The organism is Dyadobacter sp. BE31, assembly GCF_031457695.1.
Lineage (GTDB): Bacteria > Bacteroidota > Bacteroidia > Cytophagales > Spirosomataceae > Dyadobacter.
The window spans coordinates 461,372-509,803 of sequence record NZ_JAVDXA010000007.1 but is presented as its reverse complement, the minus strand read 5'-3'; the positions used below and the strand labels follow the sequence as shown (position 1 = coordinate 509,803).

Here is a 48,432-nt window from a genome sequence, read left to right as displayed (position 1 = left end):
TTTCGAAGCCCGATACTATAGACAAACAGGATAAGATTGGCAGTTTTAAATATTTACTAACTCGCAAAAGTGTAAACCGAAACGGAACCACGTCATTTCGCGGAAACACCTTTCAACTCAACAAGCACAATTTCCAATGGGTTGCTCGATTGAATTATATAGTCAACTTCATGCCTTTTTTCCTTGCCTTCAATTTCCGCTTTTAGAGTTACACCTTGAAAAATCTGCGCATTGGGAAAAATGGTTTTTAAAAGTGGATAGAGGATTGCTTCAAAAAGCAATCCCCTGAGCGTCCTGAGTGATTCTTCCTGTCCGGACTCACTAATAATCTTCAGAAGTGCTGAAACCACATTTTCAACTCCTCGTGAGTAGTCAACATTAGACAAATGCCCCAGCTTTGCCAAAGCCCTGTAGATTCTGGTTCCAAAAATGGCCCCTATATCATAAGCGATAAATCCCAGCTTCGTTATTTTTGCAAGTACCTCGTCAGGGCAATCCCGGTACACAATGATTGGCAGCAGCTTCCGCTTATCCATCACACCAGAATTAATTGAGATTTGGACACGACTTAAAAATCCATCCAGATGAATTTGAGAATACTCCGAAGAGACAACTACGTCGATGACAACGAAAGTTTGTTTCTCATTACTAACCGCTTTCGCACCAACTAAAGGATTGATGCCTGTCGCTTTGGTGTAAGCACACGCATCCCAAACTAAATTGTTGGCTCTTGCACCGATCGATGGAGTTTTTCGATATCGGTAAGGCATTACCGGGTTTGAGATTAGATTACTTTTTTTCAACCATCTAATTATGTCAGGTACAATGGCAGCATCAACGAACATCTTGGAATAATGCTTACGCATCATTGGAAGAATTCGGTCGTCCGGTAATTCATATCCGTTTTCCCGCAGGACGATATAGGTGACCTCATTGGGATCATTCCTGGTATATAAAATATTTAGCTTTTTTAGAAGTCCAAGGATTTCGTTGAGAGAAGATACTTTGGTTGTGCTCGGCTCGATTGGAGAGGATGTGACCTTTAATGCTTCATAATAGGATGTTACTCCCTGATTTTCATCAAGCAGTTTAATCAACCGATAAATTGGAGGTCGTCTGGTCTCGCAAAGATGCCTGATATCATGAGCGTCTAGCTCTTTGTCTGACACCCAATACGCGAATTGCCCACGGCCAAATGTAAATGGTTCTGAAGATCTAATTTTGCCGGAACTTGCGGCTCGCCTGATCACTTGGCGAGCGTTGTCTTCGCTCATGCCAAATCTTTCGATGAGCAGGTCTTTTAAGACACTTCCAACCTCGTAAAAGCTAGTTTCCAGCTGTGATTGAATGAAAGCCAAATATTGCTTCGAAAGATTTGTTGTCACAGTGCCCTTATTCTACTTATTTTTGTTTACAGCAAGAAAACGAAAAAAAATTGGTTTTGAAAAACCCATTTAAGTATCTCAAAATCAAACAATTGAATACAAATTGAGGCACAAAAAGTGCTTTTAAGACTGTCACGCGAGTAATGATACTGTTTTTTGTAAACCTACAATTGAGCCTCATTAAATCAACGACGTCTACATTATCAAACATTAAGACTGTGGGGGCCTACAAACTTTTCTAAAAACGCAACACTTGAAATCCGACGAATTAAACCGCCATGTCTATGTTTCAATGACGTTGGCAGCGGAAATCCACCAATCGGCAGGGCTAAATGTGCATTGCTTTTTTCTAGATTTATGTGACAATCTAAAGCACATTCAATCACTGGACGACCCGGAGATTTGACAAAAGTTGATCAACGTCTGACCTCATTCAACGCTCGAAAACGGCATTAAAAGAACTAAGTTGGCATCTTCTTCAGACGCCGTCGCATCTCTTACAACCCCTGCTCTATTTAAAGCAGATAACTCCAGTCGTATTTCGGACCCATTGAATGACTCTAAGGAATGCTGAAGACGGCTTAAAGAGAAACTTATGTTTAAGTTGTTTCCGATATAATTTGCCGCAATCAGCTCTCGCGCTTGCTTACTGTTATCTAAGTCCTCAGCAAATATCACGCATCCTTCTAATGCTAATTGCAGGCGCACTCTTCTGGTTCCGGTGTTTGAAAAAGGTTCGATTCTATTCAAGGCAAGGAGAAAATCACTCCTGTTTACAATCAAGCGGTAGGGATTCTGAGTTGGGATCGAGTTTAAAAACGCCGGGTATCGTCCATCTATCAATTGGCTGAGGATAGAAATTCCGTTCGGCAAACCAGTAATGTAGATGAAGGAAGAATTGAACGAAAGCGAGACTGCTTTATCTGCATTATCCTTATGGATACTGGCCAAAGCTTTGGCAACCTTTGCAGAAATTATCAACTGGTGCTTTGCCTTCTTGGAAGATCCTGTCATCCCGTTGAAAAAACTAATCTTACGCAAACCAAGAGCCTGAGTATCCGATGCGCAAATAAGCAATTCGGAGGATTCAAATTCAAGGAAGATACCTCCGAGTACGGGCCTGATGTCGTCGTTGGAGACAAAGGTTAATACCTCCCCCAAAGCCCGGCAAAGGATATCCGCCCTTATTTCAACGCTCGCCTGGTGATCCATCGGCGAAGGAGTTGGCCAGTCGACCGGGTCATACCCCGGACATTCATATACTCCTGACTCTGTTTCGATAAACAGTTTGCGCGTCTGCGGATCGATCAAAAAAGTCAGCATTTGGTCGGATAGTGTTGTCAAAAGTTTGAAAATCAAATCAAACTGAACACATGTGCAAATACTCCCATTGCTTTCTGCAACAAGTTCTGTGGTCGCGGTATTGAAAAGATCAGATGCAGTGACGGTGACACAATCAATAGTTACATCTATCTTAATACATTGCAAGATTGGAAAGTGACGGTCTCTCCCCACACAGAATGAAACTGCTTTCAGCCGTTCCAGCAGCAGCTGAGAAGAAATGACAATTTTGACTGGATCAACTAGCTGCTCAGTGAGCACATCGACTGTTTTTTCCACGAACTTATATTATATTTTACTTTGAAAACCGATGTTTATTGAACCTCTATTGCTCGGCAACAGGGAGTCCATAGCCTCTTGACACATTTAAGTCCCTGATCGCACAGTAAATCTCAAAGACTCCCCTGCTATTCACTACAGAGTCGATTACCACATTCAGAATAATCTCGGCGTCCTCAATGTGCCCCATTCTACTGTCGGCGCCACGGATTCCTTTTTCATTCTTTCGGTGTCCTCGCGTTAGAAAACAATTTTTTTCCTCGTATATGAGGTCTCTGGACTTTTGAAAATCAGGACCTTTAGGAAGATATCCACGAAGCAATTTGTCTATTCCCTTATAATAGACGTCATATATCTTCGATGGATCATGAACATTGTCCAAGACAAAGCTGCGAATTTCATCCTGAGTAAACAGCTGTCCTTCGTTATCGATTGCCAACTGCTGCCCTCTGACACTATCTGCACGCATCAAGATCTCCAAACGTTCCTGCTCGTGATCCGGATTTACTTTTTTATCGAACTCCTCATCGAATTTCGAAGGCAGCTGTTTTTTCCCGCTACCTGCTAGACTATCATCTTCCATAGAACTTCTTTAAGCATTTAGTTACACATTAAAAACTACTCTTTTCAGGTATTCTATACTTTCTTTCAAGGTGTCCTTTTCAAACGCCCGAGTATTCAAAAGAGAAAGGCTAGCTTGGCAAACAGGAATTTTCTTTGCAAGTTTATTCCCCCAGGCGTTCGCATAACCCATTTGCGTTAGATCGTATAGGTAATACGCGTAGGCAAAGGAGGGATGAACCTGCGCAGAGTCAGTAAATCTTTTAACCACAACCTCATCGTTAATAAAGGGAAGAATTTGCTTTGACCTCTCTATGCTAAATAGATATTGTCTGGCAAATTCATCGGCCTTGTTCTCATTGACCAAAAACAGGTCCGGCTGGCCTGATAGATGGACCTGCCGCTTCTGTATTTCTTCCAAATCGTACAATACATGGTGAAGTTCATGAATTAAGGTGTGCCATAATGTAGTATATCTGTTGAGGTAATCAGTTAAGACGATACACGGTTTACCATTAATAACCATTGTAGCACCCCGGACCTGGATCGCCTTCAAGTATGGCTGATAAATAACCGTTACGCCTATACGATACAATGCTTTAATGACAGTTAACAAACCGGTCTCAATATCCTGAGTATAGGGCCTGATCTTTGGCAAGAGCTCAATCAGCTCCTGCCGATCATACTCATAAGGATTCGAAATATTTCTGAACTGTATGGATGCTGACTTCACCCAAAACTCTCTCATTAAAGCGTTGGAGTCCCTTTTTGAACGACTAAATGCTGATTTGACTCCGATATCAGAATAATCGTATATGCTATTTAACCCAAAGAATGTATTGACTCGCTCTTCAATACTTTCGACCGAATTGATATTTTTTACAAAATTTTCCGACTTTAATCCTTTCAGATCCAGACTTGTAGACAAATAGCTTCCTTTCTTAGCTCGTTCTATTTGACCAATTACTGACGCCTCTAACTGCCCAGTATATAGAGCTGCGAAATCTTCGATGGTTAAGCCAAGAAAATGAGACAATTTTATCGCATTAACCAGATCGACACGTTTCGCTGTGCCGTCCAATATCGGGATCAAAGATTTATGCTCAATGCCGATTAGCTCAACTGCATTGTTTATCGTTATCCCTAAATCTTTAATGCGTTCATCGAATATTTTTTTTATTGTATTATCATCTTCCGGTTGTATCGTTTGATTTGCTGGTTGCACCAGCCGCCTAAAGAGATCGGAAAAATCAGAATCCTTTGAATCGCTCATGGTAGAAATTTTTCCATAAAGATAGTAACATGACTCAAAAAACAAAATAAAAGTTTGGTAAAATTACCAAACTTTTATTTTTATAGAGAATTTACCACCTTCGATCGGGCTAGTATCACGGCGCGGCTTCCATCCCTCAACAGGTGCCGGCGGTCTACGCGACTGCGGTCTTTTGCCTCTTTTCTTGCGACCGTGGGCAATGAAAAGAAACCGGCGCATTTGGCGCGGGTTTGACGATCCAGTTCCCTTATTTTATTTGTAGACCTGATCCGACCCGTCGGCGGCGGACAGTTGCTGCAAGCGAGTTTGTAGATCAAGAAGCCTTTGCCTAATTTTTTCGCCTTTGATGCAAGCCACTTTTTGCTTTACCTGCTCAATGCTCTCCACACAAAGGCCAGCTTATGTAGCTACCGGTACGAAGACTCCAACCATTGGTGGTCTGCGGCCCTTTACTTTCTGTTTCCGGCAACGACCATTCCTAGCATGTAGGCAATTGCTTCTGGAAAAGTCCTGCCAGGATTTCAAAATAGCATTCACACGAGAGCGCTTCCCCATTTTACCCTAACGCTTCCGATACCTTACAACGCAGCAGGCAATCCAGAGACTGAAAAACAATCAGGCGAATCGTTACCTCGTCTGTGTTGGTGAGCGAGCTATTTGCTTCTAGTACGCCAAAACGGCCGACAAACAAAAAGCCCTGCGCCGGAGCAAATCCGAAAGCAGGGCTTCAATCTTAAACATCTAATACGTCATAGCGTGCGGATCAGCAGTTCGCATTCCTTCACATAGCGAAAGCGCGGCTGACTTGAAGAGCAATTAAAAGTCTGTTGCTGTTCTGCCTGAAAGATTTTTTCGAATGACTTCTCGGCCAGCCCATGGTCAAGCCAAGCGTTAAAAAGGCTTGCAATAAAGGGGGCAGAGAGCCGCTGCTCAATGTGCCCGCGCATGTTGAGCGTGTAATAAAGCGCTGCGATTTGCAGCCTCAAGCCCTTTCCGCGGTTTCGGAATCTGTACCGACCATCCTGGGTTTGCCCAACAAGCCAACCTTCTTTTTCTAATATTTCAACCAGAGATTCGAATTTGCGTTTCTTTTCTGCCTCGTCTCTGCCTGTCAAAACCTGGTAAAAATCCGTCAAATCATACCTTGGAGCCGTTTTGGCTGGCGTCGCTTCAAACAAATGCCGGTACTGCGCATTCAAACTATCCCGCCAGGCGACAAATTCAAGTTTAGACGCGGCAACACCGGATTGCTGGGTGAGCCAATCGCGAATGCGCCTTATCATTTATATCTTTCGGGAAAGACTCAGGAAGTCCGGCCTTGCCAGAAGATCGGTAAATAAGTCCCTTTGAAGACTGAGCACTAAAAGCATCCTGCGCCGAAGTGCATTAATTCGCCGGAGCCGTCCTGAGGGTATCCACCAGAATGTAACTGGCTCAGACAAATAGGACTCATATTCATCCAGGTAGTTTTTCTCACTACCATCGATCGCGAAAGAGACCCTGTTGTAATAAAGGATCAACATTCTGTTAAGACATGAAAGCTCGCTGTCATAGAAGCGGCCTGTGAGCTCTTCAACCAAGAACTTTGTAAGCGGGTAACGTAAATTTTGTTGTAGGTTCATCTTCTCTGCTGTTTCGTTTCCACTAAACCTCGCCAATCGGCTTACTATTTGTTTCAGAGCAAGTTAGATAATCAATACAGGTACTGCAAGCGCTCCCAATGCCTGCGCGGGGAACAGTGGCTGAAACCCCAGGTTTCAGGGGACGTTTCGCCGACAAAAGGTCATGTAGGCAAAAGTACCTAGGTTCGATGACGAATTGCTCATGAGACCGCAAAATTGGCAGTATGTCATTAGCTCATTTATGCTTCATCACATTGTTGATTATGTATGAAATATTTATGTCGTTAGCCTGATGCTATGTTTAAGTCCCTCATCCTTAGCCTAAATGCGTAAACATCGAATTGCCTCAATACTTATCCTTTCTATTCTGTGCAGCACGGTCGCGCTAGCGCAACCCAAAAAGCTAACGGTAACCTGGATCCCGTCACAGCTAGAAATGGTTCAAACTCTCCATACCGGCCGAAATTCGGTTAATCATTTGTCAAACAAGAACTTAAAAGCATATTTTTTTAATCTCTTTGTCTGCGGAAATACATTAAGCTCTCAGCACGTATACACTCGCTCTTCCACGAATCATGAGGTTGAATATGTAGACCGTTATGGTTTGTAGATTATCCTTAGTCGCGATTCGGTATTGGTTTTGGACCCAGTTTCCAGGCACATATGACTTACATTATGTTGAATATATTACTCGAACACTGGCTTTTTCATCAGAATTTTCGGATATCTACCTTTATCTTTCAATCTCCGTTTTCGACGCGTAAACACGCAGGACTTCTCCGTACAACGCGGCTCTAACGAAGCCACTGTTTCTGTTAAGTATGCTAACTATTTTGCCAACTTCCAGCTTCTGGGATTCTGTTAGACGCAATTCGGTGGTCATATCTAAATCAATCTGAATGGTTCACAAATAAAAACAAATGCTAAGGCAGCAATCAAGTATTGAAATCCTTACTAGTCAATTATTGGAGGCGCACTTACCTGATGAGAAAGAAGTTATTCCGTGAGCCCTTGCTTCACAGTCATTGGAGTAAGTTTTCTCATCACAACCACAGACCGGGTCGTATTTTGTATAACAACCCGAGGAGTCTCTCGCATGCGCCTGGCATGAAGATGTGGGCGTTTCAGACTCTTCGCAGCTCAGTAGCAATAGAACTAATATCCAACCAATTTTTTTCATATCACAAAGGCGCTTTTACATTAATCTCCAACAATTGTGAATTACACAGGACCACCTGTCCCGGCTCGTCCCTCAGTTGTCTTGATAATGATACTGATATTCAATGCCCGTTCCTTCGCTCAGGCTCAGCGGCCTGCCATCGTTGTTGTAGGTGAATTTCCGCTCCCACTGCACTTGCCCGCGTGAGTCAATTGAACGCAGGACGTTGTTAGGGCATGTGAACGGATTTGGCATGCCGAACGAATCGAGTCCGCGCAACGGGTTGGTGTGGTTGTCGTACTCAAAGCGCGTCAGGCCCAGGGTGTCAGTCTCCGAGTTGCGCCGTTCGATGATGTTGCCGTTACCGTCGAATGTCAGGTAAATGTTCCAGGCCGGATCGCCCGATTCGCGGTTTACCTGCACGATCGCCTTTTGGCCGTTGTAAGTATAAGTCGCCGTCATGTATTTGCCAGTTACTTTGCTGATACGGCCCTGCTTGTCCCGTTCAAACGAATAGTTTTGATATTCGAACGGCAGGTTCGGGTCGCACGTCGCGCCGCTCCACGACGACAGAAGGCCGCGGTCGCCCTTCCTGATAAAGTTGATTTTATCATCATCATAACCAAAGTCGACGATCGAATAGGGTAACTCACAACTATTATAAGCCAACAAGCGAAAGACCTTCCCGTTGCCGTATTCCAGCTTCTGATGAAGTTTTCCCAGGGCCGTGATCTTAATCAATGCTCCAGCCGGAATCTCGGGGTCGATCTTTTTCTGGCAAGAAACAAGAAGGCCCACGAAGAGAATAGGTAGAATGAATTTCATAGTCGGATGGTGTAATTTCCACGAAGACTAATTTGAAACCCGTTTGGTTGCAGGCATATGAAGTGAATTAGCCTACCGCAATCGCCCTCACACTTTTGATCACGAATTTCTGTAACTTATCTCATGTTAAATAGAGTACCTGAACCTGAGAAATCCGCTCCTGCCCACATATATTCAAAATTGTAACTGGTGAGAAAAAAAGCTGCTGCTTTCCGGCAGCAGCCGTTTCAACAGTCAGTTTTCACTCGGAAGTAGAATTACGTTATCTGAAACATAGATTTTGATTTCTTGCAAGGGAAATCGGTGTACGGGATTAGCTTTGAACATAGGACCCGCCCGTTACCATCCTCGCAATGAAGAACTGCCGTTGACCCTTCGAGATTGACTTTAAGCACCCAGACTTGGAATTCTTCTTTTTTTACCCTCGGATGAAACTGTTGGAATGCAATTTCATCGATAAGCCAGAATGCCCCGGCCTTTGCCATCATATACCGGATCCCGTCTGTGTATAGCATTTTTCGGACGATTGGATGCCGGTACCAGTTTTGAGTGCCAGTGAATTGTGAGAGTGCCGATGGTTAATTGCTCAGTTTCCATATTTCTGCTGTTTGTAGGCCTCTACCGTTGGAGAACAATGCCCCCAGCACGAAGTGAAAGCCTGGAAAAGCAACACCAACACGGGAGCGAAGCGAATGGAGCGGGCAGCGTGATTGCCGTGCAGGCTGCTTTGTGCACCTTGCGTTGCTTCTCTCAGGGAGCAGGCCATTATAGCAGAAGAAAACTGAAATGCCGCCATTCGTTGAGACCAACGGAGAACGGACTGTCGAACCGTTAAATCAAATTTAGATTATCAGGTGTTTTAGCTCAATGTTAAAACAGTACCTTCATTTTCTGAAAAAAACTAGTAAGCTAACCCTCCTATGGCAAAAAAAGACAAGATTGTTATCTGCGACACCAACATTTGGTATGCAATAGCCGAAGGACAAATAAATGAAAAAGATTTCGAGGATTGTCATCTTATCGGCACCTTCGTCTCTGCCTACGAATTCCATAAAACAGACGCGATGGTGAAAAAACCAGAAATTTGGAAAGACGCCATTCGGGCATTTCACAAATATAGCGATAGGTTTAAGATGGAAGACCCCGACAATTACCTCCGTACAATGTCAGGTCAAAAAGTAAACAACAATATTGAGAAATCGATCTTCGGAGCTCTGCTAACAGGCCCAGAAGTTTTGGATACTGCCGATGTCATTCAGCTTCAAGCGGATATCTATTCAACGAGAGCTATGTTGAAAAAAGATGAGACCGAATTCATGAACCATCTCCGGAGTGAGCAACAGAAATTTGAGCAATTCGACAAATTACGTGAGTCACTTGCTCACAAGAAAAATCACGGTGCATTTTTCGAAGAATCAACGAAACCAATTTTGACCTTCCTTTCTCGATACGAAAATATCGATTGGAAGAACGTTGACCTTTGGGCAAATACATTTAATCAATGGATGATCTTGCTTGCGAGAGACCTACATATCAAGCTGAAAGTAAATGATTTCAATGACATAATGAACTTAATCTACGTTAAGCCCGGAACCATGTATTGGACAAGAGATTTGGTAAGAACCGTACCGCTAATAAAAGCGGCGGGTTTGGGCCATTATTTATTGGAGCGCTAGTCAACCTTATCTTGGAATTCGATCGAGAGTCAAAATTAGCCAATCGCTGGTAATTGCTATAATTCTAGGTTGTTAAAATGCGCCATTCTGTTAAATCAGCTTATTTTGGCCCAAACATTATATATCAATGAATCCCTATCAGCCTTCTCTCCAAGAATTCCTAGGCAACATCAACCAACTCAAAATAAGGTCTTTGCACTTCAAGTCGGTACTAGAACAGTCCGTTAAGCGATATGATAATGACCTAAATAGGGAAATTCAGACAATTACATCATCAGCATTAATTATCAGTGACTGGACTGGTCCAACTGAAAACGGTTGGAAATTAAACCATCATTCTGGAATATTTAATTCTATAAGGCAAGAGACTTACGCAAATGACGCATACTACATGCTATCGTTTCATTGCCAATACTCCTTTGTACAGATGTTCGAACGCGTAAACACACTATTTAAAGAATGGATTATGACTCGATCATCAAAGAATGTGGCGATCCTCGAATATCGCAAAGAAACAAATAAGGTTATGTATGACCGTTCGACCCTTCCTGGTGGTGACAAACTCTTTGCCCTAGTTATGAAGGCCGCGGGTGAGAAGGCCAAAAAGTACTCTAGCAAAAACCATGAAAATATTAAATTCAAAGAATTTTGGACTGTTGTCTCGGACGCTCGACATGCCATTACCCATTCACAAGGCAGGATTTTGAAATCCACGGCCTTCAAAACTAAATATCATGAAGCCCTTTTTGATCGACTTTTCCCAGAGTCAACCGAAATTGATAATTGCATCACTATCCATATGAATTATCGAAATTTGGATCGTGTTGGGACATTATTGGCTGAATACGCGATTCAATTTTTTAAATCTTTTAGCGAGCAAGACAATTATGAATGGGACTTTTTTATAAAATGGGCCAGTTCCAGGTGATGAAAGGGGAAGATTGAAAAGCAATACGATTTTCAAGCCACAACCGGCTCAGGCATTTTCAACTTTTCTTGCATTTCTTTTAGCTGTTTTAAAATAGTCTCCATAGTCTGCGAAATATGCTGTACCTCTGAAATCCGTTCAGGCACGTCCTTAGAAAAGTAGCTGTGAAACTTCCAGATTTCCAGCACGTCACCAGTTCTGACCTCGTAAGGCTCATACGACCGGTTCAGCGATTCCAGAAGGATTTTCTTCCCCTCTATTAAAACAGTCACTTTCTTGAAGACAAAGTCCTGCTCCCCGTCCAGGATTACAATGCAGAGAGTCCCCGGCTTCAAAGAAGTCCAGTCCTCCACATATCGGCAGATCACGTCCGCGCCCTCGGGCACCGGCAGCATCGAGTCACCTATCGTCGGAAACATCCGGAAGGTGCCGGTCTGCGGAAGGCCTGGCACTGAATACTTGGGAAGCGAAGCGATGAATTCAGGGTTCGTATACCCGCTGCGGTAACCTGCCTTGGCCTTGATGGGCACGTACTCGACATTCTCCTTGTTCGTCTTATCGGTCGAAATGGCCAGCACCCGAAGGTTGGTGCCTTTCATGTAGAGCTCGTTCCCCGCTTCCAGCTCCCGGAGCGGCAACTCCCCTACCCCACGAAGATCCACCCGAAAAAGATTGTCGATCGAAAGCCCGAAGAAATCCGAGAATTTGATTATGTCTGCCGCTGCCGGGTTTTCCGTCCTTCCCGCCTCTATCGCAGCTAGTTTGACCCTTGTGAAGCCCAGCTGCTCGGCGAAATCTTCCTGCGTTAGTTTCCTACGCTCCCTGAGAAACCGGATGTTGGTACCAAAAAAAATCTTTGCGCTTGTCATGGCATAATGTTATTATTGAAATCACATCAATGATACTAATAATACCAGATATAATAAAACATTCATATTATGGAAACTGCATTGAAAAAAAGTGAGCTGGTTGCCAGGCTCAGAAGCGATATCCTCGCTTTGCAGGGCTTCCGTGCGCCAGCGTTGGGCGTCAAACACGACGATTTTGGCCTTGGGCCAGTAATGAAAGCATTTCCGGAGGGGATCTTCCCCCGTGTGGGCATGCATGAATTTGTCAGCCATTCCCCGGAGCAGACTGCGGCCACCTCGGGCTTTATGGCTGCGCTGGCAGGTAAAATGATGAAAGAAGACGGGCTTTGCGTTTGGGTCGGTCGTCACCGCACGGTCTACCCGTTCGCGTTGAGCCATTTCGGGGTCGCTCCCGACCGGGTGATCTTTGTTGACCTGAAAAAAGAAAAAGATCTGCTCTGGGCGATTGAGGAAGCGCTCAAATGTGACGCGCTCTCAGCGGTCGTAGGCGAAATTAAGGAGCTGAACCTGACTGAGTCCAGGCGGTTGCAGCTTACCGTCGAGAAAAGTAAGGTCACAGGCCTTTTGCACCGGGTATCCCCTCGCCTTTCAAACCCCGTTGCCGCAGTCTGCCGCTGGCGGATCAGCCCGCTTCCAGGAGCCAGCGACCTTGTGCTTCCCGGCATCGGCTTTCCGCGCTGGCAGGTGACGATCGAGAAAGTACGTAGCGGCGAGCCAGGTAGCTGGCCTTTGGAGTTCCATGATGGCAGTTTTGAGCTGATTGGAGAATCTGTTCCCTCTCACCAGTTCATATCAGAGGCCGGATAGAAAGCGCTGTGAGTATGAAAAGATATGTGGCTATATGGTTCCGGCACCTGTTGGTAGACCGGGTGCTGCTCCGCCAGCCGGAGCTGGCTGGAAAACCGTTTGTGCTTTCAACCAAAGAGCGCGGGCGCATGCTGGTCAAAGCAGCCAGCCGCGATGCGCGGAAGCTAGGCATTGAAGTCGGGATGGTGCTCGCTGACGCGCGTGCGGTGCAGCCAGACCTGGAAGTGCTTGATTACGATCCGGCGCTGGCAGAGAAGCTGCTTGCGGCCCTGGCCGAATGGACGATCCGCTACTCGCCGCTGGTCGGAGTCGATCTGCCTGATGGTCTGATCCTGGATGCGACCGGCTGCGTGCATTTGTGGGGCAGCGAAACCGCCTATCTGAAAGATATTGCTTCTCGTTTGAAAGCATCTGGCTATGATGTCCGCACCGCGATGGCAGATACGATCGGCGCGGCCTGGGCAGTCTCGCGCTACTCGCGCGCCTTCCCGATCATTGATCCAGGCGAGCAGCTCTCCGCGCTCTTGCAACTACCGCCCCATGCGCTCAGGCTGCAAGCCGCTGTCATCGAGAAAATGCAAAAGCTTGGGCTCTACCAGATCAAAAGCTTTATATATATGCCGGCTTCGGTATTACGCCGAAGGTTTGGCCAGGCGACGCTCGATCAGATCGGAAAGGCCCTGGGCAATTCTCTCGAGGCCTTTGAGCCGGTCTGTCCTGTGGAGCCGTATCAGGAGCGGCTTTCCAGCCTGGAACCAATCCGGACAGCTGCTGGCATCGAGATCGCCATAGAGAAGCTACTGGAAAAGCTTTGTGAGCGCCTGGTCAAAGACGGCAAGGGCGCGCGGCAGGCCGTGCTGCACTGCTACCGGATTGATGGCGAAATTCAGCAAATCCAGATCGGCACCAGCGGGCCATCATGCAGCAGCTCCCACATGTTCAAGCTCTTTGAGCTGAAAATATCAAGTATCGAGCCTGCCCTGGGCATAGAGCTCTTTGTGCTGGAAGCGCCGGTGACGGAGCCTTTGGGAAACGCCCAGGAAGCCCTGTGGGATTTAAGCAGCGCCAACAAGATGACGCAGATCGCAGAGCTGATCGACCGGCTCAGCGCCCGCGCCGGCGCGGATGTGATCCACCGCTACCTTCCCGCCCAGCACCACTGGCCGGAGCGCGCAATCACCCAGGCAACATCTTTGACTGATCAGCCAGAAACCGACTGGCGGACCGATCTGCACCGGCCGGTGCAGCTGCTGTCCGAGCCGGAACGGATCACCGTCTCCGCACCGGTACCGGATTACCCGCCGATGCTATTCCGATACAAAGGCGAGATCCACCGGATCCAGAAAGCGGATGGACCCAGCCGCATCGAGCAGGAATGGTGGATCTCGGACGGAATGCACCGCGACTACTATTCCGTCGAAGACGAGCAGGGTGGCCGCTACTGGATCTTCCGGCTTGGCCACTATAATGAAGAGTTGAGCGCCGAGTGGTTCATCCACGGCTTTTTCGCATAAGAAACCTTCCTGATGCCATGCAATACACCGAATTACAGGTAACAACCAATTTCAGCTTTCTCAGAGGCGCTTCACACCCCGAAGAGCTCGTAGACCAGGCGATCCATTACGGCTACAAGAAAATAGCCATTACCGACCGCAACACGCTTGCAGGAATCGTCCGCGCGCACTCGGCCGCACGCGGCAAAGGATTTGATATCATCCCTGCCGCCCGGCTTGACCTGATCGACGGGCCCAGCCTTCTGGCCTACCCTACGGATCAGCCCGCTTATGCGCGCCTCTCGGCGCTGCTATCGCTGGGCAACCGAAGGACCGAAAAAGGCAAATGCGATCTCTACCGGCGCGATGTGTATGAGTATGCCCAGGGGATGAAGTTTATAGCCGTGCCACCACTGACGCTCAATCCATCCTTTGAGTTTGATGCTGGATTTGAGCGCGCGCTGCGCGATTACCGTGAGCAGCTGGGCAGTGAGCTTTACCTTGCCGCTACCCGCTCCTACGTGGAAAGCGATGTCAAAAAGTTCTTCCGGCTCTCTGAGATTTCCGCCCGGCTGGATGTTCCGCTGGTGGCCACCAATGATGTGCATTACCATCACCCTGACAGGCGTCAGCTACAAGACATCGTCACCTGCGTGCGCGAGAAATGCACAATCTACAATGCGGGCTTCCGGCTGCACCAGAATGCGGAGCGTCATTTGAAAGACCAGGCTGAAATGCTCCGGATCTTTCGCGGGTATCCGGGCGCGATCGCCCGTACCCAGGAAATCGCAGAAGCTTGCACCTTTACGCTCGACAGTCTCAAATACGTCTACCCCGAAGAGATTACCGGTGGCGACCGTTCTCCACAGGAAGAGCTTACGCACCTGGCCTGGAAAGGGGCCAAAGACTTTTATGGGGAGCCCGTGCCTGAAAAAGTAGTAACAGCAATCGAGCACGAGCTCAAATTCGTGGCCGAAATGGATTATGCAGCCTATTTTCTCACTGTCTACGATATTGTCCGCTTCGCGCGCGAACGCGGCATCCTCTGCCAGGGGCGCGGTTCTGCGGCCAACTCGACCGTCTGCTTTTGCCTTGGGATCACCAGTGTTGATCCGACCAAGTTTGACCTTTTGTTTGAGCGGTTTATCTCGTCGGCTAGAAACGAGCCGCCTGATATCGATGTGGATTTTGAGCATGAGCGCCGTGAAGAAGTGATCCAGTACATCTACCAAAAATATGGCCGTGACCGCTCTGCGATTGTGGCCACGGTCACCCAGCTGCACCAGAAGGGCGCAGTACGGGATGTGGCCAAAGCGATGGGAATGTCCGTGGATGCGATCAACAAACTATCTAGCTCAATCTGGGAGTTTACTGACGAGTGGTTTGAAGGAAAGCGCATTTCTGATCAGGGCTTTAATGCCAATGACCCGCACCTCTTAAAGACGCTGGATCTGACCCGGCAGTTTATGGGCTTTCCGCGTCAGCTCGGACAACACACCGGCGGCTTTGTGATCACCCAAGGAAAGATCACTGACTTATGCCCGATCATTAACGCGAGAATGGAAGACCGCACCAATATTGAATGGAACAAAGACGATATCGACACGCTGGGGTTTCTTAAAATTGATGTACTTGCCCTGGGGATGCTGACTTGTATCCGCAAAGGGTTTGACCTGTTGAAAGACCATTACGGTAAAACCTACACGCTGGCTACCGTGCCGCAGGATGATCCGAAAGTGTATGAGATGATATCGCATGCCGATACGATCGGGGTATTCCAGATCGAGAGCCGGGCGCAGCAGTCGATGTTGCCCAGGCTCCGACCCCAAAACTTCTATGACCTGGTGATCGAGGTGGCCATCGTCCGTCCGGGCCCAATCCAGGGGGATATGGTGCATCCTTACCTGAGAAGGCGAAACGGCGAAGAGCCCGTCGAATATCCTTCCAAGGAGCTTGAAGACATTTTAGGCCGGACCCTGGGTGTACCGCTTTTCCAGGAGCAGGCGATGAAGATCGCGATCGTCGCTGCCGGATTCACCCCTGCCGAAGCCGATAAGCTGCGCCGCAGTATGGCAACTTTTAAGCTAAACGGGCTAGTCACACAGTTTGAAAAGAAATTGATTGACGGGATGACCGCTCGCGGCTATACGGAAGAATATGCGCGGCGCATCTTCAAGCAGCTCGAAGGTTTTGGAAGCTACGGGTTTCCCGAAAGCCATGCTGCCAGCTTCGCGCTTTTAGTCTATGTTTCCTGCTGGATGAAGTGCTACTATCCGGACGTGTTCGCAACATCGCTGTTGAACAGCCAGCCCATGGGCTTTTATCAGCCGTCCCAAATCGTGATCGATGCGCAGAAGCATGGGGTAAAAGTCAGGCCGGTGGATGTGAACATTTCGCAGTGGGACAATACGCTCGAGGAGCCAGAAGGGGAATATAGGGCGATCAGGCTTGGCTTCAGACAAGTCAAAGGCCTTTCTGAGCAGGATGTCGCTGCATTGGTGGGTGGCCGTACCGCGCCTTATACAGCCATCCACTTGATGCGGGATGCCGGCGTCTCACAAGAGGCGCTGGAAAAGCTGGCCGACGCAGACGCTTTCCGCTCAATGGGTATGGACCGCCGCCAGGCGATGTGGGAGGCGACAGCCCTCTCCGACCGGCCGATGGGCGCTTTCAAAGGGCACAAGTCAGCCAGCGAGTTTGAAGCGCCCGTGGAGCTGCCCAAGCTCTCGCTTTCCGAGCATGTCGTGCAGGACTATATGTCTACCTCCCTTTCGCTGAAAGCGCATCCAGTATCATTTGTCCGAGCCGAGCTCGCAGCTAAACGGGCCATCCGGACTGCCGATCTTTTTAAGCTACGCGACAAGCAGTTTGTCCGGGTGGCAGGCCTGGTGCTCGTCCGCCAGCGTCCAGGCACTGCCGGTGGGGTGTGTTTTATTACGATCGAGGACGAATCCGGAGTAGCTAACCTGGTCGTCTTTCAGAGTCTGTTTGAAAAGTACCGCAAGGAGATCCTGCGCTCACGGCTTTTGATGGTTGAAGGAAAGCTACAAATCGAAGGCGAAGTGATCCACGTGGTCGTCCGGCGGTGTTATGATATGTCTCCGCTGCTGCGTCAACTCAACCAGAAAGACGAAGATCCAGATGTGATGACCCTTTCGCGCGCTGATGAAAAAGATGAATATGTTTCTCAGTCTGTTAACCGTAAAACCCAAGTCAGAAAGAAGGCCGTGCAATTGGAAATTTTTCCTTCCGGCCGTAACTTCCGTTAATCAGTACTCCCGCTATGGTAGCCGCTTATAACCCCTTTGAAATCCTGAACCTGCCCATGATCCGGCGCATTACCCAGCACGGCAACCACTTCATTGTGCTGCAACGCTTCAACTGGCCGGGAATCAAGGAAGGCCACGGGTTTATGGCAACTCCTTACAAGGATGAAAAGTCCGGGAAGGTGCATGCTGCCCAGCTGGCAGAGAAGGAAGGAAAGCTATTGAACCTCTTCGCTGATATCGACAAAATCACCGCCCTGATCAACGACCCTAGGTACAGCCTTTTCCTTTGCACTTTCCGGGAAGAGTCATGGAACAAAAAAATGATTAAATTGTACCAAAGAAGTATGATATCTTACATCAAATCCCGCATGCCGATCAGTTCCAACGACGCGATCGTCATTCAAATGGATTTGAAATTTGGCAGGCTCAAAGCTACGGTCACAGCCAACGGGCCCGAGCATGAGTTTGACCTGTATGAAATGATAAAATAAGCACCCCTTTTATATGATTTCTTACCTGTTCCGGCGTCAGCTCTGTTACGACATATCCCTTCACAGCGATATTGAGCTGACCAAGGAGGTATTTCCCAAAATCAAGGACAAGCGCATCATCCAGGATTCGCCGGTCTACGATCATCTCAGCGCCTTCGCGTTTCCCGAGTACCCGGTCATCACCCGTCAGGGTTCAGAGTTGATTCTTTCGGAAATGGAATGGTCGCTTGATCCTGTTTACGAGAAGAATCCGGTTGAAAGAAGGAAGCGCCGTACCAAGATGGCGGACATCCAGTCTGAGCGGGTTCTGGGCGATACCCGCTCCTACGCGCATCGGATTCGGCAAAACCGGTGTCTCATACCAGTAACTGGCACTTACGAGCACAGGCGTATTCAGGGCTGGGCAAAGAAAGTCCCCTACTACATCTGGCCGAAAGATCGGAAGATGCAGTTTTTGCCAGGCCTATTTCAGATTATTGAGTCAGTCGGACCAGCTGGTGAAAAAAGACAGAGCGCAAGCTTTGGGATGCTGACCCGGACGGCTAATGAGCTGATGGCAAACATTCATAATGATGGCGAGTTTAAGCACCGGATGCCGCTTTTTTTAACGCGCGAACTTGAAGAATTCTGGCTATCCGAGCATTTCACTGACGCCGATATGAAGGCTGTGTTTGAGTATATGCTGCCATCAGAGGCACTTGACTATCATACTGTCTTTAGCATCCGGGGACAAAAACCGCGGCCCGATGGTATGCCCAAGTTTAAGCTTTGGCGGTATGAAAATTTGCCGCCGTTAGGGAATGACAGCGTGCAAAATAAACAAACAAGCCTATTTTAATGTAATTCAGTTCCCCCAACAACAGCAATACAAACAGCATCTTCCTGAATTTCAGTCCAATCTATGAAAGACGATACCAGACAGCCTGAGCAACTACATAAAAAGACACAAGTAACAGGTCAAACAAGGATCGGAAATTCCATTGTTATACCTGAAATCAATGAAAATGTTCAAATATACGAGGGCGACTTTCAAATAATTGATCATACTACAACACTGGACCTCAAAGGCACCATCGACTTCCAATGGTTCCCAATCCCAAGGACTCGCTTCAGCGGCAATTTCAATCCCGGAACAAATTCCATAGCGCTACATTTTCATCGTCTTAAAGTTGTCATCGACGGACAAGAAGTAGGAACAGGTACATATTCCGATCCCTTCAATACTCCATTAGAAGGCTATATAAAAAATATAACGATTGGTGACGTTTCGAAATCTGTCAAATCAGTAAATTTTTCAATTCCAAACCTACGAAAGATCTCTGCCGAAACCGCAGAGAGAGATGAAGATGGCGCAAGATTTCACGGCAGAAAAATAACACTAGAGGATGATGATTATGAGACAACGATACTTCGACTTGATGACAAAGATATTGACAAAATGGAGGTTTTAGCGAAAAATGGCGGCGGGTATTTCATCTCATACGTAGGAGAATGTGTATCAAAGAAGGGTACCAAGACTTATAACAAAATAAATGAACACTTCAAATGTCTCGATCAATTCCTGAGCTTCATGAACGGACAACGTACATCATGCATCTTCCTGAAAGGATTCAAAGCGGGGAAAGAAGTCTGGTCGGATTACAGTGAAAAAAGGATCGATCCATATATCGGGGTATCGAGTTGGGCTTCAACATTTGACCAAACAAGCTTCAATCTAACGTGGAAGCAATTTAAAAGTGTTTGGAAAAATAACGGTCAATTGCTCAACTATGCCTTACATTGGTACTTTGAATCAAATAAAAACTCTGGTCTCTTAGAGGGATCAACTATTCTTGTACAGGCAGCGTTAGAAACAATATGTAACTGGCTCATAATTGAAAAGCTTGGTATCATTAGAGGACAAGAAGCTAAAAATTTAAGCGCACAAAACAAAGTAAGAATCTTATGCTCAACTGTAGGACTAAGCTTGGATATCCCAACAGAATTGAAAAATTTAAAAAATGAAAAGAAAACCAAAACAGGGAAAGAACCAAAATTCATTGATGGTCCAGAGGCATTGACTGAGATTAGAAATGCTCTTACACACGGAAATACTCAAAAATATTCATCGCTCACGGAGCTTAGCCTTCAATCAATCTTTGAAGCAAAGCAACTTGGGCTTTGGTATGTTGAAGTAGCGTTGCTATACGCCTTCAACCATAGAGATATTTATTTTAACCGAATAACTAAAAAACATGTACTGCCACCCTACGTGTCTAGATGAGTGCACATGTGAGTCCTGCCAATCAAAAAATCGTTTACTGAAAAAACAAGAAACACAAGAAACAATAATTTCAAAAAAATAGCACTGTCGCCAGACTTGTATCATACGCCAGCTTGAAACCCACTAACCTGGCAAGAGCCGATATAAGCACACCAGCTGTCTGATAAAATGCTTATGCACTTGCAGCAGGGGTGACCACTCTAAATACCGATAGACCGTTTTGACTTGATTCCATTTTCTAATTATTACCCGATCAAATTAAAATAATAGTAAGCTTCCAGCAGGTACGACACAGGATGGTGCCTCAATTTCGAACGGCTCTACTTTCCTTCATCATCACCCAAACCAATACGCCTGAGCCCAATGTCATTAATCCTGCGAAATGCACTGCCCAGATAATCCCGAGCCAGGCAGCAACAACACCTGCCATCAATGCCCCAACCGCGTAGCCAATGTCACGCCAAAAACGGTAGACGCCCAACGCAGACGCTCTCCACTCGGGCGCAGACGAATCGCCTACTGCCGCAAGCAAAGCTGGATACACCATCGCAGTGCCTATTCCGAGCAACACAGAACCCGACAATCCAGAAATCAGGGCTGGAAGCTGCCCAATACCAATTACCAGATGGCCTATTGCCTGAACAATCATTCCCCATACAATCAGCGGCTTTCTTCCAATTTTGTCCGCAAGCGGCCCGGTTACGATTTGACCGACGCCCCATACCATCGGGTAGACAGCCTTGATCCATCCTACTCCTTCAAGGCCGACGCCGGCAGACATGAAAAGGATCGGGAACACCCCCCAGGACATGCCATCGTTAAGGTTGTTGATCAAACCTGCCTGCGAAATGGCAAACAGGTCCTTATTGCCGATCGACACTTCTTTAAAAACACTTAAAAGACCTGGCTTTTTCGAAGGAACGGCATTTCCGTTTCCAGGACCTTTCAAGGATTCCAGCATCGTGTAAGCGCGGGTATCCTTGATCACCCAAATCGACAACAGTAACCCTGTGAGTGTATATACAATGCCAATGTAAAACGGCTGGGGCCTCAGTCCGTAAATGGATGCCAGATAACCGGTAAGCAGCGCTGTTAAACCTACTGCACCGTATCCGGCAGCTTCATTAAGCCCCATCGCCAATCCCCTTCTTTGAGGACCAACCAGGTCAATTTTCATGTTCACCGTCATAGACCATGCCAGCCCCTGGCTTATGCCAAGCAGCACGTTTGCTCCCACAATCCAGTTCCAGCTGGGCCCCCAGGCCAGCAAGAACGGAACGGGTAAGCCCACCAGCCAGCCAGCCACCAAAACCCGTTTCCGGGTATACAAATCAGCCAACACACCCGAAACAAGGTTGGTAAATGCTTTGACAATACCGAAAGCAATGATAAATGAGAAGATCACAATGTCCGAGCCGATCTTGAACTCCTCCGTGCCCACCAGTGGGACGACAGTCCTTTCCAGGCCAACCATCCCGCCAACCAGCATGTTCACCAATACCAAAAGCGAAAACTGTTGCCAGTTTTCTTTTAGGCCAAGTTGAATCTTCATTTCATATGAGTTAATACCGGATCACGACACAGCACACCGGTTAGCGCCCGCTTCCAGGCGAGCCGCGTCAACGTCTGTATGCTCTCCTTTTTTGTTGATCGCAGCGATTTGCAAATAATTTGCTGGCGGCAGAGGAATCCGCTCGATGATGGACTGGACGAATTGTTGCTCGGCCATTTGTAGAAATGGTATTTGGCTCAGTAGTAAGGATAAATGGTCACCCACGGGCTTTTCATCAAACGCAACCGCCTGCGAAGTATGGGCAGGCAGTATGAACGGATCACTTTCCAGGCCCTTAATTTTTTGAAGCGAAGCAAACAGTTGCCCAGCTTTTGCGCGGGTGAGCTCCGCATCCGCCTTCAAATCCGGCCTTCCCACACCGTCTGCAAACAATGTATCACCGGCCAGCAAATACTTGTTATTGATCAGGTAGCTGATACTTTCAGGCGTGTGGCCGGGTGTATGAATGGCCCTGATTGACGAAGATCCTACATCCAGCTGCTGGCCATCTGCAAGCGGCTGAAATTGATAATCGACACCGGCATTTGCGGTAAACAAATGTACCGCACCCGTAACACTTGCAAGTTCAATCGTCCTGGAAATATAGTCTGCATGGATATGGGTATCAGCCACGAATCGGATCGCCCAATTGTGCGAACCTGCAAGTTCTACATATATCTGTGGATCAAGGGACGCATCGATAACCATCGCGCTGCCTGCCGAACCGATCAGGTAAGACAAACAGCCTTTCGCCACCCGCCTGACCTGAATGATGGTCACTTCCCCGTCGGAGATTTCCGCAGTATTCCATATGAAATTCCAGCCTTGCATCCCGCCTTCAAGCGAGTAAGCCTGGTAACCTTTTTCAGCTAAGATGTCAGCCGCCAACTGACTTGACCGACCGGCTGCGCAAACAGTCACTATCGTTACGTCCTTCGGTAGGTTCATATCATCAAAAACCGTAGAATCACCTTGCTGCAAACGTTCGTAGGCATCTTTATGGATACTCCCCGCAATTTGCCATTCATCGCGCTGCTGCTGGGGCCGCACGTCGAGCACAACCACATTGTCCTTGTGCTCAAATTTTTCCTTTAGCTGATCACCAGTAATCGTTTCTGCTTTCATTTTAATCAATAATTCAATATATTACTTGAATAACAAGACATAATAAAACGCCAGTATCGCTGGCGCTTTTTTTTTGCTAAATGCTTATTGGAAGGTGACGGATTTTCCACTCCGGGAAACCTTCTTCCAAACGTCTGACGGGAATACCCTTCTGGGAAAGCATCTGTACGGCTTCATCAGCGAAGACGCAGAAAGGGCCACGGCAGTATACTATCGTCTCCTTCCCTTGAGGCCAATCTGCCAGGTGTTGGGCCAGCTGGTCAATCGGAATCGAGCGGGCACCCGATATGTGCCCTGCGTTAAATTCTTTTTCGGGCCGCACATCAACGATTAAAACGTTATCCTGTTGAATTTTGTCAAGCAACTCGTTGATTGAAACGCTGTCAAAGCTTTCCCTTTCTTCACGGAACTCCCTGAGTGTCCTATCTATTTCCGCCATCCGGTTAATACCCAGATCTCGCAGGCCATGCCAACTGGCAAGCACTTCATCGCTTGCCAGCCGGTAGTGTGCATAATGCCCTTGTTTATATACTGCCACCAGACTGGCACCTTTGAGAACTTGCAAATGCTGTGAGGTATTAGCGATACTTATCGAAAGCTGATCGGCGATCTCTTCAACTGTCCGGCTTCCCTGGGCTAGCAAATCTATAATCTGCAAACGGAAAGGGTTAGACATCGCTTTCGTAAGCGCCGCGAGCTCACTGTAAATCCTGGATTTAAATTCGTGCTTTTCCATACATTGATAAGTTGGCAACGCAAAGTTATGCAAAAATCAATTATTCAATAGATTTCTTGAATAAATAAATTTTCATCATACCTTTGTCTTGGTCGTTCAAGCTGACCGTGTTTCAATGTATCAAACTTTTGCTGATCAAATAATACCGGAGTAATGGAAAGAAGAACATTTGTGATGAATATGGCAGGCCTTGGCCTGGCCTCGATCGCGACTAACCTGAAAGTTGTTGCCCGAACACTACTAAGCACAGCCAGCTATACTGTCGAGCAATTTGAAGATAAAGGCCTTGCCCATTTTTCATATGCTGTCATGGCAGAAAAGAAGGTCATATTAATCGATCCACAGCGAAATCCGCAGATTTACTATGATTTTGCAACCAAACATGGTGCAACTATCATAGGGGTTATCGAAACGCACCCGCATGCCGATTTTGTCAGTTCACATCAGGAAATCCATCAGACGCTGAAGGTACCGATTTATGCCAGTGGCTTGACCAAATGCCAATATCCGCTTACTGCTTTCGATGAAGGGAAGGTTATCAAGTTATCGGAAAAGGTTGGTTTGCGCTCATTATTTACACCCGGCCATGCCCCTGACCACATCGCTGTTGTTCTCTATGAAGACGGCAAGGACAAAATGGTATTCAGCGGCGATTCACTTTTCCTGGGCGACGTGGGTAGGCCTGACTTACTGGATTATTCTCCCGAGAGCGACAAGCAGCGCAGGCACCTGGCGGAATTGATGTATGAGACAATCCACGAAAAATTCGCAAAACTCGACGATGATGTTATTGTCTACCCTTCTCATGGTGCAGGTTCGCTTTGTGGTAAATCGATCCGGAAAGCCGCCAGCTCGACGATCGGCTATGAAAAGCAGAACAATTACGCATTCGAGAAACGCAGCAAAGCTGAATTCGTGAACGTGCTTTTGAGCGATCAGCCCTTCATTCCCCAGTATTTCGCCCATGACGTGCACATGAACAACCAAGGGGCACCTGCCTTCGAGCCGAGCGTGAGCAAGATCAGGCAGCTATCCGGAAACTATCAACCCGAAAAAGGGATGCTAGTCATCGACGTCAGGCCATCTCAGGCATTCCAGAAATCGTATCTGGATGGGGCCATTAATATTCCGGGCTCAGGATCGATGGAAACATGGCTCGGGACACTGGTTTCACCAAACGCAAAATTTTATCTGGTGGGCTCAGATGAATCTGGCATACAGACCTCCTTAAAGAAAGCGGCATCAATCGGTTACGAAGGTAATATTTTGGGAACGATCCAGTACAACGCCGCAAACGGAAACCACCTATCCGCTTTCGATAAGAACTCATTCGATCCGGCAAACAACAAGTATACCATCGTGGACGTGCGCACAGCAAAAGAAGCCAAAAGTCAACCGGCTTTCAAAAGTAGCCTTAATATACCCTTACAGGAAATGCCAAAGCGCATGGCCGAAATTCCTACCGACAAGCCGGTCCTGATCCATTGCGGCTCCGGTTACCGTTCAGCCACCGCAGCAAGCCTGCTGAAAAAACAATTTCCGAACGCGCAGGTCTATGACATGGGCTCGTCGATCACTGAATTTATCAGTTCAAATTCAGCCCACTAAAAGATCCATTTAATGATACGGGTCCAGTTGACTGGATCCGTATCGGCTTTTAAAACTGTAAATCTGCCCTTATGCCCATGCCGGAAGCTAAAACACTATCAAACGAAAATTCAGCCATCAATGCAAATAAAGCGTACAAAGAACCCTCTGTTTTTCTAGCAGAGAACCTTTTACGCGAAGCCCGAAGACAAAAAAATATTCCTCAGGGCCAAATTCCTGCCGTCTGTGTCCTAGATCCGGATGGGGACATTGTCTCATACTTAGTAAAAAATGGCTTGTGCAGCCGTAATCCTTTCTGGGCCTGTTATCATTCCACCCTTTATGATGCCAGCTTCGATGGACTTGATTTTGGGATTATCGGATGTGCCGTTGGCGCTTCCTATGCGGTGCTGCTGGCGGAACAGATGTTTGTATCTGGATGCAAGCTACTAATTAGCATTACGTCGGCAGGAGCCATAAATGCCCCCAAAAACGATGCCAAATTCATTCTTATCGAACAGGCCCTAAGAGATGAAGGTACTAGCTATCACTATCTGCCAGCAGGCCACCCTGCCGAATTGAGCCAGTCGTTGAAAGAGAGGTTACAAAGATATTTCCAATCAAGCCAACTGATGGTTGAAACCGGTAAAAGCTGGACAACAGATGCCCCCTACCGGGAAACACAAACCGCCATTGAATATGCAAAAACACAAAATGTTACTTCCGTCGAAATGGAAGCGGCTGCTTTGTATGCTTTTGCTACCGTTAAGCAGGTCAATATTATTTGTTATGCTCATTTGACTAATACAATGGCCCAAGAAGGCGAAGACTTTGAAAAAGGCATTGAGAATGGAAGCATTGATTCTCTTCAGATAGTCTTGGCAACAATCAAGGCCGTCTTATTGGAAATTTGAGAAGACTGTATCGGTCAACGGCTACAAAGCCATGAAAGAAGATAAAAGCCTTTTTGCTGCCAAGAAATATCTCTTCTCACGAATTCGATAATAAGCAAGCACGCCAAATTTACCGATTTTATTGCTGGAATGCGCCCCACGCAGCAGTTCAGGAGCCCGCTCCAAAGTCCTAAAGGTATTTTTTAGGTCAAAGGCAAATTCAAATCAGCAAGATTCCATCTGCGTCTTTGCAGCCCAATCACCATCCAGGCCAGACAGGTTATTGGTTCGCACAACTAAAAATTCCTCCTGTCTGCCATTTGCAGCACCTGAGCAATTCTTTTGCGGTAAAGCTCATCGTCAGCAGACAGTAATTTGGTCCTTTTCAGATTAGGCTCGTTTAGGACCTTCAAGGTGTAATATCCAAACAACTCATCAAGTAACGCCAATGATTTGCCCAATTCAAATTCTAGCTGCTTGTTGATGCTCACCGCTTTGGTCTGCGCTACTTTCCCTTCGGATTTGGAAATCGTTTCATAGTCCAGCACGCCGAGTTTGTCATAGATCTCAGGCGAGCCGTACACGATCCTTCCATTTACGATAGTTGCCAAAACAGCCCGGTCATCAAGTTTGATCAACGCGTCCATCGGCGACTGGTTAGTAACATCTCTTCTCAATATGAAAAAATCCGCAAAAAATCCTTTCTGGATCTTTCCACATTTTAATCCTCCCAATGCGGCGGTAGCATTCACGCTGGCCATTTTATAAAGTTCAACAGTTGGAATCGGACGGCCAATGTTCTGAGATAGTTGATAAGCAAACTTCAATTCGTCCCAAACATGCTTGCTGCCGCTTGGAGCCCAATCAGAACCCAGACATATATTAACTCCTGCCGCTAACAATTTTTCCACAGAAATTGTATCGCCGTAAAGCAAAAGGTTCGAAACTGGCGACCAAATAAGGCTGATCTGATTATCTTGAAGAAAGTGCAGATGCAGGTCATCGTCGGTATTAATTCCATTTACATGGGTCAACGATAGCTTCGCTTGTCTTAAGCGTGGGCCGATTGAGTTCTTGGAACAAGCGTCGATAAATGCCACAAACTCATTCCGGCTATATTCATCCGGCCCTGGAAGCAGATTACCCGACCTTCCCTCAGCAAGGTGTGCAATTGTTGCTAGCCGGGTTTGATTGCCGCCCTTCACTTCCTGGATAAATTGAGTTAGCCCACCACGTTGCACGGTCGCGAAGTTAGCAGTATTACCACTGGCCGCTGCTGGATCACCAGACATATCAGGAGCAGGCTGAAAAAAATCAACAACCGACTCAATCGCTTTTTTTCCAACTAAATCCAGATCTGTCAAATTCCCAGTGTTTCTGATAATAAATGATTTTTCATCGCTAGATTCTTTGCTCAAATCCATCGTCTGCTGAATTAGCGTTGTGCCACCGGCGACCGCCTGTAGTTCGGTTACAATACCATGCATTTTCTTTACCCCCGACAGAAATTCGACAAGAATCGATTGGGTTGCCACCAGGTCTTTTTTAAAGAGCACTTGCGGGTCGTGATGAATGTAACTGGCGGCGCGCAAAATCAAGTCATGATGGTCCGTCCAGCTTTTTTCAATGAAAGCTTTGAACTCTTTGACATGCGTCCGATACTCATTGTTTGCGCGCCACTGATGTCGGCTTTTCCAGAGAACCGGGCTGGTCCACAATGGGAATATATTATAGTCGGTGTGCGTGTGTAAATTGATGAATCCAGGAAAGATCAGATCAGCATCGCTAAGCTCAATAATTTCCCATTGGCCGGTATCAACATCAACCCTTCCCGACTCGATGTCTTCGATTTTTCCGCCTCGGATAAATATCGATTTAAGCGCGTCCTTCCCGTACTCGTCAACAGCATTACCAATCAGACAGATGGATCGTCTTGACGTAGTTAACATGAAAAAATTGATAAATGTGACAATTTGATGTAAATAGTATTAGATCTTGTGACTGAGCACATCATATTGACAAGGTATCAAAAATATATGTGTTGTTTATGATCGGAAGGGCTACTTTTCTAACTAACAGAATGATATTTGTGCAATGAATATTTCAATCAATATGCTTGATGTCAATGATGGCGATGCCATTATCGTACACCTTGAACGTTCTGCCGCAGAGCAGTTAGTTATTATTATTGATAGCGGTCATAAAGGTGATTGGCAAAGGGTTACCACAGTCACAGACCCAATTCTCAAAAAGGCAAATAAATCCGGACCAGACCTAATTATCTGCACCCATTACGATGCCGATCATATTGGTGGGTTAATGAAAGTTGTTCAACATTACAATGGCCAGATCCGACAGGTGTGGATTCATCATCCAGGCCTTCTGTTGGAAGCCTTTAAATTAGCTAGCTCGGTTCTCCGATCAGAGAAGGCTGGTCAACAACTACTACTGTCGGAAGCAAGCGCATTCAAGTCGACACTGTTAGCCTATAATTTATCGTATGAAACCAAACAGCTGGTTCTTGAAAGCTACGAGGATATGCTTGAATTTGTCAACTTTCTCCAAAGTTCCGGTATCCAAACACGAGAACCATTTCCTGACATCTCTTTTCCGGGATGGCCTGAACTAAAAGTACTCGGACCAACACGGACGTTTTATGGATCGCTTCTGGATAGACTCGGCAGTCCAGCCAACGTTCTTATTGCGGAGATGCTGGAGATCAGCCAGAACGAAAAGAAACGTAGCCGACAAATTCAAACCGACCCATGCCTTTTCCTGGACAGCCAAAACAAATCGGGGGTCACCGCAGTCAATCAAGCAAGTGTTATTTTGGAAATTACAGCGGATGAAAAAAAATATTTGTTCACAGGTGACGCAAGTTTGGAGTCATTCAACAACATCCCAAACTACCCTGAATCATTGCGAGATATTTTTTGGCTAAAAGTAGCGCACCATGGCAGTCAAAAAAACTCGACTTTCCAACTATTCAACATCATGTCCTGCAAACACGCATTTATTTCCGGACGGCGTCACCTGGACGAAGAAGTAGCCGAATGCCTCACCAAAAAAGGGGCAGTGGTACGCACAACAAAAACGGACGGAGACTTAGTGTTTCCTTGACTACTTAAAAACCACTGCCGATCTGTTTACGAACGGACGATACGTGCTTAATGTCACGGGTGATCAAACAAACTTGTTTACGATCTTTAACGTTCGCGACAACTATACCGACAGAAACTGCATCAAAAAACTTTGTCATCAGGTTGCCTGGGAATGACCAAACCACTGGATCATAAATTATAATATCTACGTTCGTATATGGGTAAACGTACAACTATTTTTTTTACCGATAATGATGCAGATGGCCGCTTCTTATTCTCAGAGGCTATCAAACTCGGATATCCTTGGTTAGAAATTGTTGAAGCTGAGATCGGCAGCAGCTTTTAGCACTTTTAAAAGCCCAAATATTACCCCCGTCATGCTTAATCGTCCTGGACATGAACATACCGAAAATGAATGGCCTGGAAACGCTGACTGATTTGCGTCGTATTGCGAGACTCGCCACAATACCGGTAGTTATACTCTTAACTCTCATTCTCAGGTAGTGCAGACACTATTCAATTTGCAAGGCTACTGGAAGCAATTCAATATTTTATAAAATCTTCTGCCATGGATGGTTGGATAGATTTATCCCGACAAATCATTTTTGGAGAATCCAGACCGCGGCTGGCGTCAGGTCGCGCAAATCCGTCAGTTTAGCGGTTTAGACAGTCTATTTAAGAAAACTTCGAAAATGTGTCCCCTGACCGCACACGCAATTAACCCGCAAACCAGAAAGATCCATTTACGAGATATCTGCATGCGGCCACAAAGGGATTTAAGGAAACAACCGAATAATAAATATAGTGTTGATAATGAGTAAATTAAAATCGAAATGCTTTCTTTTAACCACAAGTTCTAAAGACGCAGAGTAAACTTTTTTTACTAAGTTCTCAAAATTCGACGCCTTAGTAAATCAATCTTACATAGTGGTCGCTGCTGACAAACCAGCCGAATGTATTCCCAATTGGGAGTAACAAAGATTCTTAATAGTTAAAACAATTAGTTCAAAAGATTTTAGGGTCCGTCGAACACACAACTAACCTGACCCAACTTATCAATATAACCACCCTCTTCGATGAAAAACATAGTTATCTGTTGTGACGGTACGGCAAACGAATGGACAACGCCTGATAAAAATTCTAATGTAGTGCAACTTTTCTGTATGCTTGCAAAGGATCCGTCTAACACGCAACAAGTCAGGTATTACGATCCAGGTGTGGGAACCAGGGGCTACACACACTTGCTGGATTGGTGGGACCAAGCTACCGGGTGGAGTGTTGACGAAAATGTAAAACAGGCCTACACTTTTTTAATGAACTTTTACGAGCCAGGCGACCGGATATTTCTATTCGGTTTTAGCCGTGGCGCATTTACAGTAAGGGTTTTATCCGGCCTGATAGCTAAGAGCGGACTGCTTTACAAACGGAATGAGAACCTAATCGAATACGCTTTCAAAATATTTCGAGGCAAAGACAATGATGAGCAAGCCAAAGATTTTGTTACCAATCTTTCGCAGTCAGTTGAAATTGCGTTTTTAGGGGTTTGGGACACGGTTAGCGCTATGCTGCAGAAAGCGTCCCTGAGTAAACTTCCTACCTTCTTCCAGGATACAATGCTATCTGAGAAAGTGCAATATGCTTGCCAGGCACTTTCAACGGATGATTTGCGACACGTCGTATTTCGTCCTATTTTATGGGGACCTGTCGAGCCACTCTCGAGGATGGAGCAAGTCTGGTTTGCGGGCGCGCACTCTGATGTTGGCGGTGGTTACGAGGCTGATGCAAAAGGCCATAGATCGGCCAGAATCCCACTTCAGTGGATGATCAAACGAGCAAAGAAGCACGGGCTGTTGATCGACCCAACTGTCGATGTTGACAACATTGCCCTACCCTTAGATGAATTAGGAGATCTACACCGTCCGGATAAAAGCCTGCCTTGGATTCTTGCTCCATTTTTAAATGGCAAGCGGTCAATTCCTGAGAAGGCTATAATTCGAGATACGACGACGAGTTTGCTCTCACGCCTGCATAAATCCGTTATTGACAGGATTGAATCAAGAAATGATTATCAACCGAGAAACTTGCCTGCTAGCTATGAAATAGTTGATGACGATGGTAGCGTGCTTGCGGTTGTCCCCTAGACATGTGATGACCGTCTAGCTCGCGATAAAAACATAACCCAAATCGGGATGTTCGATCGATAGGTTAAAAAAATATCAGACAAAGATTTCTCCAAAATAAGACATAAAACTCTCCAAATTCGATCATGGCAAAGAAAAACCTCCCTCAAAAGCATGACATTCTTAATCTTGATTACGAAACCGAACCAGACAAGGTCTGGCTTACCAAGCAGGAAACGCTGCGCAAATTGGTAGGGTTTCTAGGCGTCTCCTTACCTCCAGTATTATATCTGTTTGTACTTGGCTCATCGGGATACGACAAACCGCTGGATTCAATAAGCCATTATTACTATACGCGTTGGGGAAGCTTGCTAGTAATCATTGTCAGTCTATTAGCTATATTTCTATTGATCTACAAAGGTAAGGAGCTGATCGATTTTATTCTCTCCACCGTGGCAGGTACTGGTGCACTTTTGTTGCTTCTACTTCCAACAAGTAACATTTCAGACCCATCTGTACCGGAAAAAGTTGGCGTGACACATTTGGTTGATAACCCAGTGCGGGAAGCGGTTCATTATGGCTCTGCCGCTTTATTCTTAGTGTCTTTGGCAATCATGTCCATATTCCTATTTCCGCGGGTGGATAATACCTTGACCAAGATGAAAAAAGTCCGAAACAAGTTTTATGTCGGATTTGGAATCCTCATGATCCTGGCATTGCTGGTCATATATCCGGGACAAGAGATAATCCCGGACATTGTTTATGACAAACATCACCTGACGTTTTGGATGGAGGCACTAGCCGTTGAGTTTTTTGGCGCATCCTGGTTAATCAAAGGAGGTGTCTTTCTTCAAGACTGAATAGCGGTGGCTACAGCAACCCGTCTTTGGACCCAAGAAATCTCCTAGCACAGATATTAACATATAAATCGCTAAACTATCATCTTTCAAAATTGTTGATACTATGAAAACGCTCATTTTCCTAACATTGCTCTCGATCCCCGACCTTGCTTCAGCGCAGCTTACCAAAAAATTATACAAGACGATTGGATCGGTAAAAGTCTACGAAGTAGAGAACAAGGGTATCTACATTTTTAGGAGCGGATTTAGCTTCGATGCGGATGGAGCGCCGAAGGCATACCATAAAAACGACAAAGTTGCCCTTGACTTTCTAGCAAATGCCGGCAAGCCGGGAAACTGGTGGGGAGTTGTGACCAATACAGGTAAAAAGGATGGAATACCTATCGTCCAAACTGCCCAAGATCCAGCGCCTGGCTACTATGTTTCCCCGACCTCTCTGGCCGATAAATCAAAAAAAGTACAAGACCCAAACCGGTACGTGGACTCGCAGGAAATTCCCTACATCGCGCTTCCCTCAAAATTCTCAACCCAATTCAAACTGGGTGATATTGCGCTAGTGGTCAACAAGAAAAATAACCTTAGGTGTTATGCCATTTTCGCCGACGTCGGACCAGCAAATAAGATTGGAGAAGGATCCATCAGCCTGGCAAAACAACTTCAAATACCCGGAAACCCAAAAGCTGGAGGACCCACGGCCGATGTGGTGTATATCTTAATCAAGAATTCAGGCAGTAGCGCAGTACTGGGCAAACAACAGATACAAAGCATAGGACAAACAAAATTAAGCGAGGCAGATATCAGCAACCTGCTTTCCGAGTAAATCCAGAGTACGTATTTTGTTTAAACCAGTCCCTGTTGCCAAACATGGGCCTGGCACTGACATTAATTTGTAAACCACTCGCTAACCAACAATTATGCTCGGCTTTGACGATAAAGATGCAATTTGGAACTCTCAAACAACTTATTTGAATAATCTCAACTATTTTGCCCGTGACGTCTTTGGCTTTATTGATCCGGGGTTAAAGCCTGAAATCATTTTAATAGGAATTGATAACAGCGTGCGATATGATTTTAGCCTACCCTATTACAACTATCCGACCAAAAAGCCAGATCCCTTGGCGGATAAGCCATTATTCAAAATTGCCCAAGGTAAACCGGAGGTCGGCTCGCAGTCATTAGATCAGATTTTTGAGATTGCAAAAAACCTCGAAACAGATTCAAACGCGTCCGAAGTTAACTCCTTTCGATCGACGAAGGCGAAGGTTACTTCGTTAAGATTCGCTCTATTGCAAATTCTGTCTACAGGGAACAACTTCTCGGAAAAAATGATCTTTATTTCTGGTGAAAAACAGGGAAATATATCGGCTGAGATTAACGGTTATACCGTATTTACTGTTCTATTCTTGGAAAAAAGTGCGTTTCTCACGCATGGTTTGCCACGGGAATTCTGGTCTCAAAATGTCAAAGATCCAGACATGTCATTCGCCCACGCGACGGCGACGATGGTTTTAAGGGAATGTGTACTTGCCCTACGTGATCCTCACAAAGGCCATTTTGGAGAAATTATTGAGAGGAGTTCAGAAGAATTGTTGCATCGTGCAGCAAGATCCTTTATGCAGTCAATCGGCCGCATTCTTTCTAAATCGGGAGGTCCCAATCTTTTCGATTCCTACAACTTAATTTCTTCTTTACCTTATGAAGGAGCCGAGGGGGTCGGAAGTATGGTACTGGTTGCAAAAAACTCTACTTCGCTAAAATTGGCACTAGAACTAGAGCGCCCGTTTCCACTAAAAGATTTCAGAAAGGTTAGAAAATTCCTAGAGCTCTCAAAACAGGGTTTACTAGTTGTCTGTGACGGCACTCATATTGTAGGACTTTGCAGGAATACAAAGAAAAATGAAAGTCTTGCAGCTAACTTAGTTATTGACTTCACAGGCCACTTTCGGTGGAAAGTTCGCCTTGGCAAGCAATTGATTTTATCTGTGGCATACAGTCAGCCGGTCATTGAACGGAGCAGGATCGATGATAGTAAGTTTCGCGTCGATCTCCCAAGAATTTTCAGTGGCATTCTTCCTCAGCAAGTTGACCACATTTGCGCTCTTGTACATGAAGGAATTGGTCAAAAGCACGGAACAATGCTTGTGATTTCAGACGATGCCCAGTCAGAAGCCCAGCGCCTGGCAAGCCAGGCGCTGATCGTAAAACCTGTTAGGCTGACATCAAGTATGATGTTACCGCTATCTGCAATTGATGGCGCCATATTGATGGATCGTCACGGTGTTTGTCATGGGATTGGGGTCATATTGGATGGACCTGCAACAAAGCAAGGTGATTCGTCGAGAGGTGCCAGATACAATTCCGCTATCAAATACTTTCAGGATAAAAGACGGGGAGGACTGATGATCATTATCATTTCCGAAGATGGTATGGTTAATTTGATCCCAAACCTGATGCCCCAGGTATTCCACTCAGTGATTTCTGCAAGGATTGAAGAACTTAAAACACTTGCGTCAGATACTATACCTGACCAGAAAGTTTATAACAGAGTCATGGGTGACTTAGACAGTTACAAATTCTACCTAAGTCGGAACGAATGCAAAATCGTCAATCAGAAATCCCGGGAAGCTTCAAAAAAAATCAAAGACCCCTTATTTATTGATCTCTTTAAACAGGAATTTAGACCCTACGAAGAGATGAACGAAAGCTATTACTTAGATTAATTTTACCGCAAAAGGACAATTTAGCACTGCAGGTGTAAGCTTACATTTTCCACTTAAACCAACGTATAATCGTACACTAGCTTACCATGCGAAAAATATCAATTAGTTTATTTTCAAGCATTTAAGTATGAAATTACCTTTAAGTCGTCAAGAAAATGGTTCGACATTTGTTCCGTTGCGGGTAGAATGCTATTCTTCCCTGTGCCCTTGAGATTAAAGGTTCAAATGTCGAAAGCTTTGTTTCGGGTTTTCCATCTACCACATTGACCCATTCGAAAATCGAAAGGGTGTTTGATCCCCGTCTTCTCAGGTCTATATTATGGCTGTGAGAAAAGAACGAAGGGATGGGAAAACAAAGCGAACTGAACAATGAGCAGGTATTGAGTGTCGTCAAACACCTAAAGGATATCGGCGAAGATATAACGATCGAGCAAGCAGAATTAATGTTAGATTCAATGAAACAACTGGTTACATTGGCTATAAATCAGTATTTTCGTAACGTTCCAGATTCAAAACTTCATTCATCAACAAATATTTAGTCCGATGTCCAGAGCTATTCTATATGTCAGGGTTAGCACTGATGAACAGGCAGAAAAAGGCTATTCTCAGCGAGATCAAGAAGAAAGGTTACGAAATTGGTGCAAATACAATTCCGTGGAAGTTGTCGAAGTGATCCTTGAAGACCATTCGGCAAAAACATTCTTGCGACCAAAGTGGCAAATGCTACTTACCAGATTAAAGGAGAATAAACGACTTCGGGTAGATCAAATTTTATTTACCAAATGGGATCGGTTCAGTCGTAATGCAGGTGATGCATATCAGATGATCAGCATACTTCGAAAAGCTGGCATTGAACCACAAGCTATCGAACAACCACTTGACATCCGTATTCCGGAGAACAAGATCATGCTTGCCTTCTATTTAGCGGCGCCTGAGGTTGAGAATGATCGCCGCGCATTAAATGTCTTCCACGGTATGCGGCGTGCCAAGAAAGAAGGGCGTTGGGTTGCCACCGCTCCAATAGGATATCGAAATTCCCGCTCATTAGATGGTAAAAAAATAATTGAGCCCGACCAGTCCAAGGCACCTATCATAAAGTGGGTATTTGAGGAACTTGCATTGGGCAGGTTTAACACCGAGCAAGTCTGGAAACAAGCGGTAAGAAAGGGACTCAAATGCAGCAAAAATAATTTTTGGCTCGCAATTCGGAATCCGGTGTACTGCGGACAGATACTCATTCCCGAATTCGAAGGGGAAAAGGCACATCGCGTAAAAGGATTGCACGAGCCAATTGTCACGCCAGCAACGTTCAACTTAGTACAAGATATCATTTCCGGACGGAAAAGGAATCCGTACCAAAGGCCTAAAATAGTCTCCGACGACAATCTACCGCTGAGGGGATTTTTGCGTTGTACGAAATGTGACAGAATGCTTTCGGGCAGTGCATCGAAAGGAAGGAGCACTTACTATTACTATTATCACTGTTCTTCGTCATGTGGTGTTCGATTTAAAGCGGACGAGGTAAATGAAAAATTTGAACGCCAACTCAACATGCTGGTACCGCGACCAGGCCGGATGAAGATCTATTCTGATCTGGTGCTAAATAGCTACAAAGAACAGACCAAAATTCGGGAAAAAGAGCGAAGAGATTTAGTCGAAGAACTCGACAAGATTAATGAAAGATTGCGAAACGCACGAATCAAATTGGTCGACGGCCTTCTGGCAGCGGAAGACTTTGAGCATGTAAAATCACTATGCACAAAACGAATTGAAGAACTTGAAATTAAGCTGAACAGCTTTTCCGACGATCAAGCAGAAATAGGTGCCTATTTAAAGCATATCCTCACGGGACTCGAACACCTCTCAAAGCTTTATAAATCAGGCACCTTAGAAGAAAAAAGACAGATAATTGGTTCGATCTTCCCCGAAAATTTGACTTTTGACGGAATGGAACATCGAACCGCTCGACTGAACGAAGGGATTGATCTTATCTATCAGATAACGAGCAAGTTAAAGACACAAAAAAAAGGGACAAGTGCGTTTAAAAACGACTTGTCCCTTAGGGTGCTCCCGAAGGGATTCGAACCCCTATCGATGGTACCGGAAACCATTATTCTATCCATTGAACTACGGGAGCATTCGTTGGCTTTGGGCCGGTAACGGGGTGCAAATATAGTCGCTATTTTGAATTTTGACCAATCACACCCAATTTGTTTTCAAATTTCTCCGACAAAAATCACAACTTCTTCAGCAACTCCCAGTCGCCCACGCTTTTCAGGTAGAGGTAATCAAGTAATACCCCGTTTACATTCGTGATCAGCTTGTGGCCCTCTTCGAACGGGACAACGAAAGTCTTGATGTACTCGTGATCGGAAAGCAGGCCCTGCACCGTGTCGTGGTACGACTGGATGGCCTCAGAAGTGAGTTCCAGTTCGCAATAGAACATGTACATAGCTTCGTCGCTGGTACCGGTAGACGGGTAGAATGGCTCACTGTTGACGCTGATCAGCTGGGATTTTTCGACGGCGATGCCGGTTTCTTCGAAAACCTCACGCGCGGCCACGGAGGCTGCGTCGCTTTCGCTATCGAGCATGCCGGCAGGGTGTTCGTAGGTCATGGAGCCGTCACAAATGCGACGCTGCTGTACGAGGAGCAGGTATTTTTCTCTGGTTACAACATCAATAAAACATACGAGCACGCTTACGACTTCGCCTTTCAGGAAGCAGATCGGCGGTATTTTGTTGCCTTCCGGCGTTGTCGCGTCGGTGTAGAGGAGCGAGAACAACACTTCGCCGTGACCGTTGCGGCGGGTATAAAGTTCATCGATCCGATGGATATCCAGCCCATTGCTGATCAGGCGGTTTTTCCAGAGATTATATTTATGCGAATCTGTCAGATTCTCTGCCATATGCCGGTGTGTGAGTTGCTTAGTTGTATAACGGGAACGACAGTGCCACGTAAGGTACGCCGTAAGTGGTCGAATAGCGCGTCTGGCCGTTGATCAGCTTGTCGGGCGATGCGTACGTGATGCGACCATGCACATAAGCTACTTTCACGCCGATCTGGTCGGTGATCCAGAAGCGAACATATGCTTCCGACTGCCCGTTTTGCTTATCCATGAACAGCGGCAGGGCGTTCAGGGTTGCAGGACCGCTTTTAATGTAGGAATTGTAATGCGCGCCGCCTTCTCCATAAAGGCCGCCACCTTCGTACAATGCATTGCGTTTCAAGCCGAATGCAACGCCAAAAAGGTCGGTATTGGCTCCGATGTCGAATTTCCAAACTCTGAAATTAGCCCCAAGCAGAAAGCTGGCACCATTGGCAGTGATTTTTCCGAATTTGAGCGTATCGGCATTGAGCGCACTGGCCTTGGGAAGCATGTCCGTGCGGCCGGCGTAATACCCCCAGCCGCGCACGCCCCAACCTATCCTGAACCAGGGAAAGTTACTGAGGCTCAATTCCTGATGGTAGGTAACCGAAGGTACCCAAACCTTGTCCTGGTAGCCCAGACCGACGTCGATGCCGGAAGTAACGCGGGATATATCCTGAGAAAAAGCTTCTGATAAACCTAAAAAAACAAAAAGTACTATGAATCGAATGCTTTTCATTTGGTCGTGATGTTTTGAACGGCAAAGGTAAAAAAATAAGGCAGAGACCCCAGCCTCTGCCTCAAGATCATCTACGAAATAAGTAAACGGTAGACACAGATTCGCAACTTTACCGTTGCTCCTCTGTCAAACTATTTGCGCTTTTTGACTTCTTTCCTGAGCACCACCGCCCCCAACGGAGGCAAATCCAGGATCAGCGAATGGGCTTTCCCATGCCATTGATGGCTCTCCGCAGTTACCGGCTCATAATTGATGATCCCGCTGCCACCGAACTCCGCCGCATCCGAATTGAATATCTCCTTCCAGCTTCCTTCCGAGGCCACGCCCAGGCGATAACCTTTCCGTGGAACCGGTGTGAGGTTCAGCGCGATGATCAGGTTACGTGCCGGGTCGGTCGACTTGCGGGCGTAAACGAGTACGGAGTTTTCACGGTCCTGGGTATCGATCCATTCGAAGCCATCGTGTGAGAATGAATAGTCGAACAACGCCGGCTCCTCTTTGTACAGCTTGTTGAGCGCAATCACGCATTCACGAATGCCTTTGTGCGGCGCATGTTCCAGCAAATGCCAGTCGAGGCTCTGCTGGAAGTTCCATTCGGAAGTCTGCCCGAATTCGCCCCCCATGAACATCAGCTTCGTGCCCGGGTGCGTGTACATATAGGTGAACATCAGGCGCAGGTTCGCGAACCGCTGCCATTCGTCACCAGGCATTTTGTTAATGAGTGATTTCTTGCCGTAAACCACCTCATCATGCGAGAACGGCAGCATGAAGTTCTCAGAAAATGCGTACACCAGACTGAATGTAAGCTGATCCTGGTGCCATTTGCGGAACGCCGGGTCTTTCTCGAAATACTTCAGGGTATCGTTCATCCAGCCCATCATCCATTTCATACCAAAGCCCAATCCGCCTACAAACACAGGGCGGGATACGCCCGGGAATGCCGTCGATTCCTCGGCGATGGTCTGAATATCCGGGAACTCGGTGTAAACGGCTACATTCATTTCACGCAGCAATGAAATCGCTTCCAGGTTCTCGCGGCCGCCGAATTCGTTTGGGATCCATTCACCGTGCTTGCGGGAATAGTCGAGGTAGAGCATCGATGCCACCGCATCCACGCGCAGGCCGTCGGAGTGATAGCGGTCGAGCCAGAAAATGGCATTACTGATCAAAAACGACCTCACCTCGTTCCTTCCGTAGTTGAAAATATAGCTCTTCCAGTCGGGATGGTAGCCTTTGCGTGGGTCTTCGTGCTCGTACAATGCCGTGCCGTCGAACCGGAACAGCCCGTGAGCATCCCCCGGGAAGTGGGAAGGCACCCAGTCCATATAGACGCCTATGCCCGCCTGGTGCAGCTGGTCGACGAGGTACATCAGCTCCTGCGGCGTACCCATGCGCGACGAGCAAGAGAAATACCCGGTGATCTGGTATCCCCACGACGGCGCGTACGGGTGCTCCATAATCGGCATCAGTTCCACGTGCGTGAAACCCATTTCTTTCACATAAGGCACCAGGTTGGCTGCGATTTCCTTGTAGGTCAAATGCCTTTCGGGATTGGACGGGTCGCGCTGCCAAGAGCCCAAATGCACTTCGTACACCGAAATCGGCGCATTCAGCTTGTTCTTTTCCTTACGGATTTTCATCCATTCGGCATCATTCCATTCGTACCAGGTATCCCATACAATGGAAGCCGTACGCGGCGCTACCTCGCACCAGAGCGCAAATGGGTCCGACTTTTCGAGGTGCTGCCCGTTTTGCGAGATAATGTAGTATTTGTAAACTTCCCCTACCCCGACGTTCGGAATCCAGCCTTCCCAGATACCTGAGCTATCCCAGCGCGGCGCCAGCGAATGGCTGCCGTGGTTCCAGCCGTTGAAATTTCCGATCACCGACAGGTAGGTCGCGTTGGGCGCCCACACTGCGAAATACGTCCCTACCACCCCATTGACCTCCATCACATGCGAACCCAGCTTCTCATAAAGCTTGAAATGCTTGCCCTGGCGGAACAAGTGTATATCGAAGTCTGTAAAACGGCTAATGGTTTCCACCGCATTCACCGACTGGGCCGCCACAGGGGTGCCGGCATCCTCGGCAGGGTCGACGGTTGCGTTTGCTTTTTTCTTTCCGGTTGACTTAGCCATTTGTAATTCTTCAATTAATGTGTAATCTGTTCGAGGACGTAAGATTTACAATTTTATTAAACTATTTATTAAAATGTATATATTTTTTGTCCCCTCTGTACCGTCGGGAGCGCCACTTGAATGCAAATCAGATGTTGCCCGCGGCCTTTTCTACCTGATCCAGAACGCGCATGATGTTGCCGCCCCATATTTTTTCGATGTCCTTCGCCGAATAGCCTCTTTTGACCAGTTCCTCGGTGATAGCGCCGATCTGGCTCACGTCCTGCAAGCCGACCACCTCGCCACCGCCGTCCATGTCCATTCCGATACCCACGTGGTCCACGCTCGTAAGTTTGATCACGTGCTCGATATGGTTCACGGCGTCCTGCACAGTAGGCATATCCGACTTATACTTTTCATTGATCGCCTTCATTTCGTCCCTCAAAGCCATCTTATCCGCGTCCGAAAGATCGGTCTGGCGAATTTTGAGGCGCAATGCTTTCAGCGACATCTCGTGCGGCTCCGAAGGCTTTTTCACAAAACCGGGAACAAAGTTGATCTGGATCACGCCGCCGTTTTTGGCCAGTGTTTTAATCATATCGTCGGTCATATTCCGTGGCACATCGCACAATGCGCGGCACGACGAATGCGAGGCGATCACCGGCGCCTTCGTCAGTTTGATCACATCATAAAAAGTGGAATCCGAAACGTGCGAAATATCAACCATAATGCCCAGCCGGTTCATTTCTTTCACCACTTGCTCACCGAATGCGCTCAATCCATTGAACTCCGGGCCGTCGCCGTCCGTGGAAGAGTCGCAAATGTCGTTATTCAGTGAATGCGAAAGGGTAATGTAGCGCAGCCCGAGATCGTAATAGAGTTTCAGGTTGGTCAGGTCCTTCCCAACTGGCCAGCCATTTTCCATACCAATAAAAACGGCGCGTTTGCCCTCTTTCTGCAAGCGGTAGGCGTCTTTGGACGTCGTAGCGAGCCCGGCGGTTTGCGGATTGGCTTTTACGGCCTCATGGATTTTGTCAAAAATCGCCAGGGCTTTTTTCTTGGCTTCGGCATTAGCCTCTTCGGTGCGCTTGCCCTGCCCGAGGTACACCGCGAAAAACATGCCGTCCATGCCGCCCCGGATCATCCGCGGGAAATCGATCTGCGAGCGGTCCTTTTCAAAATCATGCTCGACAGCCACGTCGAAGCCGGGCTTCATCATATTAATAGGTACGTCGGCATGGGTGTCGATGGTCAATGCGGCGGCGTGGATCTTCTTGGCCTTGTCCGACATCACGGGTGGTGCGAGTTGCGCGTGCGCCAGCGCAGGAACGAGTAGCAGGAGTAAAAACCGTTTCATTTTCAGGAGTAATTGGTGATTGGTAAAGGAATATTAGCAGTTTTTAAATTGATCTTTTTTTCCCGCATTGTCAACTACCTCCCTGCTTTCCCTGCTATTCTCCAAATTATCCCCGGCCAGGTACTATAAATACCTTTGAATAGAATGTCACCGCCTGCATTGCAAAGATTCGGTCGTATACCGTCATTTGTAACCAATCCCAAACCCTTTCTTAGCATGGTTCGTCTTTCCGCATTTTACAAAAGCATATTCCGTTGTGCCCTGGCAGCACTTCTCTCCGGTATTTTCGCATTCAATACCATCGCACAATCGGCTAAAAACCGACCCAAAACTGCTCCCGACCAGGATTTCATGTACCAATATTCGATCATCGACGCACTCATGGCAGGCGTTTTCGACGGCGACCTGACGATCGGGCAATTGAAAAAGAAAGGCGATTTCGGCGTCGGCACATTCAACCGGGTCGATGGTGAGCTGCTGATCGACAAAGGGCATGTCTATAAGATCAGTTACGACGGTTCCGTGAAAGAGGTCCCCGATTCCGACAGCACCTCCGCCGCATTCGTCAAGTTTTTTAAGGCAGACACCGTGATCCATTTAAATGGCCCGGGACTCAATTACGAAAAAGTGCAGGAGCAAATCAGGCATTTACTGAATCCAAACGGTATTTATGCATTAAGAATCTCCGCCACATTCCCCACCATGACTACGCGTGCCGAGAAACCCGCGAGCAAGCCCTATTCCTCACTACCGGAGCATTTAAAGCATAATCAGATTGTATTTGAATTGAAAAACACCAAAGGTATATGCAGCGGCTTTCTGCTACCGCCCTACCTGGCCCGTACCAATGTGCCCGGGTTCCATTTGCATTACCTGGCCGATGATCACAAGTCGGGCGGACATATCTTCAACTTCACCGCCGACGCAGTTACCGTGGAAGTCGATATGGCGAAGGGTTTCACGATCGAGAACAATACCAACGCCGAGTTTGGCAAGGTGAATCTCCAACCCGATCGGGGGGCCGAACTGAAAAAGATCGAATAGCCCAAGCGTGTTACTGCCTGTAACTTGCCGTCTGGCCGCGCAGCCTTTATATTTGCCGCAGATTAGTACATATCTCCATGAAAAACAGCCTCCTGCTCGCACTCCTCTTTACAATTTCTGCCGGCGCCGTCAACGCTCAGGTTACCTATTTTGCGGATTTGATGGGCAAAGGTTTCAAACAGGCGACGATCGTCCAGCCCTCCGATTACGAAGGCAGCGTTACCTGCACCCTCGTCAGAAAAACGGCGCCCGACAAAAGCACCAAAGCGGTACTTTACGTCCACGGTTTCAACGATTACTTCTTTCAGGAGGAAATGGCCGAGCGGTACATCAAAGAAGGCTTCAACTTTTACGCGATCGATCTGCGGAAATACGGGCGGTCGTGGCTCAGCCACCAGAAGATCAATAACGTTCGCGACCTTTCCGAGTATTATGCCGATATCGACACTGCCCTGGCGGTTATCAAAGGGGAAGGCAACGAAAAAGTGCTTTTGAGCGGGCATTCGCTCGGCGGGCTCACGATCTCGCTCTATGCGAGTGAGCGCTTGGGCAAAGAAAAATTCGATGCGGTACTGCTCAACAGCCCGATGTTTGCATTAAATATCAAATCGGGGCTCAAAAAAACGGCATTGCCGTTGCTGCTGAAAAGGGCTGAAAAACACCCGGAAACCAACTTCGACCTGGGCATCAACCCGCTTTACGGCGAAAGCTTGCACGTGACGGCTCATGGCGAGTGGTCTTACAGCCTGGGCTTGAAACCATTTGTTGCCCCGCCGGTCAATCTGGGCTGGATACGGGCGGTGCACAATGCGCAGGAGCGGCTAGCTCAGGGCATTACCATCAACAAACCCGTACTGGTAATGCATTCGGCCAAATCCATCGACGAGAAAAAATGGAGCGATGCATTTTTCACGGGTGACGCGGTGCTGAATGTAGAGGACGTGGCACGCCAGGCCCAGAATATCGTGGGGCAATACAGCATTCAGGCGGTTCAGGGCGGTATGCACGACCTGATCCTCTCCAAACAACCGGTGCGCGACGAGGTATACTCCACCATTTTCAACTGGGCCAAAAGAACCGTGAAGTAGCCTGCCTGGAATGCCCCGCATGGGCACTTCAGATTTCCTCCAAAATTTGTAGTTTCATTTGCACAAACTACTAGGCTATGAAACTGCTGCTCATTGAAGACGAAAAAGCGCTGGCTACCAGCATTCAAAACTATTTTCAGCGCGAAAACTTCATTTGCGAATGGGCGGCGGATTACCGGACGGCGGTAGAGAAGATCAATATTTACCGTTACGATTGTGTGCTTGTGGACCTGATGCTGCCCGATGGTGACGGCCTCGATGCCGTGCGGGAGCTAAAACGGAGCTTTCCGGAAACGGGTATCATCATTATCTCGGCTAAAAACTCGCTCGACGACCGCATTACCGGCCTCAACCTCGGCTCGGACGATTACCTTACCAAGCCTTTCCATCTTTCGGAGCTCAATGCCCGCGTGCAGGCCGTGATACGCAGGCGTACCTTCCAGGGCAGCCAGCAAATCCGTTTCGGCAAAATCCAGATCGACCCGCAGGAGCATTTGGTAATGGTGGATCAACAGGAAATAGTGCTGACCCGCAAGGAATACGACCTGCTCGTGTACCTGATCGCCAACAAAAACCGCGTGCTCACCAAAGAATCCATCGCCGAACACCTTTGGGGCGACGATGCGGATTTAATGGACAATTTTGACTTTATATACACACATATTAAAAATCTCAGGAAGAAGCTGATGGACAAAGGCAGCCCCGATTACCTGAAATCCATTTACGGCGTCGGCTATAAATTCAGCGAGCAATGAAACTGCTGGAACGCATTCTCAAATACCAGATCGTCACTTCGCTGTGCGTGCTCACATTGGGCGCCGTATTGTTCTATTTTTCAGTAGATTATCTGATAGATCAGGAGGTAAACAAGGAGCTCATGCGCAGCAAGGCGAAAGTAAGCTGGCAGTTGCGGCATATCGACGAACTACCGGTGTACATCCTGCAACTGGGCGACAGCCTGCAACTCGACCAGGTCCGGTATCCCGGCCAAATGGCGCTTGTAGAGCGAAAATTGTTCAACGAGTTTGAAAGCGAATACCAGCCCTATCGGCAGCTGATCTTCTACGAACGCGTCGAAGGTACATGGTACCGGGTGACTATCAGCAAGTTACTGGCACAGCGACAGCAGTTGCTGGAAGCAGTTGTGATGACCGTCACATTCATCGTAGCGCTATTGCTTATATCGCTCCTCCTGCTCAACAGCTGGCTTTCCCGCCGGTTATGGCGGCCGTTTTACAAGACATTGCGTGCATTGGATTCCTACGAGGTCGAAAAACACGAGGTGCTCACTTTTCCCAAACAGCATACCGTCGAATTTGAGCAGTTGAACCAGTCCGTAACGCAGTTTACGGACCGCCTCGCCGCCACTTACCAGAACCTGAAAGAGTTTACCGGGAATGCCTCGCACGAAATACAGACCCCGCTGGCGGTGATTTTGTCTAAAATTGAAGGCTTGTTTCAGGATGAGAGCCTGAAAGAGTCGCAGCTCGTGGCGCTTTCGGAGATCAGCGAAGCCGCCAACAGGCTCGCCAAGTTGAACCAGGCATTATTATTGCTTACCAAGATTGAAAACCGGCAGTTTCTGGCCGGTACCGAGCCGATCAGCCTGGTACCGATCATCAACAGGAAGCTCCGCGACCTGGAAGACCTGATCGAACAGCGGGAGATTACCGTGAAGACGGCGATCGAACCAACGGGGCCTGTGATGCACCCGGCTTTGGCCGAAGTGCTGGTCAATAACCTGCTGACCAATGCGATACGATACAATATAAATGGAGGAACGATCGATATTACGCTCAATGCAGGCAAACTGGTGGTCCGGAACACGGGTGCTCCTATCCATGTCGACCCCGAACTGATGTTCGAACGCTTCCGGAAAGAAGGCACACATTCGGCCTCGCTGGGTCTGGGACTGGCATTGGCCAAGACCATCTGCCAGGTGAACGGACAGTCGCTTACTTACGAAACAGAGGGCCAATGGCACATTCTCACCGTGACCTGGTAACGATATTTCAAGATTTTTCATGGCTAGTAGTGAATAAAGGGAGGGTTTCTGACTCTCCTTTTTTTATGTATTTCAAAAAAATACCCAACTACAAATTGTCTTCAGAATTCACACAGAATTGCAACAGGATCACTACTGAAATTTGAATACACTTAATCAATTTAATAGCGATGACAAATTTCAGAAAACTTACAGCAGTAGCCCTCGCATCCGCATTATTGGGCGGAACCTCCTACGCTACCTACGAACATTTCGGCAAACCAGATACGATTTCAACCTGGGTCACCAATGCGACCCCGTTCGTCAAAGCCAGACTGGATGCCAAGTCGGGTGCTGCGGCCAACGGCGCTACGGCCATGATCCCCGCCGATTTTTCATTTGCCTCCAAAAAAGCCACCGCAGCCGTGGTACACATTAAATCGACGCTGAAACCTGAACGAACCGTAAGCCAGATGCAAATCCCTGAAGAGTTCAGGGATTTCTTCGGCGGCCGCAGCCCGTTCGGCCAGCAGGCTCCTGAGGGTAAAATGGAGAAACCGCAAGCCACTGGTTCGGGCGTAATCATCAACCCTGACGGCTACATTGTCACCAACAACCACGTGATCCAGGGTGCCGAAACGCTGGAAGTAACCCTGGCCGACAAGCATACCTACAAAGCGAAGGTCATTGGCAGTGACCCGAACACCGACATCGCGCTCATCAAGATCGACGCGAAGAATTTGCCTGCATTGTCGTTCGGTAACTCCGAAAATGTGGAAGTAGGCCAATGGGTATTGGCAGTTGGTAATCCCTATAACCTCACATCGACCGTCACCGCGGGCATTGTGAGCGCCAAAGGACGCAGCATTAACATCCTCGGCGAGAATGCAAAGGCCCCAATCGAGTCATTCATCCAGACCGACGCAGCCGTAAACCCGGGTAATTCCGGTGGCGCATTGGTGGATTTAAATGGTAACCTCATCGGTATCAACACCGCCATCGCCAGCCAGACAGGTTCGTTTGCGGGTTACTCGTTCGCCGTTCCGTCGAGCATTGCGCATAAAGTGGTGGAGGATATTTCCAAATTCGGTTCCGTACAGCGCGGGTACCTTGGCGTGGGGATCAGCGAAGTAGATGCCGCGAAAGTCAAATCGTTTGACCTGAAAGTGGATGAGGGCGTGCGCGTCGAGAATTTCGCGGATGAAAGCGCTGCGAAAGAAGCCGGTATCAAAATTGGCGACGTGATTACCAAAATCGACGGCCATGACATCACCAGCGTACCGCAATTGCAGGAAGCCATCGCCCAGCATAAACCATCCGACAAAGTGACCGTGAATGTGAATCGCGATGGCGTCGATAAAGTGGTTTCCGTGACATTGAAAGGTATTTCCGAACCTTCCGTAGCTGATCGCTCCTCGTCGGCCGTAATGGAGCAATTGGGTATCGAGCTGAAAGACCTCACCAATCAACAGAAAAAAGAATACGGAATCGGTGCGGGTGCGCAGGTAACGGCGATCAACGCCGGCAAAATCCGCCAGAGTACCGATATGGAAGAAGGTTTTGTGATTACCAAGATTGACAAAACACCGGTTGCCAATGCCCGGGAAGCAGTGAAAATGCTCCAAGGCAAAAAAGGCGGGGTGATGATCGAAGGGCTTTATCCCGGCAACGATGAAACCCAATATTTCGCAATTGGATTGTAGTACCCGGCTTTCCGGGGTTACCTGCCGAAGAGCCGGCCCTCGGAAAGCCTTTTAAAATGACCCATTAAAATGAAAAAGAACCTGATTTTGTTGGGAATGCTGACTGTGCTGGGCAGTGTGGTGCTCGCACAAAGTCCCCAACAGCCGATCTACGGCAAGGCAGTGACTTATAACTGGATTGTCCCCGACATGAAAACCAACCAGAATCCGATGTACGCCAGCTCATTATCTCGGCACCGCATTCAGGATGCCTTCGACAAGGCGCTGCAAAGCAGGGGACTTACGCGCAATACCCAGCATCCTGACCTGCTCCTGCAATTTCACACCTACACACAACGCGTGCGTAAGAACTACTACGGTGGCGGGGGCTATCCGTTCGGAGCTTATCCGATGATGGGCTGGGGCCGTTTTGGCTGGGGATATCCCTACTACGGCGGTTTTGGCGGCTATGGATATGGTGGTTACCCCTATTCCACCACCGGCACCGACGGTACGCTGATCCTGGATGTAGTGGATACCAAAACCGGGGATATTATCTGGCAAAAAGCGATTTCCGGTGATGTGAGCAATCCAAACCGGCTTGAAAAACAGATTAA

At 47.2% G+C, this 48,432-nt stretch carries 37 protein-coding genes, 1 tRNA gene and 2 pseudogenes (1 of these 40 running past the window's edge); 22 read left to right on the top strand and 18 right to left on the bottom strand.

The genetic code is table 11. The features are described 5' to 3' along the window. Positions 1-92: 92 nt before the first annotated feature. From J2Y43_RS29935 to J2Y43_RS33680, 8 genes and pseudogenes are all read right to left on the bottom strand, one after another. Complete coding sequence (locus J2Y43_RS29935; protein ID WP_309991353.1) at positions 93-1,358, bottom strand: hypothetical protein; 1,266 nt, start codon at positions 1,356-1,358, stop codon at positions 93-95. Between the two features lie 456 nt (positions 1,359-1,814). Continuing rightward, entirely contained in the window at positions 1,815-3,005 is a 1,191-nt protein-coding gene (dnaN, locus tag J2Y43_RS29930; RefSeq protein WP_309991351.1) for a DNA polymerase III subunit beta, read from the bottom strand. Positions 3,006-3,051: 46 nt separating this feature from the next. After that, positions 3,052-3,588 (bottom strand): hypothetical protein, encoded by a 537-nt coding sequence (locus J2Y43_RS29925; RefSeq protein WP_309991348.1) that lies wholly within the window; start codon positions 3,586-3,588, stop codon positions 3,052-3,054. Positions 3,589-3,609: 21 nt separating this feature from the next. Beyond that, a complete protein-coding gene (locus J2Y43_RS29920) occupies positions 3,610-4,839 on the bottom strand; it encodes a hypothetical protein (RefSeq protein WP_309991345.1) in 1,230 nt (409 codons plus the stop codon). A 749-nt stretch (positions 4,840-5,588) separates the two neighbouring features. Then, the gene (locus tag J2Y43_RS29915; RefSeq protein WP_310226706.1) at positions 5,589-6,122 is read right to left on the bottom strand and encodes a hypothetical protein; all 534 of its coding nucleotides are present in this window, start codon (positions 6,120-6,122) and stop codon (positions 5,589-5,591) included. Between the two features lie 1,297 nt (positions 6,123-7,419). After that, positions 7,420-7,641: a Kazal-type serine protease inhibitor domain-containing protein gene (locus J2Y43_RS29910; RefSeq protein WP_309991339.1), complete on the bottom strand. Its 222-nt coding sequence runs from the start codon at positions 7,639-7,641 to the stop codon at positions 7,420-7,422. 72 nt (positions 7,642-7,713) lie between these two features. After that, positions 7,714-8,445 (bottom strand): hypothetical protein, encoded by a 732-nt coding sequence (locus tag J2Y43_RS29905; RefSeq protein ID WP_309991336.1) that lies wholly within the window; start codon positions 8,443-8,445, stop codon positions 7,714-7,716. 257 nt (positions 8,446-8,702) lie between these two features. Then, positions 8,703-9,008, bottom strand: a pseudogene (locus J2Y43_RS33680) (DUF6876 family protein); the annotation flags it as partial. Between the two features lie 357 nt (positions 9,009-9,365). Between J2Y43_RS33680 and J2Y43_RS29900 the strand changes: the two are divergent. Both J2Y43_RS29900 and J2Y43_RS29895 read left to right on the top strand, forming a co-directional pair. Beyond that, positions 9,366-10,121 carry a hypothetical protein gene (locus J2Y43_RS29900; protein ID WP_309991332.1) on the top strand — a complete coding sequence of 252 codons (756 nt, stop codon included), beginning with the start codon at positions 9,366-9,368 and terminating at the stop codon, positions 10,119-10,121. 127 nt (positions 10,122-10,248) lie between these two features. After that, a complete protein-coding gene (locus tag J2Y43_RS29895; RefSeq protein ID WP_309991329.1) occupies positions 10,249-11,049 on the top strand; it encodes a hypothetical protein in 801 nt (266 codons plus the stop codon). A 32-nt stretch (positions 11,050-11,081) separates the two neighbouring features. Here J2Y43_RS29895 and J2Y43_RS29890 read toward each other — a convergent pair whose 3' ends face one another. Continuing rightward, entirely contained in the window at positions 11,082-11,918 is an 837-nt protein-coding gene (locus J2Y43_RS29890) for a LexA family transcriptional regulator (RefSeq protein ID WP_309991327.1), read from the bottom strand. Positions 11,919-11,987: 69 nt separating this feature from the next. Here J2Y43_RS29890 and J2Y43_RS29885 point away from each other — a divergent pair, with 69 nt between their 5' ends. From J2Y43_RS29885 to J2Y43_RS29860, 6 genes are all read left to right on the top strand, one after another. Then, positions 11,988-12,725: an Error-prone repair protein ImuA gene (locus tag J2Y43_RS29885; protein WP_309991324.1), complete on the top strand. Its 738-nt coding sequence runs from the start codon at positions 11,988-11,990 to the stop codon at positions 12,723-12,725. A gap of 14 nt (positions 12,726-12,739) precedes the next feature. Further along, positions 12,740-14,239 carry a DNA polymerase Y family protein gene (locus J2Y43_RS29880; RefSeq protein ID WP_309991321.1) on the top strand — a complete coding sequence of 500 codons (1,500 nt, stop codon included), beginning with the start codon at positions 12,740-12,742 and terminating at the stop codon, positions 14,237-14,239. A gap of 17 nt (positions 14,240-14,256) precedes the next feature. Next, complete coding sequence (locus tag J2Y43_RS29875; RefSeq protein WP_309991318.1) at positions 14,257-17,487, top strand: error-prone DNA polymerase; 3,231 nt, start codon at positions 14,257-14,259, stop codon at positions 17,485-17,487. Between the two features lie 14 nt (positions 17,488-17,501). After that, positions 17,502-17,978, top strand: coding sequence for a hypothetical protein (locus J2Y43_RS29870; RefSeq protein WP_309991315.1), 477 nt, complete (start codon positions 17,502-17,504; stop codon positions 17,976-17,978). A gap of 13 nt (positions 17,979-17,991) precedes the next feature. Beyond that, positions 17,992-18,816 carry an SOS response-associated peptidase family protein gene (locus J2Y43_RS29865; protein ID WP_309991311.1) on the top strand — a complete coding sequence of 275 codons (825 nt, stop codon included), beginning with the start codon at positions 17,992-17,994 and terminating at the stop codon, positions 18,814-18,816. 63 nt (positions 18,817-18,879) lie between these two features. Further along, on the top strand, positions 18,880-20,241 hold the full coding sequence (locus J2Y43_RS29860) for a hypothetical protein (RefSeq protein ID WP_309991308.1): 1,362 nt from the start codon (positions 18,880-18,882) through the stop codon (positions 20,239-20,241). A 304-nt stretch (positions 20,242-20,545) separates the two neighbouring features. Here J2Y43_RS29860 and J2Y43_RS29855 read toward each other — a convergent pair whose 3' ends face one another. The 3 genes from J2Y43_RS29855 to J2Y43_RS29845 form a co-directional block, all read right to left on the bottom strand. Next, complete coding sequence (locus J2Y43_RS29855) at positions 20,546-21,793, bottom strand: MFS transporter (protein ID WP_309991305.1); 1,248 nt, start codon at positions 21,791-21,793, stop codon at positions 20,546-20,548. A gap of 21 nt (positions 21,794-21,814) precedes the next feature. Further along, complete coding sequence (locus J2Y43_RS29850) at positions 21,815-22,918, bottom strand: rhodanese-like domain-containing protein (protein WP_309991304.1); 1,104 nt, start codon at positions 22,916-22,918, stop codon at positions 21,815-21,817. 76 nt (positions 22,919-22,994) lie between these two features. After that, positions 22,995-23,654: a metalloregulator ArsR/SmtB family transcription factor gene (locus J2Y43_RS29845; protein ID WP_309991301.1), complete on the bottom strand. Its 660-nt coding sequence runs from the start codon at positions 23,652-23,654 to the stop codon at positions 22,995-22,997. 153 nt (positions 23,655-23,807) lie between these two features. Between J2Y43_RS29845 and J2Y43_RS29840 the strand changes: the two genes are divergently transcribed. Continuing rightward, positions 23,808-25,262 carry an MBL fold metallo-hydrolase gene (locus J2Y43_RS29840; RefSeq protein ID WP_309991298.1) on the top strand — a complete coding sequence of 485 codons (1,455 nt, stop codon included), beginning with the start codon at positions 23,808-23,810 and terminating at the stop codon, positions 25,260-25,262. A gap of 77 nt (positions 25,263-25,339) precedes the next feature. After that, on the top strand, positions 25,340-26,155 hold the full coding sequence (locus tag J2Y43_RS29835) for a nucleoside phosphorylase (protein WP_309991295.1): 816 nt from the start codon (positions 25,340-25,342) through the stop codon (positions 26,153-26,155). Between the two features lie 275 nt (positions 26,156-26,430). Here J2Y43_RS29835 and J2Y43_RS29830 read toward each other — a convergent pair whose 3' ends face one another. Beyond that, the gene (locus J2Y43_RS29830) at positions 26,431-28,083 is read right to left on the bottom strand and encodes an amidohydrolase family protein (protein ID WP_309991293.1); all 1,653 of its coding nucleotides are present in this window, start codon (positions 28,081-28,083) and stop codon (positions 26,431-26,433) included. Positions 28,084-28,228: 145 nt separating this feature from the next. On the opposite strand from J2Y43_RS29830, the gene J2Y43_RS29825 reads away from it, so the two are divergent. The 6 genes and pseudogenes from J2Y43_RS29825 to J2Y43_RS29800 all read left to right on the top strand — a co-directional run. Next, entirely contained in the window at positions 28,229-29,254 is a 1,026-nt protein-coding gene (locus tag J2Y43_RS29825; RefSeq protein ID WP_309991290.1) for an MBL fold metallo-hydrolase, read from the top strand. Between the two features lie 1,057 nt (positions 29,255-30,311). Then, complete coding sequence (locus tag J2Y43_RS29820) at positions 30,312-31,376, top strand: DUF2235 domain-containing protein (RefSeq protein WP_309991282.1); 1,065 nt, start codon at positions 30,312-30,314, stop codon at positions 31,374-31,376. Between the two features lie 125 nt (positions 31,377-31,501). Beyond that, entirely contained in the window at positions 31,502-32,215 is a 714-nt protein-coding gene (locus tag J2Y43_RS29815; protein WP_309991280.1) for a hypothetical protein, read from the top strand. A 103-nt stretch (positions 32,216-32,318) separates the two neighbouring features. Beyond that, positions 32,319-33,035 carry a glycoside hydrolase family 75 protein gene (locus J2Y43_RS29810; protein ID WP_309991277.1) on the top strand — a complete coding sequence of 239 codons (717 nt, stop codon included), beginning with the start codon at positions 32,319-32,321 and terminating at the stop codon, positions 33,033-33,035. 94 nt (positions 33,036-33,129) lie between these two features. Beyond that, a complete protein-coding gene (locus tag J2Y43_RS29805; protein ID WP_309991274.1) occupies positions 33,130-34,935 on the top strand; it encodes a hypothetical protein in 1,806 nt (601 codons plus the stop codon). 543 nt (positions 34,936-35,478) lie between these two features. Beyond that, a pseudogene (locus J2Y43_RS29800) lies at positions 35,479-36,264 on the top strand (recombinase family protein); the annotation flags it as partial. A gap of 736 nt (positions 36,265-37,000) precedes the next feature. Here the strand turns inward: J2Y43_RS29800 and J2Y43_RS29795 are convergent. From J2Y43_RS29795 to J2Y43_RS29775, 5 genes are all read right to left on the bottom strand, one after another. Beyond that, positions 37,001-37,072, bottom strand: a tRNA-Arg gene (locus J2Y43_RS29795). Between the two features lie 99 nt (positions 37,073-37,171). Next, positions 37,172-37,843: an NUDIX hydrolase gene (locus tag J2Y43_RS29790; protein ID WP_309991270.1), complete on the bottom strand. Its 672-nt coding sequence runs from the start codon at positions 37,841-37,843 to the stop codon at positions 37,172-37,174. Positions 37,844-37,862: 19 nt separating this feature from the next. Further along, positions 37,863-38,543, bottom strand: a complete 681-nt coding sequence (locus J2Y43_RS29785; RefSeq protein WP_309991268.1) for a hypothetical protein — start codon at positions 38,541-38,543, stop codon at positions 37,863-37,865. A 131-nt stretch (positions 38,544-38,674) separates the two neighbouring features. After that, positions 38,675-40,681 (bottom strand): 1,4-alpha-glucan branching protein GlgB, encoded by a 2,007-nt coding sequence (glgB, locus tag J2Y43_RS29780; protein ID WP_309991265.1) that lies wholly within the window; start codon positions 40,679-40,681, stop codon positions 38,675-38,677. A gap of 127 nt (positions 40,682-40,808) precedes the next feature. Then, a complete protein-coding gene (locus tag J2Y43_RS29775) occupies positions 40,809-42,017 on the bottom strand; it encodes a dipeptidase (protein WP_309991263.1) in 1,209 nt (402 codons plus the stop codon). Positions 42,018-42,233: 216 nt separating this feature from the next. On the opposite strand from J2Y43_RS29775, the gene budA reads away from it, so the two are divergent. The 6 genes from budA to J2Y43_RS29745 all read left to right on the top strand — a co-directional run. Next, entirely contained in the window at positions 42,234-43,061 is an 828-nt protein-coding gene (gene budA / locus J2Y43_RS29770; RefSeq protein ID WP_309991258.1) for an acetolactate decarboxylase, read from the top strand. Between the two features lie 77 nt (positions 43,062-43,138). Further along, positions 43,139-44,149 (top strand): alpha/beta hydrolase, encoded by a 1,011-nt coding sequence (locus J2Y43_RS29765; protein ID WP_309991255.1) that lies wholly within the window; start codon positions 43,139-43,141, stop codon positions 44,147-44,149. 77 nt (positions 44,150-44,226) lie between these two features. Next, entirely contained in the window at positions 44,227-44,904 is a 678-nt protein-coding gene (locus tag J2Y43_RS29760; RefSeq protein WP_309991252.1) for a response regulator transcription factor, read from the top strand. Continuing rightward, positions 44,901-46,154 carry a HAMP domain-containing sensor histidine kinase gene (locus tag J2Y43_RS29755; protein WP_309991249.1) on the top strand — a complete coding sequence of 418 codons (1,254 nt, stop codon included), beginning with the start codon at positions 44,901-44,903 and terminating at the stop codon, positions 46,152-46,154. The genes J2Y43_RS29760 and J2Y43_RS29755 overlap by 4 nt, the downstream gene beginning before the upstream one ends. A gap of 170 nt (positions 46,155-46,324) precedes the next feature. Beyond that, positions 46,325-47,836 carry a Do family serine endopeptidase gene (locus tag J2Y43_RS29750; RefSeq protein ID WP_309991246.1) on the top strand — a complete coding sequence of 504 codons (1,512 nt, stop codon included), beginning with the start codon at positions 46,325-46,327 and terminating at the stop codon, positions 47,834-47,836. 69 nt (positions 47,837-47,905) lie between these two features. Further along, positions 47,906-48,432 carry the 5' portion of a DUF4136 domain-containing protein gene (locus J2Y43_RS29745; protein WP_309991244.1) on the top strand. Its footprint extends 43 nt past the window's final position, so 527 of the gene's 570 nt are visible here — the first part of the coding sequence; the start codon lies at positions 47,906-47,908; the stop codon falls past the right edge of the window.

Coding starts and splice junctions, on each gene's coding strand:
- J2Y43_RS29925 (WP_309991348.1), bottom strand. CDS start 3,588: ATGGAAGATGATAGTCTAGCAGGTAGCGGGAAAAAACAGCTGCCTTCG.
- J2Y43_RS29920 (WP_309991345.1), bottom strand. CDS start 4,839: ATGAGCGATTCAAAGGATTCTGATTTTTCCGATCTCTTTAGGCGGCTG.
- J2Y43_RS29915 (WP_310226706.1), bottom strand. CDS start 6,122: ATGATAAGGCGCATTCGCGATTGGCTCACCCAGCAATCCGGTGTTGCC.
- J2Y43_RS29910 (WP_309991339.1), bottom strand. CDS start 7,641: ATGAAAAAAATTGGTTGGATATTAGTTCTATTGCTACTGAGCTGCGAA.
- J2Y43_RS29905 (WP_309991336.1), bottom strand. CDS start 8,445: ATGAAATTCATTCTACCTATTCTCTTCGTGGGCCTTCTTGTTTCTTGC.
- J2Y43_RS29900 (WP_309991332.1), top strand. CDS start 9,366: ATGGCAAAAAAAGACAAGATTGTTATCTGCGACACCAACATTTGGTAT.
- J2Y43_RS29895 (WP_309991329.1), top strand. CDS start 10,249: ATGAATCCCTATCAGCCTTCTCTCCAAGAATTCCTAGGCAACATCAAC.
- J2Y43_RS29890 (WP_309991327.1), bottom strand. CDS start 11,918: ATGACAAGCGCAAAGATTTTTTTTGGTACCAACATCCGGTTTCTCAGG.
- J2Y43_RS29885 (WP_309991324.1), top strand. CDS start 11,988: ATGGAAACTGCATTGAAAAAAAGTGAGCTGGTTGCCAGGCTCAGAAGC.
- J2Y43_RS29880 (WP_309991321.1), top strand. CDS start 12,740: ATGAAAAGATATGTGGCTATATGGTTCCGGCACCTGTTGGTAGACCGG.
- J2Y43_RS29875 (WP_309991318.1), top strand. CDS start 14,257: ATGCAATACACCGAATTACAGGTAACAACCAATTTCAGCTTTCTCAGA.
- J2Y43_RS29870 (WP_309991315.1), top strand. CDS start 17,502: ATGGTAGCCGCTTATAACCCCTTTGAAATCCTGAACCTGCCCATGATC.
- J2Y43_RS29865 (WP_309991311.1), top strand. CDS start 17,992: ATGATTTCTTACCTGTTCCGGCGTCAGCTCTGTTACGACATATCCCTT.
- J2Y43_RS29860 (WP_309991308.1), top strand. CDS start 18,880: ATGAAAGACGATACCAGACAGCCTGAGCAACTACATAAAAAGACACAA.
- J2Y43_RS29855 (WP_309991305.1), bottom strand. CDS start 21,793: ATGAAGATTCAACTTGGCCTAAAAGAAAACTGGCAACAGTTTTCGCTT.
- J2Y43_RS29850 (WP_309991304.1), bottom strand. CDS start 22,918: ATGAAAGCAGAAACGATTACTGGTGATCAGCTAAAGGAAAAATTTGAG.
- J2Y43_RS29845 (WP_309991301.1), bottom strand. CDS start 23,654: ATGGAAAAGCACGAATTTAAATCCAGGATTTACAGTGAGCTCGCGGCG.
- J2Y43_RS29840 (WP_309991298.1), top strand. CDS start 23,808: ATGGAAAGAAGAACATTTGTGATGAATATGGCAGGCCTTGGCCTGGCC.
- J2Y43_RS29835 (WP_309991295.1), top strand. CDS start 25,340: ATGCCGGAAGCTAAAACACTATCAAACGAAAATTCAGCCATCAATGCA.
- J2Y43_RS29830 (WP_309991293.1), bottom strand. CDS start 28,083: ATGTTAACTACGTCAAGACGATCCATCTGTCTGATTGGTAATGCTGTT.
- J2Y43_RS29825 (WP_309991290.1), top strand. CDS start 28,229: ATGAATATTTCAATCAATATGCTTGATGTCAATGATGGCGATGCCATT.
- J2Y43_RS29820 (WP_309991282.1), top strand. CDS start 30,312: ATGAAAAACATAGTTATCTGTTGTGACGGTACGGCAAACGAATGGACA.
- J2Y43_RS29815 (WP_309991280.1), top strand. CDS start 31,502: ATGGCAAAGAAAAACCTCCCTCAAAAGCATGACATTCTTAATCTTGAT.
- J2Y43_RS29810 (WP_309991277.1), top strand. CDS start 32,319: ATGAAAACGCTCATTTTCCTAACATTGCTCTCGATCCCCGACCTTGCT.
- J2Y43_RS29805 (WP_309991274.1), top strand. CDS start 33,130: ATGCTCGGCTTTGACGATAAAGATGCAATTTGGAACTCTCAAACAACT.
- J2Y43_RS29790 (WP_309991270.1), bottom strand. CDS start 37,843: ATGGCAGAGAATCTGACAGATTCGCATAAATATAATCTCTGGAAAAAC.
- J2Y43_RS29785 (WP_309991268.1), bottom strand. CDS start 38,543: ATGAAAAGCATTCGATTCATAGTACTTTTTGTTTTTTTAGGTTTATCA.
- glgB (WP_309991265.1), bottom strand. CDS start 40,681: ATGGCTAAGTCAACCGGAAAGAAAAAAGCAAACGCAACCGTCGACCCT.
- J2Y43_RS29775 (WP_309991263.1), bottom strand. CDS start 42,017: ATGAAACGGTTTTTACTCCTGCTACTCGTTCCTGCGCTGGCGCACGCG.
- budA (WP_309991258.1), top strand. CDS start 42,234: ATGGTTCGTCTTTCCGCATTTTACAAAAGCATATTCCGTTGTGCCCTG.
- J2Y43_RS29765 (WP_309991255.1), top strand. CDS start 43,139: ATGAAAAACAGCCTCCTGCTCGCACTCCTCTTTACAATTTCTGCCGGC.
- J2Y43_RS29760 (WP_309991252.1), top strand. CDS start 44,227: ATGAAACTGCTGCTCATTGAAGACGAAAAAGCGCTGGCTACCAGCATT.
- J2Y43_RS29755 (WP_309991249.1), top strand. CDS start 44,901: ATGAAACTGCTGGAACGCATTCTCAAATACCAGATCGTCACTTCGCTG.
- J2Y43_RS29750 (WP_309991246.1), top strand. CDS start 46,325: ATGACAAATTTCAGAAAACTTACAGCAGTAGCCCTCGCATCCGCATTA.